General features: G+C 63.9%; 48 protein-coding genes, 1 tRNA gene and 1 pseudogene. 31 read left to right on the top strand and 19 right to left on the bottom strand.

Annotation, left to right across the window (positions count from 1 at the left end; translation table 11 throughout):
* Positions 1–224 precede the first annotated feature (224 nt).
* From dmeF to BRAS3843_RS15590, 3 genes are all read left to right on the top strand, one after another.
* Complete coding sequence (gene dmeF / locus BRAS3843_RS15600) at positions 225–1,229, top strand: CDF family Co(II)/Ni(II) efflux transporter DmeF (RefSeq protein WP_008969911.1); 1,005 nt, start codon at positions 225–227, stop codon at positions 1,227–1,229.
* Between the two features lie 17 nt (positions 1,230–1,246).
* Positions 1,247–2,521 carry an adenylate/guanylate cyclase domain-containing protein gene (locus BRAS3843_RS15595; protein ID WP_008969910.1) on the top strand — a complete coding sequence of 425 codons (1,275 nt, stop codon included), beginning with the start codon at positions 1,247–1,249 and terminating at the stop codon, positions 2,519–2,521.
* 72 nt (positions 2,522–2,593) lie between these two features.
* On the top strand, positions 2,594–3,028 hold the full coding sequence (locus tag BRAS3843_RS15590) for a universal stress protein (protein ID WP_008969909.1): 435 nt from the start codon (positions 2,594–2,596) through the stop codon (positions 3,026–3,028).
* 15 nt (positions 3,029–3,043) lie between these two features.
* Here BRAS3843_RS15590 and BRAS3843_RS15585 read toward each other — a convergent pair whose 3' ends face one another.
* Positions 3,044–4,276: an MFS transporter gene (locus tag BRAS3843_RS15585; RefSeq protein WP_008969908.1), complete on the bottom strand. Its 1,233-nt coding sequence runs from the start codon at positions 4,274–4,276 to the stop codon at positions 3,044–3,046.
* Between the two features lie 260 nt (positions 4,277–4,536).
* Between BRAS3843_RS15585 and BRAS3843_RS15580 the strand changes: the two genes are divergently transcribed.
* Positions 4,537–5,916, top strand: a complete 1,380-nt coding sequence (locus tag BRAS3843_RS15580) for an Nramp family divalent metal transporter (RefSeq protein ID WP_008969907.1) — start codon at positions 4,537–4,539, stop codon at positions 5,914–5,916.
* An 82-nt stretch (positions 5,917–5,998) separates the two neighbouring features.
* Here BRAS3843_RS15580 and BRAS3843_RS15575 read toward each other — a convergent pair whose 3' ends face one another.
* The 3 genes from BRAS3843_RS15575 to hemB form a co-directional block, all read right to left on the bottom strand.
* On the bottom strand, positions 5,999–6,775 hold the full coding sequence (locus BRAS3843_RS15575) for an arginyltransferase (RefSeq protein ID WP_008969906.1): 777 nt from the start codon (positions 6,773–6,775) through the stop codon (positions 5,999–6,001).
* Positions 6,776–6,850: 75 nt separating this feature from the next.
* Positions 6,851–7,396 (bottom strand): RDD family protein, encoded by a 546-nt coding sequence (locus BRAS3843_RS15570; protein ID WP_008969905.1) that lies wholly within the window; start codon positions 7,394–7,396, stop codon positions 6,851–6,853.
* A gap of 151 nt (positions 7,397–7,547) precedes the next feature.
* Entirely contained in the window at positions 7,548–8,612 is a 1,065-nt protein-coding gene (hemB, locus tag BRAS3843_RS15565) for a porphobilinogen synthase (protein ID WP_008969904.1), read from the bottom strand.
* A gap of 208 nt (positions 8,613–8,820) precedes the next feature.
* Between hemB and BRAS3843_RS15560 the strand changes: the two genes are divergently transcribed.
* From BRAS3843_RS15560 to BRAS3843_RS15500, 13 genes are all read left to right on the top strand, one after another.
* Complete coding sequence (locus BRAS3843_RS15560; RefSeq protein WP_008969903.1) at positions 8,821–9,294, top strand: DUF6163 family protein; 474 nt, start codon at positions 8,821–8,823, stop codon at positions 9,292–9,294.
* 400 nt (positions 9,295–9,694) lie between these two features.
* Entirely contained in the window at positions 9,695–10,207 is a 513-nt protein-coding gene (locus tag BRAS3843_RS15555; RefSeq protein ID WP_008969902.1) for a MarR family winged helix-turn-helix transcriptional regulator, read from the top strand.
* A gap of 188 nt (positions 10,208–10,395) precedes the next feature.
* Positions 10,396–10,623 carry a hypothetical protein gene (locus tag BRAS3843_RS15550; RefSeq protein WP_008969901.1) on the top strand — a complete coding sequence of 76 codons (228 nt, stop codon included), beginning with the start codon at positions 10,396–10,398 and terminating at the stop codon, positions 10,621–10,623.
* Between the two features lie 10 nt (positions 10,624–10,633).
* Complete coding sequence (locus tag BRAS3843_RS15545) at positions 10,634–10,855, top strand: hypothetical protein (protein ID WP_008969900.1); 222 nt, start codon at positions 10,634–10,636, stop codon at positions 10,853–10,855.
* An 87-nt stretch (positions 10,856–10,942) separates the two neighbouring features.
* Positions 10,943–11,401, top strand: coding sequence for a hypothetical protein (locus BRAS3843_RS15540; RefSeq protein WP_244425343.1), 459 nt, complete (start codon positions 10,943–10,945; stop codon positions 11,399–11,401).
* 201 nt (positions 11,402–11,602) lie between these two features.
* A complete protein-coding gene (glyA, locus tag BRAS3843_RS15535) occupies positions 11,603–12,907 on the top strand; it encodes a serine hydroxymethyltransferase (protein WP_008969898.1) in 1,305 nt (434 codons plus the stop codon).
* A 13-nt stretch (positions 12,908–12,920) separates the two neighbouring features.
* Positions 12,921–13,406, top strand: coding sequence for a transcriptional regulator NrdR (gene nrdR, locus BRAS3843_RS15530; RefSeq protein ID WP_008969897.1), 486 nt, complete (start codon positions 12,921–12,923; stop codon positions 13,404–13,406).
* Positions 13,403–14,551 (top strand): bifunctional diaminohydroxyphosphoribosylaminopyrimidine deaminase/5-amino-6-(5-phosphoribosylamino)uracil reductase RibD, encoded by a 1,149-nt coding sequence (gene ribD / locus BRAS3843_RS15525; protein ID WP_008969896.1) that lies wholly within the window; start codon positions 13,403–13,405, stop codon positions 14,549–14,551. The genes nrdR and ribD overlap by 4 nt, the downstream gene beginning before the upstream one ends.
* Positions 14,552–15,160, top strand: a complete 609-nt coding sequence (locus BRAS3843_RS15520) for a riboflavin synthase (protein WP_008969895.1) — start codon at positions 14,552–14,554, stop codon at positions 15,158–15,160.
* A 206-nt stretch (positions 15,161–15,366) separates the two neighbouring features.
* Positions 15,367–15,858, top strand: coding sequence for a 6,7-dimethyl-8-ribityllumazine synthase (gene ribH / locus BRAS3843_RS15515; RefSeq protein WP_008969894.1), 492 nt, complete (start codon positions 15,367–15,369; stop codon positions 15,856–15,858).
* Between the two features lie 3 nt (positions 15,859–15,861).
* The gene (nusB, locus tag BRAS3843_RS15510) at positions 15,862–16,356 is read left to right on the top strand and encodes a transcription antitermination factor NusB (RefSeq protein ID WP_008969893.1); all 495 of its coding nucleotides are present in this window, start codon (positions 15,862–15,864) and stop codon (positions 16,354–16,356) included.
* A gap of 195 nt (positions 16,357–16,551) precedes the next feature.
* Complete coding sequence (gene thiL, locus BRAS3843_RS15505) at positions 16,552–17,547, top strand: thiamine-phosphate kinase (RefSeq protein WP_008969892.1); 996 nt, start codon at positions 16,552–16,554, stop codon at positions 17,545–17,547.
* Between the two features lie 209 nt (positions 17,548–17,756).
* A complete protein-coding gene (locus BRAS3843_RS15500; protein WP_008969891.1) occupies positions 17,757–19,877 on the top strand; it encodes a sodium-translocating pyrophosphatase in 2,121 nt (706 codons plus the stop codon).
* Positions 19,878–20,025: 148 nt separating this feature from the next.
* On the opposite strand, the gene BRAS3843_RS15495 is transcribed toward BRAS3843_RS15500, so the two are convergent.
* Positions 20,026–20,487, bottom strand: coding sequence for an outer membrane protein assembly factor BamE (locus tag BRAS3843_RS15495; RefSeq protein WP_008969890.1), 462 nt, complete (start codon positions 20,485–20,487; stop codon positions 20,026–20,028).
* Between the two features lie 122 nt (positions 20,488–20,609).
* Here BRAS3843_RS15495 and BRAS3843_RS15490 point away from each other — a divergent pair, with 122 nt between their 5' ends.
* From BRAS3843_RS15490 to BRAS3843_RS15460, 7 genes are all read left to right on the top strand, one after another.
* Complete coding sequence (locus tag BRAS3843_RS15490; RefSeq protein WP_008969889.1) at positions 20,610–21,161, top strand: ubiquinol-cytochrome C chaperone family protein; 552 nt, start codon at positions 20,610–20,612, stop codon at positions 21,159–21,161.
* The gene (locus tag BRAS3843_RS15485) at positions 21,158–21,826 is read left to right on the top strand and encodes a DUF177 domain-containing protein (RefSeq protein ID WP_008969888.1); all 669 of its coding nucleotides are present in this window, start codon (positions 21,158–21,160) and stop codon (positions 21,824–21,826) included. Before BRAS3843_RS15490 ends, BRAS3843_RS15485 begins: the two co-directional genes overlap by 4 nt.
* A 280-nt stretch (positions 21,827–22,106) precedes the next feature.
* Entirely contained in the window at positions 22,107–23,168 is a 1,062-nt protein-coding gene (gene plsX, locus BRAS3843_RS15480; protein ID WP_008969887.1) for a phosphate acyltransferase PlsX, read from the top strand.
* Positions 23,165–24,139 (top strand): beta-ketoacyl-ACP synthase III, encoded by a 975-nt coding sequence (locus BRAS3843_RS15475; RefSeq protein WP_008969886.1) that lies wholly within the window; start codon positions 23,165–23,167, stop codon positions 24,137–24,139. The genes plsX and BRAS3843_RS15475 overlap by 4 nt, the downstream gene beginning before the upstream one ends.
* 130 nt (positions 24,140–24,269) lie before the next feature.
* Positions 24,270–24,626, top strand: coding sequence for an integration host factor subunit alpha (locus tag BRAS3843_RS15470; RefSeq protein WP_008969885.1), 357 nt, complete (start codon positions 24,270–24,272; stop codon positions 24,624–24,626).
* A gap of 170 nt (positions 24,627–24,796) precedes the next feature.
* Positions 24,797–25,369, top strand: coding sequence for a MerR family transcriptional regulator (locus tag BRAS3843_RS15465; protein ID WP_008969884.1), 573 nt, complete (start codon positions 24,797–24,799; stop codon positions 25,367–25,369).
* 205 nt (positions 25,370–25,574) lie between these two features.
* Positions 25,575–26,309, top strand: a complete 735-nt coding sequence (locus BRAS3843_RS15460; protein ID WP_008969883.1) for an outer membrane protein — start codon at positions 25,575–25,577, stop codon at positions 26,307–26,309.
* A 211-nt stretch (positions 26,310–26,520) separates the two neighbouring features.
* Here BRAS3843_RS15460 and BRAS3843_RS15455 read toward each other — a convergent pair.
* Positions 26,521–26,598: transfer RNA gene (locus BRAS3843_RS15455), tRNA-Pro, on the bottom strand.
* A gap of 456 nt (positions 26,599–27,054) precedes the next feature.
* Here BRAS3843_RS15455 and BRAS3843_RS42180 point away from each other — a divergent pair.
* Positions 27,055–27,654: a hypothetical protein gene (locus tag BRAS3843_RS42180; protein ID WP_008969881.1), complete on the top strand. Its 600-nt coding sequence runs from the start codon at positions 27,055–27,057 to the stop codon at positions 27,652–27,654.
* 159 nt (positions 27,655–27,813) lie between these two features.
* Here the strand turns inward: BRAS3843_RS42180 and BRAS3843_RS15445 are convergent, their stop codons facing one another.
* Complete coding sequence (locus BRAS3843_RS15445) at positions 27,814–28,485, bottom strand: hypothetical protein (RefSeq protein ID WP_008969880.1); 672 nt, start codon at positions 28,483–28,485, stop codon at positions 27,814–27,816.
* A 789-nt stretch (positions 28,486–29,274) separates the two neighbouring features.
* Between BRAS3843_RS15445 and BRAS3843_RS15440 the strand changes: the two genes are divergently transcribed.
* Positions 29,275–29,526 carry a hypothetical protein gene (locus BRAS3843_RS15440; RefSeq protein WP_008969879.1) on the top strand — a complete coding sequence of 84 codons (252 nt, stop codon included), beginning with the start codon at positions 29,275–29,277 and terminating at the stop codon, positions 29,524–29,526.
* 290 nt (positions 29,527–29,816) lie between these two features.
* Here BRAS3843_RS15440 and BRAS3843_RS15435 read toward each other — a convergent pair whose 3' ends face one another.
* Entirely contained in the window at positions 29,817–30,002 is a 186-nt protein-coding gene (locus BRAS3843_RS15435; protein WP_008969878.1) for a hypothetical protein, read from the bottom strand.
* 282 nt (positions 30,003–30,284) lie between these two features.
* Here BRAS3843_RS15435 and BRAS3843_RS15430 point away from each other — a divergent pair, with 282 nt between their 5' ends.
* Positions 30,285–30,491 carry a hypothetical protein gene (locus tag BRAS3843_RS15430; RefSeq protein WP_035981810.1) on the top strand — a complete coding sequence of 69 codons (207 nt, stop codon included), beginning with the start codon at positions 30,285–30,287 and terminating at the stop codon, positions 30,489–30,491.
* A 92-nt stretch (positions 30,492–30,583) separates the two neighbouring features.
* Positions 30,584–31,456, top strand: a complete 873-nt coding sequence (locus BRAS3843_RS15425) for a methyltransferase domain-containing protein (protein ID WP_008969877.1) — start codon at positions 30,584–30,586, stop codon at positions 31,454–31,456.
* 323 nt (positions 31,457–31,779) lie between these two features.
* Here the strand turns inward: BRAS3843_RS15425 and BRAS3843_RS15420 are convergent, their stop codons facing one another.
* From BRAS3843_RS15420 to BRAS3843_RS40740, 3 genes and pseudogenes are all read right to left on the bottom strand, one after another.
* Positions 31,780–32,034: a septal ring lytic transglycosylase RlpA family protein gene (locus BRAS3843_RS15420; protein WP_050886440.1), complete on the bottom strand. Its 255-nt coding sequence runs from the start codon at positions 32,032–32,034 to the stop codon at positions 31,780–31,782.
* A 164-nt stretch (positions 32,035–32,198) separates the two neighbouring features.
* The gene (locus tag BRAS3843_RS15415) at positions 32,199–33,758 is read right to left on the bottom strand and encodes an oleate hydratase (RefSeq protein ID WP_008969874.1); all 1,560 of its coding nucleotides are present in this window, start codon (positions 33,756–33,758) and stop codon (positions 32,199–32,201) included.
* A 119-nt stretch (positions 33,759–33,877) separates the two neighbouring features.
* Positions 33,878–34,048, bottom strand: a pseudogene (locus BRAS3843_RS40740) (ABC transporter ATP-binding protein); the annotation flags it as partial.
* Positions 34,049–34,230: 182 nt separating this feature from the next.
* Here BRAS3843_RS40740 and BRAS3843_RS15410 point away from each other — a divergent pair.
* Positions 34,231–35,049: a hypothetical protein gene (locus BRAS3843_RS15410; RefSeq protein WP_008969871.1), complete on the top strand. Its 819-nt coding sequence runs from the start codon at positions 34,231–34,233 to the stop codon at positions 35,047–35,049.
* Between the two features lie 59 nt (positions 35,050–35,108).
* Here BRAS3843_RS15410 and BRAS3843_RS15405 read toward each other — a convergent pair whose 3' ends face one another.
* The 5 genes from BRAS3843_RS15405 to BRAS3843_RS15385 are packed head-to-tail and all read right to left on the bottom strand — an operon-like array spanning position 35,109 to position 40,464.
* The gene (locus BRAS3843_RS15405; RefSeq protein ID WP_050886441.1) at positions 35,109–36,584 is read right to left on the bottom strand and encodes an ABC transporter ATP-binding protein; all 1,476 of its coding nucleotides are present in this window, start codon (positions 36,582–36,584) and stop codon (positions 35,109–35,111) included.
* Positions 36,585–36,619: 35 nt separating this feature from the next.
* Positions 36,620–37,303 carry an isochorismatase family cysteine hydrolase gene (locus BRAS3843_RS15400; protein WP_008969869.1) on the bottom strand — a complete coding sequence of 228 codons (684 nt, stop codon included), beginning with the start codon at positions 37,301–37,303 and terminating at the stop codon, positions 36,620–36,622.
* Between the two features lie 19 nt (positions 37,304–37,322).
* A complete protein-coding gene (locus tag BRAS3843_RS15395) occupies positions 37,323–38,249 on the bottom strand; it encodes an ABC transporter permease (protein ID WP_008969868.1) in 927 nt (308 codons plus the stop codon).
* On the bottom strand, positions 38,249–39,358 hold the full coding sequence (locus BRAS3843_RS15390) for an ABC transporter permease (RefSeq protein WP_008969867.1): 1,110 nt from the start codon (positions 39,356–39,358) through the stop codon (positions 38,249–38,251). The genes BRAS3843_RS15395 and BRAS3843_RS15390 overlap by 1 nt, the downstream gene beginning before the upstream one ends.
* Positions 39,355–40,464: a BMP family ABC transporter substrate-binding protein gene (locus tag BRAS3843_RS15385; protein WP_008969866.1), complete on the bottom strand. Its 1,110-nt coding sequence runs from the start codon at positions 40,462–40,464 to the stop codon at positions 39,355–39,357. Before BRAS3843_RS15385 ends, BRAS3843_RS15390 begins: the two co-directional genes overlap by 4 nt.
* 384 nt (positions 40,465–40,848) lie before the next feature.
* Between BRAS3843_RS15385 and BRAS3843_RS38890 the strand changes: the two genes are divergently transcribed.
* The gene (locus BRAS3843_RS38890; RefSeq protein WP_008969864.1) at positions 40,849–41,178 is read left to right on the top strand and encodes a hypothetical protein; all 330 of its coding nucleotides are present in this window, start codon (positions 40,849–40,851) and stop codon (positions 41,176–41,178) included.
* Between the two features lie 76 nt (positions 41,179–41,254).
* On the opposite strand, the gene BRAS3843_RS41530 is transcribed toward BRAS3843_RS38890, so the two are convergent.
* A complete protein-coding gene (locus tag BRAS3843_RS41530; RefSeq protein WP_008969863.1) occupies positions 41,255–41,401 on the bottom strand; it encodes a hypothetical protein in 147 nt (48 codons plus the stop codon).
* Positions 41,402–41,570: 169 nt separating this feature from the next.
* On the opposite strand from BRAS3843_RS41530, the gene BRAS3843_RS15370 reads away from it, so the two are divergent.
* Positions 41,571–42,539, top strand: coding sequence for an SDR family NAD(P)-dependent oxidoreductase (locus tag BRAS3843_RS15370; RefSeq protein ID WP_035981808.1), 969 nt, complete (start codon positions 41,571–41,573; stop codon positions 42,537–42,539).
* Between the two features lie 299 nt (positions 42,540–42,838).
* On the opposite strand, the gene BRAS3843_RS15365 is transcribed toward BRAS3843_RS15370, so the two are convergent.
* Together BRAS3843_RS15365 and BRAS3843_RS15360 are read right to left on the bottom strand one after the other, a co-directional pair.
* Positions 42,839–43,324 carry a GcrA family cell cycle regulator gene (locus BRAS3843_RS15365; RefSeq protein WP_008969861.1) on the bottom strand — a complete coding sequence of 162 codons (486 nt, stop codon included), beginning with the start codon at positions 43,322–43,324 and terminating at the stop codon, positions 42,839–42,841.
* A gap of 83 nt (positions 43,325–43,407) precedes the next feature.
* Positions 43,408–43,605, bottom strand: a complete 198-nt coding sequence (locus BRAS3843_RS15360; protein WP_006614936.1) for a hypothetical protein — start codon at positions 43,603–43,605, stop codon at positions 43,408–43,410.
* Positions 43,606–43,715: the final 110 nt, after the last annotated feature.

The raw sequence follows: 43,715 nt of genomic DNA, 5'->3' as shown, positions 1-43,715 counted from the left end.
CCGGCGCACGTGGTGTGAGCGATGGCTCGGGTCGCAAGCTGGGGCAGACTGGTTATGCGATCGGGGCAGTCGCCGCGATCGGCATCGGCAGGTCCGAGCGCCGGCCGGCGCGGCATCGAATTCCCGGTCGCGTCGTGATAATGTCAAGGGTCGTGTCTGTAGTCGTTGCCGGATGCTGCCGCCGGGAGCAGGGCGCACGCAGACATCGGCTTTAGGAGAGCGGAATGCCATCACGTGCGGATCAATGGGCGCATGATCACGTGTTTCTCGGGGCCCAGCACGAGCGCAATGAGCGCCGCACCTGGTTCGTGGTCGCAATCACGCTTGTGATGATGATCGGCGAGATCGTCGCCGGCTCCCTGTTCGGTTCGATGGCGCTGCTCGCCGACGGCTGGCACATGGGGACCCACGCGGCGGCGCTCGGAATCGCGGGGCTCGCCTACCTCTTCGCGCGTCGCTATGCGCGCAATCCCTCCTTCACCTTCGGGACCGGCAAGTTCGGCGAGCTTGCCGCCTTTTCCAGCGCCATCATCCTGCTGTTGATCGCTATCCAGGTGGCCTACGAAAGCGCGCTGCGCCTGATCAACCCGGTTCCGATCGCCTATGGCGAAGCGGTGGCAGTGGCGGCGCTGGGGTTGATCGTCAACCTCGCCAGCGCCTGGCTGCTCGGTGACTCCCACGACCATCACCATCATGGCCACAGCCACGATCGTGACCATGACCATGACCATGATGAGGATCATGACGATCATGATGATCACGATCACGGTCATGATCATCATCACCACCATCATGCTCACCACCACGACAACAACCTGCGCGCGGCGTATGTCCATGTGCTGGCGGACGCGGCAACTTCGGTGCTCGCGATCGCAGCACTCCTGGTCGGCATGTATTCGGGCTGGGCCTGGGCGGATGCCGCCGTCGGCCTGATCGGCAGCTTCGTGATTGCGAGCTGGGCCTATGGGCTGATCCGCGATGCCGGCTCCGTGCTGCTCGACGTCAATGCCGACCGGCGGCTCGAAGCCACCATCCGGGCGCGGCTCGAGGCCGGTGGCGACCGCGTCACGGATCTGCATCTGTGGCAGGTCGGTCCGGGACATCGGGCGGTCGTCGTCTCGCTCGTGTCGGGCAACCCGCTGGCGCCCGCGACCTACAAGCAGCGCCTCAGGGATCTGGCGACGCTGAGCCATGTCACGGTGGAAGTCGAGCACGGGCGGTCGTCCTAAAAACCGAAAGAGAGATGATGGACAGCTCCGACCGTCTCGCGCTGATCAATTGGATCATTGGCCAGAGCCTCACCGGCATGGCCGAGAACGACCTGTTGCGCGGCTTTTGCGAGCGCTGCTGCGAGGCGGGCATCGAGCTGTCGCGTGCCATGACCTTCATCGATACCCTGCACCCGATTTTCGAAGGCCGAGGCTTCCGCTGGAACGACGCGCCGACCAACGAACGTGACAGTTTCGAATACGGCTCGAGCAATGAGGGCGAGGCGGCGCAGAACTGGCGGCGATCGACCTTTCACTACATGCTCGAGAAGGGGCACGACGAGTTCAGCATCGACCTGACCAATTGCGCCCATCTCGACTTCGGCATGATCCATGACCTTGCGCAAAAAGGTCATCAGCACTTCCTGGCCTTCGTGCATCGGTTCGGCGAGGCCGGCACGCTAGGCCAGATGGACTGCTTCTACTCTTATTGGCTGACCCGCCGCGATGGCGGCTTCACCGAGATGCAGATCGCGGCGCTGCGTGATCTGGTGCCGCTCTTGGCTCTCGCGATCAAGTCGGCCCAGCAAGTCGATATCGTCAGAACATTGGGGCGCGTCTATTTGGGACGCGATGCCTCGGAGCAGGTGCTGCGCGGCCGGATCTCGCGCGGTGTCACCGAACGCATCAATGCGGTGCTCTGGTTCTCCGATCTGCGCGGCTCGACCGCGATCTCGGAAAGCATCTCGCCGGACGAGATCATCCCGCTGCTCAACGACTATGCGGAAGCCTCGATCACGGCGATCCACGACGCCGGTGGCGATGTGCTGAAGCTGATCGGCGATGGCGTGCTGGCGATCTTTACCGGGAGCGATATCGCCGAAGCGCGCCGCGCCGCACTTCGCGCCGAGCACAGGTTTCGCCTCAATATCAGTGCGCTCAACGCGCGCCGGGCCCAGGAGGGGCGGCCGGTGACGTCGGCCTATGTCGGGCTGCATGTCGGAGAGGTGTTTTACGGCAATATCGGCAGCGAGGACCGGCTCGACTTCACCGTGGTAGGGCCGGCCGTGAACGAGGTGAGCCGCATCGCTTCGATGTGCCGGTCGATCGATCGCGAACTCCTGGCCTCGGCGGAATTCTGCGACGGTCTCGATGAGGAAGGTCGACCCTATCTGGTCTCGACCGGGCGCTATGCGCTGCGGGGCATCGGACGCGCCCAGGACCTCTATACGCTCGATCCGGAGATCGCTGCGAGCGAGGCGGTAGCCCGCCGCTACGAAGCCTATCTCGAGGCTGACGCGGCTTTTGCTTGAGCCATAGCTTGAGCCATATCAATGCCGGCCATCGCCGACTCTGCCCAGCATCATCTGCTGGGAGATGATACCATGTACAAGCATATTCTATTGCCGACCGATGGTTCCGACTTGTCCAAGGCAGCGATGAAGCACGGCATCGCGCTCGCCAAGGCGACGGGCGCAAAGATCACGGCGCTCGTGGTCTCGACGCCGCTGCAGTCGCTGGTCGTGGACCCCTCCGCCGCAACCAAGGCGCTGGCGCAGTACAAGGCTTTGGTCGCCGAGCAGACGGCGAAATACCTGGACCATGTCAAGGAGGACGCCGAGCGCATGGGCGTCGCCTGCACCACGCTCAGCGTCGAGCACGACAAGCCGTACGAAGCGATCGTGGATACCGCGCGCGACCACGGCTGCGATCTGGTGGTGATGGCCTCGCATGGTCTGCGCGGCGTCTCGGCGATCCTGGGCAGCGAGACGCTCAAGGTGCTGACGCATTCGACCGTTCCGATCCTGGTCTATCGTTAGGATACCACCGCGCCGCTAAGCCGGCTGCATCTCCGGCTGGCGCGCGAGCGTCACGGCGGGCGAGGTCAAGATCACCAGGGCCTGCAAGCCAAAAATGAGTGCGACGAGATAGAGGCAGACCTCCGCCCCATAGGCACCGCCGATCACGGCGCCGAGCAGCGATCCGAGCGGGCGCGCGCCATAGCTCAAGATGTTGATGGCGGAGACGCGTCCGAGCAGGTTCGCCGGCGTCACCGACTGGCGCAGCGTCGTAGTCGAGATCACCCACAGGATGGGGCCGGCGCCGAGCAGGAAGAAACTCACGCCGGCCAGCCACGGCGAGGGGATCACAGTGGTGAGCGCCATGATCAGCGCGGCGACAAAGCCGGCCACCGGACCCAGCCCGATCACGGTGCCGAACGGCAGCCGTCGCATGATCCGGGTGGCGAAGAGGGCGCCCACGACCATGCCGGCTCCGAACATCGAGAGCACGGTGCCGACGCCGATTGCCGCCAGCCCCAGTCGATGCACCGCGTAGGGCACGAACACGGCCAGGAGCAGGAAGTGCGCGGTGTTGAAGATGAACTGGGTGACGAACACCGGGCGCAACAGCGGATGGCGCAGAACGAAGGCGGCGCCTTCCTCGATGTCCTGTCGCGGGTGCCGCTGTGGCACCGGCGCGCGGGCCGGCTCGTCGATGCCGGCGAGGCAGCCAACGGCGGCGACGGACAGCACCGCGGCGCAGGCGAAGGCGGGTGCGGCTCCGATCCAGCCCACCAGCATGCCGCCAAGCGCAGGCCCCGAGGCAAAGGCGATCGTCCGGGCTAGCTCGATGCGCGCATTGGCTGCGGGCAACAGCGCCGGTGTCACCAGCGAGGGGACCAGCGCCGGCGCCGCGACGCTGAAGACCACCGTGCCGCAGACGGCCGTGAAGCCGAGTCCTGCGAGCAGAGGCAGCGTGATGCCGCCGAGCCAGATCGCGAGGACGATGGTGAGCAGGGCAAGCGCGCGCAACGCCTCGGCCGAGGCCATGAGGACGCGCCGCGAGCAGCGGTCCGCCAGCAGCCCGGCGGGAATCGCGAATAGAATAAACGGGGCGGTGAGGGCGGTCTGCAACAGGCCGGACTGACCCTCGCCGATGCCGAGCAGGAGCACGGCCACGATGGGGGCGGCAGCCAACGCAATCTGTTCAGCCGATTGGGCCGCGAGATTGGACCAGGCCAGGCGGTTGAACGTCGCAGGCAGTGAAGGCGCGTCGGAACGGGACATGGCGGAATCCGGAGGTGAACCTACCCCGGTATTGTCGCGATCCCGGCCGGTCGCGCCCACCCGCTTTCCGACTTGCTGCTTTGACTTGCCGTGTTCCGATTGCCGGTTCCAACCTGGCCCTCAGAGACCGCCCGGTCGCCGCACCAGGTCTCACGACAGACATCCGGCCAGCGGACCGTTGGCAGCTGCTCGGAACGGATGCTTTCAGATGCAGTTGCAAATCAGTTGCATTAAAAGCAATTCTGGTTCAAGATAACATCATGGACGCACGCTCGTCAGATTTTTCGCAAGCGCATCGGGTCGCGGGATCCGATGGCGGGCCGCTGGCGCATGGATGGCGGGGCGACCGCGGAGCTCCGTCTTTGGGGGAGCTGTTCGGGTCGGTGCGGACAGTTGCCAAGGGATCGCTGTGGCGCAAGCTGCTGGCGTTTCTCGGTCCCGGCTACCTGGTCGCCGTCGGCTATATGGATCCGGGGAACTGGGCGACCTCGCTCGCCGGCGGCTCCAAGTTCGGTTACGCGCTGTTGTCGGTGGCGCTGCTGTCGAATCTGATGGCGATCGTGTTGCAGTCGCTCTGCAGCCGCCTTGGGGTGGCGACCGGCCGCGATCTTGCGCAGGCCTGCCGCGACTCGACCCCGCGTTGGGTCTCGATTCCGCTGTGGCTGTCAGCGGAGATCGCGATCACCGCGACCGATCTTGCCGAGGTGATCGGTACCGCGATTGGTCTTGGCCTGTTGTTCGGCATTCCGCTTGGCGTTGGGGTCTGCATCACGGCGCTGGACGTTTTCCTGATCCTCGCCTTGCAGGCGTTCGGCTTCCGCTGGATCGAGGCCTTTGTCGTCGCGCTGTTAGGGATCATCGCCGCTTGTTTCGCGGTCCAGATCGCCATGGCCGATCCGGATTGGGGCGCCGTGCTGAAAGGTTTCGTGCCGACCCGGCAACTCCTGGCCAATTCCGAGATGCTCTATCTTGCGCTGGGCATTCTCGGCGCCACCGTGATGCCGCACAATCTCTACCTGCATTCGGGTCTGGTGCAGACCCGCGGCTACGGCGACAGTGCAGAGGAGAAGCGCGAAGCGATCACGCTGTCGACGATCGATTCCTCGATCGCGCTCTGCCTTGCGCTCACCATCAACGCCTCGATCCTGATCCTGGCCGCCGCCACCTTCCATAAGAGCGGACAGCTTGAGGTTGCCGAACTGGACCAGGCACATTCGTTCCTGGCGCCGCTGCTCGGTTCGACCCTGGCGCCGAGCCTGTTTGCCATTGCGCTGCTCTGCTGCGGCCTGAACTCGACGATCACCGCGACCTTGTCCGGCCAGATCGTGATGGAAGGCTTTCTCAACTGGCGGATCGCGCCATGGCTGCGGCGCCTGATCACGCGGATGATCGCGATCGTGCCGGCTGTCGTGGTCACGATCTGGGCCGGCGAGAGGGCGACCGGTCACCTGCTGATCCTGAGCCAGGTCGTGCTCAGCCTGCAGCTGCCATTCGCGATCGTGCCGCTGGTCCTGATCACGGCGAGCCGCACCAAGATGGGCGCTTTCGTCGCGCCGCGCTGGTTGACTGCGATCGCGACCGTGATCGCGGTCGCGATCATCGCGCTGAATGCGAAGCTGGTGTGGGACTATGTGAGCTGAAGAGGCGAAATGGCGCGTAGGGAATAACGAGTAGGGGAAGATCGCTTTTCTATTCGCTACTCGCTACTCGCTTCTCGCTCCGTCAGTCCTGCGGCTCCGGTGCCGTGCGGCCTTCGGCATCGATGCGCAGCCAGCCGGCCGCTGCCAGCCGCTGCTGCGGCAGATAGCGGCTCTTGTAGTCCATCTTCTTGGAGCCCTCGATCCAGTAGCCCAGATAGACATAGGGCAGGCCCTGCCGTCGCGCGCGGGCAATGTGATCGAGGATCATGAAGGTGCCGAGCGAACGGGTTGTCTCCGACGGATCGAAGAACGAATAGACCATGGACAGCCCGTCACTGAGCACGTCCGTGAGCGCCGCCGCGACGAGCTCGCCGCCGCGCCCGTTGGGGCCGTTGCTCAGGTTGCGGCGTCGATACTCGATGATGCGGGTCTCAACATGGCTGTCTTCGACCATCATGGCGTAGTCGAGCACCGTCATGTCGGCCATGCCACCATGCCGGTGCCGCTGGTCGAGATAGCCGCGGAAGATCGAATATTGTTCTGAAGTCGGCACCGCGCTGCGCTGCTCGCCGATCAGGTCGGCATTGCGGGCCATGATCTTGCGGAAGTTGCGCGACGGCCGGAACTCGTTGGCGATCACCCGCACCGAGACGCAGGCCCGGCACTGGTCGCAGGCCGGGCGGTAGGCGATCGACTGGCTGCGCCGAAAGCCGCCATGCGTGAGCAGGTCGTTGAGATCGGTGGCCTTGTCGCCGACCAGATGCGTGAAAACCTTGCGCTCCTGCCGCCCTGGGAGATACGGGCAGGGCGAGGGCGCGGTCAGGTAGAATTGCGGGGTATCACGCGAGTGCTGGGTCAAGGATGCTCATCAGCCTCCGAAGCGATGATGCACAGAATTGCGCTCCGGACGCTGCCGGTCAATCGGTTTGATCATTCAATAGGTGCGGGCAGGCTCAACGAGTTGCGAACGGACCGAGGTGTTGACCACCACGGTTCCCAATACGAAGTCGTGCAGCAGCCGGCGGCGGCTGTTGAAGACACCGATCAGAAGCACAAAGGGCGATAGCACCGAGATCGAGATCCAGAAGCACACCGCGTGCACGGCACCGAGCACAAAGTAGCCCGGTGCGCCGTACCAGGTGCGCAGCTCGAGGTCCATCAGCCGCATGCCGATCGTGGCCGAATGCGGTCCGCCGATGGTGCTGCCGTAATAGACCAGCGCCCAGATCACCGACGCCGGTGACACCAGCCAGAACAGCACCCAGCCAAGGCCGAGCGTGATCAGACCGAAGACTGCAATGAAGATCACGGCCAGGATCACGGGAATTGCGAGGACGACCAGATCGATGAGGAACGCGACCATGCGCCGCAGCGCCACTCCACGAAACAGCTCCGGCTGTCGATAGGGATCGTAGGCGTGCGGTCGCACACCCGGTCCGCCGCTGCTCCAGCCACTATTGTCCGAGCCCATATAGGCCATGGATGCCTCCTCCCGATTGGCAAGCAGGACATGGGAACCGCCGCCGTTCTTGCAAGGGGCGGCGCGGCAACCGGTGATGGCAATATTCCGGCGATTCCACGGCCGCGCCAGGATGAACCCAGCGGCAGCTGCCTGTCGCTTCGGTCGTGAACTACGAATTCTGCTGGCGCAGCTTCTCCGCTGCCTGCGGGGCGAAATAGGTCAGCACGCCATCGGCGCCGGCCCGCTTGAATGCCACCAGGCTTTCCATCATCGCGCGCTCGCCGTCGATCCAGCCGTTGTTCGCGGCGGCCGCGATCATCGCGTATTCGCCGGAGACCTGGTAGGCGAAGGTCGGCATCCCGAACGTGTCCTTCACCCGCCGGATGACATCCAGATAGGGCAGACCCGGCTTCACCATCACCATGTCGGCGCCTTCGGCGATGTCGAGCTCGACCTCGCGCAAGGCTTCGTCGGAATTGGCGCTGTCCATCTGGTAGGTGCGCTTGTCGCCGCTCAAGGTCTTGGCCGAGCCGATCGCGTCGCGGAACGGACCATAGAACGCGGAGGCATATTTCGCCGCATACGCCATGATCTGCACGTCCTGGAAGCCGGCCTGATCGAGCGCCTGCCGGATCGCGCCGACGCGCCCGTCCATCATGTCCGACGGCGCGATGATGTCGCAGCCGGCCTCGGCCTGCACCAGCGCCTGCCGGACCAGAACGGCCACGGTCTCGTCGTTGAGGATGCGGCCATCCTTGATCAGCCCGTCATGGCCATGGCTGGTGAACGGGTCGAGCGCGACGTCGCAGAGCACGCCGATCTCCGGGAACTCCGCCTTGATGGCACGCACCGCCTGGCAAACCAGATTGTCGGGGTTGCAGGACTCGGAGCCATGTTCGTCGCGCAGGGACGGATCGGTGTAGGGGAACAGCGCGAGGCAGGGGATGTTCAGCCTGACCGCGCGCTCGGCGTCGCGAACGATCTCGTCGACGCTCAGCCGGTCGACGCCCGGCATCGAGGTGACCGTGGTCCGCGTCTTCTCGCCCTCGACCACGAATAGCGGCCAGATCAGATCGTCCGTCGTCAGCACGTTCTCGCGCACCAGCCGACGCACCCACTCGGCCTTGCGGTTGCGACGCGGGCGGATCGTCAGATCGAGAGCAGGGGCCGCCGTGGTCGCGACACCGCGCGCAACGTCGCGCATTTCGATCGGACGCCCGAATTTGATCGCCATGGGGGTTTGGCTCCTTGAGGAGGCCGCTGGGCCGGCTGATTTGACTTGTTGTAATTCCAATATTCTGTAGCACTTCGCTCCTGCGCCGTCACTTGAGCTGGCGCAAGCCGCCCATTTGATTTTGGCGCAGCAGCTCACCAAAAATTGCCGTCCTGGCAGTCGATCAAGGTGCCATACGAGGATCATTGCGCGATGATGCGGGGTCTTGATGCCTGAAATACCTACGGCGCGCGATCTGCCGCGCGACGGCGCCATGGGCGCCATGTCGGTTGCGGCGCTGTCGTCGGAACGCATGGAAAGTGACGAGAACGTCTGGACGCGGCGGCTCGTGCTGTTCCTGCGGCTGATGGCGATGCTGTCGATCGCCAAGGGTCTTTATCACTGGGCGCAGGTCACAGGCTTCATCGGCGGCGAGGATGAAGCCTTCGAGAACCAGCCGATGGCCTGGCAGGCGGCCACGGTCTACTTTGCCGTGATCGAGCTGGTCGCGGCGGTCGGGCTCTGGCTCGCAACGCCATGGGGGGCGGTGGTCTGGCTGACCACCGTGGTGTCGATGGCGGTGATCGAGTTGATGTTCCCCGGGATCTATGGCGGCAGCCTGGTCGTGGTCGGGGTCGAGGCCGTGATGCTGGCGGCCTATCTCGTCCTGGCCTGGATGGCGGCGCGGGAGCGTCCGCCATAGCTGCGTTTCCGACATGGCCGCGTTAAGGGCGTCGGCATCGTGAGGTTGCGCGCAAGCAATTTTGCCCCCCGATCTTTTCTATACGTTGCGGGTAACGTTTCGAACACCTTAAAGCCGTTTGCCACAGCTGTTACGCGCTCCTTAGCGCGGCGCGAGGCACCTGTTTTGGAATGTGACAGGGGGTGAGACAAAGCGCGAACATCGCGCAGTCACCGTCAACGGGATGTTGCAAAAAGCCCTTGAATCGCAGGCTTAAAGGAGGATTCACTCTCTTAAATTCATTCCGTATTTATGCTCTTGTTTAAGCCGATCTTCAAATCGGCCCCCTTAAGCTCGTTTTATCAGGCGGGACAAAAGTTTCGTCGAATAAGTCGACAAAAACGACTACAGGGGAAGTGTCATGATGAAAGCCGTCGCAACGGCTGTGGAGACTGAGCGCGCGCCCGGCCAGGGCACCGTGCAGTCGCTTTATCTGGAAGCCTTGACCTTGGTGGAGCGGCTGCATCGCCGCCTGCTCGACGTCATCAAGGATGAGTTCGATCGCCGCGGCCGTTCAGACATCAACTCGGTTCAGGCGCTCCTGCTCTACAACATCGGCGACAAGGAGTTGACCGCCGGTGAGCTGCGTACCCGGGGCTATTATCTCGGGTCCAACGTTTCCTACAATTTGAAGAAGCTGGTCGAGCTGGGCTTCCTCGATCATCAGCGCTCGCGCGTTGATCGTCGCTCGGTCCGCATCCGGCTGACGCCGCAGGGCCAGGAGATCCGCAAGATCGTCGAGGCGCTGTATCAGAAGCATGTGAAGACGGTCGAGCAGGTGGGCGGCATCTCCAACGAGGAGTTCGCAACGCTCAACAAATCGCTGCACCGGCTCGAGCGCTTCTGGACCGACCAGATCCTGTATCGTCTCTGATCGCAGCTCCATCGATAAGGCTGAACCGGCGTAAAGAACCGGAAGGCTGAGGTTCGCACCTGACATATCCCGACGCGCCGGCCCGTCTCGCGAGCCGGCGCTTTTGTTTTCGCGCCCGCAAAAACACCCGTTCCTCATTGGAACCACATCGCCTGATCCGGCTTATCATTCGTGCCGGAGGATAGGTGATGCTGGTCGAACGTGGCAGTCAGGTGATGAGCGTGGAGGTGGTGAGCGATGCCTATGCGATCGCTGCGAACTACCTGCGTCGCTCGGGCGCCATGCCTGACACGTTTCAGCCGAACGACCGCCTGGTTGATATCATCGTCCACCTGTTTCAACGCGGCGAGTTCAACAAGCTCAGGCTCGCCAATAAGGCGATCGCAACGTTCGAGGCTGCGACGCCGCGTGAGTGAAGGGGACATCATGGAAGCTGCCATCGATCGGATCATGCACACCTATGACCTGCTGGCGAATCGTTCCGCCGCAGCGAGCGAAGAGGCGCGGCGCAAGGTGGCGGATTACGTGAAGACGCTGTTCGAGGCCGGCGAGCGCGATCCGCACCGGCTGACCGTGTGCGGCCTGACCTATCTGCGACAGCTCGAGGGCCGGGTCGATCCGGTGAAGGCGGGTTATACCGGGCTTTAACCTGAGCCATCGCGTAAAGCGGTTGCGTTGCCACCGAGACAACCTGTATGAAGCGACCGCTTCATACAGGTTCTTGTTTTGGGGAGCATGATGCTGGGGCTGTCGCGCGTGTTCTACATCCCGCTGTTGCTCATCGCGACCTGCTCTCAGAATGAATCGCCGCCTGCCGATGCGGTTGCTGCCGCCGCCCCGCAGGCGCCGGTGCTGGTGGAAAATCCCACCAAGGTCGGCGAATGCGCGGAGCGAACGATCGCTGAGATCGCGGACTTCTCCGGTGGGAAGCTTTCGCGGAAGCCGATCAAGAAGGGCGTGATCGACCCTGGCAGCTACGTTCGTTACACCAATAAGGATACTCAGGTGTCGTACGAATGGGACGCGGCGCTCGCCCATTCGAAGGTGGGCGACAAGGTTCGGTTCTGCCTCGTGTCGATCCCGAAGGATTGTCCGCCCGGCGACAACCGCGGTCGCGTCTACGAAACCACGAATCTGAGAACCAACGGGGTCTGGAAGATGCAGGACGACCCGCATATGTGCGGTGGGGCCTGAGACGACGGGCCGGATCGGCCCTCGCCCTGGAGGGGCTTTCAGCCTGCCGCCGTCCACCATATCTGGCATAAATCGGCGGTCTGACCGCAAGTGCTTGGCCTGGCACCCGCGCTGTGGTAATGGCCAGGGGTTCTTTCCGACCGCGTCCAAGAAACCGACCGCAATCCGCTAAAGGCTTGCGGCCGTGGAGATATTTCGCCGATGACAGCCTCCAGCGCCAAGCCCTCATCCGCCCTCGATTCCTTTTTCACCGCCACGCTCGCCGAGGCCGATCCCGAGATCGCCGCTGCCATCAAGGGTGAACTCGGCCGCCAGCGCCATGAGATCGAGCTGATCGCGTCCGAGAACATCGTCAGCCGGGCGGTGCTGGAAGCGCAGGGCTCGGTCATGACCAACAAATATGCCGAGGGGTATCCGGGCGCGCGCTATTACGGCGGCTGCGAATGGGTCGATGTCGCCGAGAACCTCGCGATCGACCGCGCCAAGAAGCTGTTCGGCGCCAACTTCGCCAATGTGCAGCCGAACTCCGGCAGCCAGATGAACCAGGCGGTGTTCCTGGCGCTGCTGCAGCCCGGCGACACCTTCATGGGCCTCGACCTCGCGGCCGGCGGTCATCTGACCCATGGCTCGCCGGTCAACATGTCCGGCAAATGGTTCAAGGCCTCGCACTATACGGTGCGGCGCGAGGACCAGATGATCGACATGGATGCGGTCGCCAAGCAGGCGGAAGAGGTGAAGCCGAAGCTGATTATCGCCGGCGGCAGCGCCTACTCACGTCCCTGGGACTTCAAGCGCTTCCGCGAGATCGCAGACAGCGTCGGCGCCTATTTCCTGGTCGACATGGCGCATTTCGCCGGTCTCGTGGCCGGCGGCGCCCATGCCTCGCCGGTGCCCTATGCGCATGTCACCACCACCACGACGCACAAGTCGCTGCGCGGGCCGCGCGGCGGCCTGATCCTGTGGAATGACGAGCAGCTGACCAAGAAGCTGAATTCCGCGATCTTCCCGGGCCTGCAAGGTGGTCCCCTGATGCATGTGATTGCGGCCAAGGCGGTGGCCTTCGCGGAAGCGCTGCGGCCGGAATTCAAGATCTATGCCCGAAACATCGTTGAGAATGCCAAGGCGCTGGCCGAAGCCCTGCGTGGCCACGGGTTCGACATCGTGTCCGGCGGCACTGACAATCACCTGATGCTGGTCGATCTCAGGCCGAAGGGGCTGAAGGGTAACATCTCGGAGAAGGCGCTGGTTCGCGCCGGCATCACCTGCAACAAGAACGGAATTCCGTTCGATCCGGAAAAGCCGTTCGTCACCTCCGGGCTGCGTCTGGGCACGCCGGCCACCACGACCCGTGGCTTCGGCGTCGCCGAGTTCAAGCAGGTCGCCGGCATGATCGCCGAGGTGCTCAATGCGCTCGCGCAGGCTCCGGACGGCAGTGCGCCGCTGGTCGAAGCCGCCGTGAAGGAGAAGGTGAAGGCGCTGACCGATCGTTTCCCGATCTATCAGTAAGGCAAAAACCTAAATGCGCTGCCCGAGCTGCAACAGTCTCGATACGCAGGTGAAGGATTCCCGTCCCACCGAGGATTCCGCCGTGATCCGGCGGCGACGGGTCTGCGTCTCCTGCAATTTCCGCTTCACCACCTTCGAGCGGGTGCAGCTGCGTGAACTCACCGTGATCAAGCGCAACGGTCGCCGTGTGCCGTTCGATCGCGACAAGCTGATGCGCTCGGTGCAGATCTCCCTGCGCAAGCGTCCGGTCGACCCGGAGCGGGTGGAGAAGACGGTCTCGGCGATCGTGCGCGAGCTCGAGAGCGGTGGCGAGTCCGAAGTGTCGTCGGAGGCGATCGGCGAGATCGTGATGGAGCATCTGCGCCAGCTCGACGACGTCGCCTATGTCCGCTTCGCCTCGGTCTATCGCAACTTTCGCGAAGCCAAGGATTTCGAGGCCGTGCTCGGCGAGCTCTCCTCGGAGGAGGACGCGCCGCGGCTTGCGCCGGTCCGCAAATGATCTTCCGCGTGCTGGTCGATCAGGTCGGCGAGAAGCTCCGCGCGCAGAAGGAAGCCGATCGCCGTTTCATGCAGCTGGCGCTGTCGCTCGGCCGTCGCGGGCTGGGGCGGACCTGGCCGAATCCGGCTGTCGGCGCCGTCGTGGTCAAGGATGGCGTCATCGTCGGCCGCGGCTGGACCCAGCCGGGCGGGCGTCCGCATGCCGAGCCCGAGGCGCTCAGGCGCGCGGGCGAAGCCACGAAGGGCGCGACACTCTATGTGACGCTCGAGCCATGCTCGCATCACGGCAAGTCGCCGCCCTGTGTGGATGCGGTGATGGCGTCCGGCATCGCGCGCGTGGTGTCCGCGATCGAGGATCCCAATCCGCAAGTCGCAGGGCAGGGGCACGCCAAGCTGCGGGCCGCGGGTATCCAGGTCGAGGTTGGGCTGTGTTCGGCTGATGCCGCACGTGACCACGCCGGCCATTTCCGCCGCGTCCGGGACGGTCGCCCGCATATCATCCTCAAGCTTGCGGTGTCTGCCGACGACAAGATCGGCGCGGCCGGCCACAAGCCGGTTGCGATCACTGGTGAGTCGGCGAGAACACGCGTCCATTTGTTGCGCGCGCAATGCGATGCGATCCTGGTCGGCATCGGCACCGTGCTGGCGGATGATCCGCTGCTGACCTGCCGGCTGCCGGGGATGGCAAGCCGCTCCCCGGTGCGGGTGGTGCTGGATACGGCGCTGCGCATTCCGGGAGACAGTCGGCTGGTGCAATCGGCGCGAGCGACCCAGCTCTGGCTGGTCTGCGCCGAAACGGCCGAAGCCGCGGCGGTAACCCGGCTCGGCGCGGCCGGCGCACAGGTGACCCGGATGCCGCCATGTCCATCACCGGGACTGGATCTGCCGGCCGTGCTGCAAGCATTGAGCGCGCGCGGCATCACCCGACTGATGGTCGAGGGCGGCAGCCGCATCGCGTCGCATTTCGTTGCCAGCGGGCTCGTCGACGAAATCTGGCTTTTCCGCGGACCCGATGTGATTGGCGAAGGCGGCATCGCTGCGCTGGACGCATTGCCGCTGGCCGCAATCACGCAGTCGTCGGCCTATCGCGTTCGTGCTAGCGACACGCTCGACACCGACACCCTCACGATCTACGAGCGCGCGTAAATGTTTACCGGCATTGTCACCGATATCGGCGAGATCGAAAGTCTGACGCCGACGGCGCAAGGGCAGCTGCATCGCTTGCGCATCGCCTGCCACTATGATCGCGCCACCATTGCAGATGGCGCATCGATCGCCAATAACGGTGTCTGCCTCACCGTTGTGCAGTCGGGCATGGCCGACGGCAAGACCTGGTTCGAGGTCGACGCCGCTGCGGAGACGCTGGCGCTGACCACGGCCAAGGGATGGAAAGCCGGCACCCGGCTGAACCTGGAGCGCGCGCTGAAGATCGGCGACGAGCTCGGCGGCCACATCGTCGCCGGCCATGTCGATGGCATCGCAACCATTGTCAGCCGTGAGGACCTGCCGGACATGGCGCGCTTCACGCTGAAGACCACGCGCGAGCTGGCGCGTTTCATCGCGCCGAAAGGCTCGGTGACGCTCGACGGCGTCTCGCTGACGATCAACACGGTGGAGGATGTGACCTTCTCGGTGTTGATCATCCCGCATACGCTCGAGGTGACGACCTTGTCGTCCTGGCAGGCGGGGACCGAGGTCAATATCGAGGTCGACCTGATGGCGCGCTACGCGGCGCGCCTGACGGACATGAAATAGGTCAGCCGTCATGCCCGACCTGGTGCCGGGCATCCACGACCTGCTTTTCGCAGCACGAACTTTGTGGCTGGGCCCGTCCCGGCCATCACGGTGCAGCGCTGGTTTCGGGACTTGGCGAGCGAAGCCGCGACGACTACAAACGCCACCCACATTCGTTGACGATCAACAGTGATGTTGTGCGTCGACGTCAAGAACGGATTGAACCGATGGCAGACGCGCGGCGCGCCCCATTGAAGGACCAGACCGACATTTCCGGCGCTCGTGCGCTGATCGTCGAGGCGCGATTCTATGACGACATTCAGGATGCGTTGCTCGAAGGCGCGCTCGCCGAGCTGAAGGCGGCCGGAGTGACGCATGACGTGATCACGGTTCCCGGCGCGCTGGAGATCCCGGCGGCGATCGCGATTGCGCTGGATGCAGCCGAGAGCCACGGCAAGCCCTATGATGCGGCGATTGCGCTCGGCTGCGTGATCCGCGGCGATACCATCCATTTCGAGATCGTCTCCAACGAATCCTCGCGTGCGCTGATGGATCTCGCCGTCGACAGGCGGCTGCCGCTCGGCAACGGCATCCTCACCGTCAACACCGAGGCCCAGGCGTGGGCCCGGGCGCGCGCCTCCGAGCTCAACAAGGGCGGCGACGCCGCGCGCGCGGCGCTCGCGATGCTGCGCATCAAGCGCCGTCTTGCGAAGGGTTGATCGATGGCCGAGATCAGGAACAGGTCCAAGGCGCCCGACCGCAAGGCCAATCGCCGCGGCGCAGCCCGGCTTGCCGCGGTGCAGGCGCTCTACCAGATGGACATCGCCGGCGCCGGGCTCAACGACATTTTCGCGGAATATGAGAGCCACTGGATCGGCAGCGAGGTCGAGGGCGAGCAATATCTGCCGGCGGAAGCCGCCTTCTTCCGCGACATCGTCTCCGGCGTGGTGCGCGATCAAAAGAAGATCGATCCGGTGCTCGACGAAGCGCTCTCGCGCGGCTGGCCGCTGAAGCGGATCGAGGCGATCCTGCGGGCGGTGCTGCGCGCCGGCGCCTATGAGCTCGAACATCGCAAGGACATTCCGGCCCGTGTCGTGGTCTCGGAATATGTCGACGTCGCCCACGCTTTCGTCGAGCGCGACGAGACCGGCATGGTCAATGCCGTGCTAGATCAGCTCGCGCGACAATATCGCAGCGACGAGTTGGATCAGAAGTAGTTCGATGTGTGCGGGCCGATCACAACAAACTCGGATTGGCTCCGGACCACAGCTCGGTCGGCACTACCGGTGTCATCACCCGCGAAGGCGGGTGATCCAGTATTCCAGAGGCGTTCGAGGGACACGGAGAGGCTGCGGCGTACTGGATCGCCCGGTCAAGCCGGGCGATGACAGCGTGGTGTCGGGACCAAGCCGATGACCAATGACACTCCCTCCGGCGAAGACTCCCTCATCGCGCGCTTTTTCAAGCCGCTGGCGACCGATCCCGGCGCGTTCGGCCTCGTCGACGACGCTGCGATCATCAAGGCCGAGGGCTGTGACATCGTGGTCAAGACTGACGCCATCGTCGAAGGCGTCCACTATCTGCCCGATGATCCGCCTGAGGGAATCGCCAAGAAGGCGCTGCGGGTCAACCTCTCCGACCTTGCCGCGAAGGGCGCCACTCCGGCCGGCTTTGTGCTGACGCTGGCGCTGCGCCAGGCCGACGAGTCCTGGCTCACCGCCTTTGCGCGCGGGCTCGGCGAGGATGCGGCGAGCTTCGGCTGCCCGCTGCTGGGCGGTGACACCGTGTCGACGCCCGGTCCGGTGATGATTTCGATTGCCGCCTGGGGGCGGGTGCCCGTGGGACGCATGGTGCATCGCTTCGGCGCAAGCCCCGGCGACAGCATCATGGTCACCGGCACGATCGGCGATGCCGTGCTCGGGCTCGATGTGCTCAAGGGCGGCCCAGCCGCCACAGCCCTGGCGGGCGATCCCGCTGCGCGCGAGCTGCTCATCAGCCGATATCGTGTGCCGCAGCCACGCAATGCCTTGGCGACTTGCATCCGGGATTTCGCGACCGCGTCCATGGACGTGTCCGACGGCCTCGCCGGGGATCTCGCCAAGCTGTGTGCCGCCTCCAAGGTCAGCGCCGAGGTTGACGTGTCACGTATCCCGACATCGCCGGTCGCCGCGATGCTGCTGTCCCGCGACGCCGCCGACATCGCGGCCATGATTTCCGGCGGCGACGACTATGAAATCCTGTGCACAATTCCTCCCGCGAAGCGCGAGGCTTTCCTGGCCGAGGCCGGGCGCGTCGGGGTTGCGGTCGCGGAGATTGGAACCGTCGCTGCGGGCGCTGGCCGTCCTCGGTTTCTGGACGGGCAGGGCGCCGAGATCAGTCTGACGCGCCTGTCCTTCAGCCACTTCTGAGACCCATTCGCGCCTGCACATCCCGACGAAAGGTTGACCGATTTTATAGCGGTTCAGCTTTCGCGGCGTTGCGCCATGATGGCGATTTTGGCAAGGTCGGGGCCGTTTGAGGAACCTCCCCGCAAGTGGGAGGCCTATATGGGGCGCGTGCGTCGCACAATAGTGACGTGCGTGGGTATGAGCTGAAAGCAGAAAGCCGAGGAAACTACATGTCAGCATTATGGGTGATCGTGCTCTGCGGAGCGCTCGCGATCGTCTACGCGATCTGGGCCACATCGTCGGTCCTGAAGGCGGACGCGGGGAATGCGCGAATGCAGGAAATTGCGGCCGCGGTGCGCGAGGGCGCACAGGCCTATCTGCGCCGCCAGTACACGACGATTGCGTTCGTCGGCGTCGTGATCTTTCTGCTTCTGGCCTACTTGCTCGGCCCCCTGGTCGCGGTCGGCTTTGCGATCGGCGCGGTGCTCTCGGGCGTCGCCGGCTTCATCGGCATGAACGTCTCGGTTCGCGCCAATGTCCGCACCGCGCAGGCGGCCACGACCTCGCTCGCCGGCGGGCTTGAGCTTGCGTTCAAGTCCGGCGCCATCACCGGGCTCCTGGTCGCCGGCCTCGCGCTGCTCGGCGTGACCCTCTATTTCCTGGTCCTGACCCAGTTCATGAATCTCGCGCCCGACAGCCGCACGGTGGTCGATGCGCTGGTCGCGCTCGGCTTCGGCGCGTCGCTGATCTCGATCTTCGCCCGTCTCGGCGGCGGCATCTTCACCAAGGGCGCTGACGTCGGCGGCGATCTGGTCGGCAAGGTCGAGGCCGGCATCCCCGAGGACGATCCGCGCAATCCCGCCACCATCGCGGACAATGTCGGCGACAATGTCGGCGACTGCGCCGGCATGGCGGCCGACCTGTTCGAGACCTACGCGGTGACTGCGGTCGCCACCATGGTGCTGGCCGCGATCTTCTTCGCCAAGACGCCGCACCTCGCCAACATGATGACGCTGCCGCTGGCGATCGGCGGCATCTGCATCATCACCTCGATCATCGGGACCTTCTTCGTCAAGCTCGGCCCGAGCCAGTCGATCATGGGCGCGCTGTACAAGGGCCTGATCGCGACCGGCGTGCTGTCGCTGGTCGGCGTGGCGCTTGTGATCTCCTGGCTGGTCGGTTTCGGCAAGATCGAGGGCGCCGAGTACACCGGCATGTCGCTGTTCGCCTGCGGCGTCGTCGGCCTCGTGGTCACCGGCCTGATCATCTGGATCACCGAATACTACACCGGCACCGACTTCCGCCCGGTGAAGTCGATCGCAGCGGCGTCCGTGACCGGTCACGGCACCAACGTGATCCAGGGCCTTGCGATCTCGATGGAGGCCACCGCGCTGCCCGCGATCGTGATCATTGCCGGCATCCTGGTCACCTATAGCCTCGCCGGCCTGTTCGGCATCGCGATCGCCACGGCGACGATGCTGTCGCTCGCCGGCATGATCGTGGCGCTCGACGCCTTCGGCCCGGTGACTGACAATGCCGGCGGCATTGCCGAGATGGCGGGATTGCCGAAGGATGTCCGCAAATCCACTGACGCGCTGGACGCGGTCGGCAACACCACCAAGGCGGTCACCAAGGGTTACGCGATCGGCTCGGCCGGTCTCGGCGCGCTGGTGCTGTTTGCAGCCTACAATCAGGACCTCCAGTTCTTCATCTCGGACTCCGCGCATCATCCCTATTTCGCAGGGATCAAGCCGGACTTCTCGCTGAACAACCCTTACGTGGTGGTGGGTCTGCTGTTCGGCGGCCTCCTGCCTTACCTGTTTGGCGCGATGGGCATGACGGCCGTGGGCCGTGCGGCGGGCGCGATCGTGGAAGAGGTGCGCCGGCAATTCCGCGAAAAGCCCGGCATCATGCAGGGCACCGACAAGCCGGATTACGGCAAGGCCGTGGACCTTCTGACCAGGGCCGCGATCAAGGAAATGATCATCCCCTCGCTGCTTCCGGTGCTGTCACCGATCGTGGTCTATTTCCTGATCTATGCGATCGCGGGTGGCGGTCCGGCCGGCAAGTCGGCGGCGTTCTCGGCCGTCGGCGCCATGCTGCTCGGCGTCATCGTGACTGGCCTGTTCGTGGCGATCTCGATGACCTCCGGCGGTGGCGCCTGGGACAACGCCAAGAAGTACATCGAGGATGGCCATTTCGGCGGTAAGGGGTCTGACGCCCACAAGTCCGCGGTCACCGGCGACACCGTCGGCGATCCCTACAAGGACACGGCCGGTCCTGCGGTGAACCCGATGATCAAGATCACCAATATCGTCGCGCTGCTGCTGCTCGCGATCCTGGCGCATTGAGCGGCAGTTCTGTCGAATGCGAAAACCCCGCGGCGCGAGCCGCGGGGTTTTTGTTTCGGGACGCAGTCAGCAGGACCGAACTCGAAATCTCGAGATCCCGGATTCGAGCCCTTCAGCCTCGCTCCGGGATGACGGCGCTTACGCGCCGTCAGTTGAAGCTGAGAAGCTTGAACAGCGGCGTCAGGTAGCTCAACTCTTGGCCCGAAGTCGGCGTGGTGCGGCTGATGAAGTCGAAGATCTTGCCGTCCTTCAGCCCGTAATTGGCAAGCCGGCGGACCTGGCGATTCTTGTCGAAATAGACCGCGATCACCCGCTGGTCGACCACCTTCTGGTTCATGAAGGCAACGGGGCGCTCGGCCCGTTGGGAGATGTAATAGAACACCTCGCCGTCCAGCGTTGCCACCGTCGAGGGCGTGCCCATCACGATCAGCACCTGGTCCTGGCTCGCGCCGATTGGGATCTGCTCCAGCGCTCCCGGCGGCAGGATATACCCCTTCTGGAACTGCTCGCCGGTGCAGGCGCCGAGCGCGAGGCAGGTCAGCGCAATGGCGCCGGCCGTGCGCAGACGGGTGCTCAGGCCGCGGGAGAGCGTGCGGGCAGTCATTCGCATTGTCTGGGTCATCTTGTTCAAGAACGGATCCCGTCCCCTTGCGTCGGGACCGGCGTTGACGTACCGGGCGAGCCGGTGGATTGCAACAGATCTGCGCAACCGGGCGAGACACGGAACCGTCGATGCTTTGGCCGTTCAACCATGTCAGGAAACCCCGGCTGTCCCCGCGGGCGACCATTGAGCCGATCTATGGCATGATCGTGGCACAGACCCGAGACCCCTTGTTTTATAGACACTTGGATGTGCCGGATACGGTCGACGGGCGGTTTGATCTGCTGATTCTGCACCTCTGGCTGGTGCTGCGGCGGCTGCGCACCGCAGCAGATGGAACGGCGCTGTCGCAGGCCCTTTTCGACCATTTCTGCGACGATATGGACGCCAATCTGCGCGAAATGGGCGTCGGCGACCTCGCCGTGCCCCGCCGCATGCGGGCCTTCGGCGAGGCGTTTTACGGCCGGACCGCGGCCTACGATCTGGCCTGGCAGGATGGCGAGGCGCAGCTGGCGGACGCCCTGCAGAAGAATATCTTGAACGGGAAGCAACCCGACAGCGCACTCCGCCTTGCGTCCTATGCGGGCAGGGCGGCGGCAAGCCTGGCAGCGGTTGACGATACGACGCTGTTGCGGGCCGCCTGGGCCTTTCCCGCACCGCTTGAGCAGGATCCAATGACATGAGCCGGAGAGACAAAGAGGCGTCCCGTGACCCGATTCGCGATCCCGTTGCCAATCCATGGCGCGCGCCGCCGGTGATCGTGGCGCAGATTCCGGAAGCCGGGCTGCATCGGGAGATCGAGGCCGACCAGGCGACGCGCGAGGGTATCGCCGGGATCGCCGATCTGCCCGAGGTGATCTCGGCGCATGCCTCCTTCGATGTCACGCTCAAGCGCGACGGCAAGGTCCATGTCGAAGGCCGGGTCCGGGCGCGACTCGGCCAGATCTGCGTGGTTACGCTCGATCCGATCGAGAGCGAGATCGACGAACCGATCGACCAGTTGTTCGCGCCGCCGGAGCAGATCCCCGAGCTGTCGGAAATGGCCGAGGATGATGGCGAGGCTGACGCTGACGTGCCCGATCCGCCGGAGCCGATCGTGAACGGCCAGATCGACCTCGCGCGTCTCGCGACCGATGCCCTGTTTCTCGGCATCGACCCCTATCCGCGTAAGCCGGGCGCCGTGTTCGAGCAGGCCGTTGTTGCTGATGATCCGCAGGATCATCCGTTCGCGGCGCTGAAGTCGCTCAAACCGGGCAACGGGCAGGGCGGGACCAGTCCCCAAGAATCCGAAGGGCGATCCGAGGCGCGGTCCGAAGGGACGTCGAAGGGGAAATTGGAGAGCGATTGACATCGTTTTGCGCACAAGGTGTTTGTGCGGATGCTTTGCCAAGGAATCTCGTGAAGCAGTCATAACGTGTTGAACGCACTTGCGGAATCCCCATGGCTGCCGGCCGCCGACCGCGTGAGGGCGGAAAATCGTCTGCGGTCAAGAGGTTGTTTCGGCATCGGGAGACGCTATTGTCCGCGCGGGCCGGGTGACAATCTTCTGCCCGGATGGGTGCGGGCCTCTCCACTGCCGCGGCGTTCATTCACGAGGCTCGTTTAAGAGATCAGGTTTCCGGGACGTCATGCCGCAAAAGGTTCGAATCGCGCTGGACGCCATGGGCGGGGACGTCGGCGCGGCCGTCGTGATTCCCGGTGCAGCGGCTTCGCTGGCCCGTCATCCCGACAGCCAGTTCCTGCTGTTCGGCGACAGCGCAAAAATCGCCGCTGAACTCGACCGCCAGCCGGCGCTGAAGGCCGCCTCGCGCGTCATCCACACCGACGTCTCTGTCAGCAATGATGCCAAGCCGAGCCAGGCGCTGCGGCGCGGCCGCAAGACCTCCTCGATGTGGCTGGCGATCGAGGCCGTGAAGAAGGGCGAGGCCGATGTTGCGGTCTCCGCCGGCAACACCGGCGCGCTGGTCGCGATGGCGCGGTTCTGCCTGCGCACGCTGGCCGGCATCGACCGGCCGGCGCTGGCAGCGATCTGGCCGACCATGCGCGGGGAATCCGTGGTGCTCGATCTCGGCGCCACCATCGGTGGCGACGTGCACCACTTGGTGGCGCTTGCGGTGATGGGCGCTGCGATGGCGAGCGTGCTGTTCAACAAGCCGCGCCCGAGCGTGGGGCTCCTCAACATCGGCGTCGAGGAGATGAAGGGGCACGAGGAGATTCGCGAGGCGGCGGAAATGCTGCGCGCGATGAACCTGTCGCAGCTCGATTATATCGGCTTTGTCGAGGGCGACGGCATCGGCAAGGGCGCGGCAGACGTGGTCGTCACCGAAGGCTTCAGCGGCAACATCGCGCTGAAGGCCGCGGAGGGAACCGCGCGCCAGATCACGCAATATCTGCGCACTGAGATCGCGCGCACCTGGCGCGCGCAAATCGGTTATTTGCTCGCGCGCAACGCGTTCCGCGCGCTGCGCGATCGGCTGGATCCGAGCAGGTCCAACGGCAGCGTGCTGCTCGGGCTGAACGGCATCGTGGTCAAGAGCCATGGCGGAACCGATGCCGAGGGCTTTGCCTCAGCAGTCAATGTTGGCTATGAGATGGCCCGCTACGATCTCCTGACCAAGATCAATCAAACACTCAATCGCGACGGCGGTGCGTTGGCCTCCGTACCGACCGACCAGGAGCCTGTCTCGTGATCAAACGTTCGGTGGTGCTCGGCTGTGGTTCTTACCTGCCGCAGCGGCTGGTGACCAATGCCGAACTGGCAAACCGCATCGACACCTCGGACGAGTGGATTGTTCAGCGTACCGGAATTCGCCAGCGCCATATCGCCGCCGATGGCGAGTTCACCTCGCATCTGGCGATTAATGCTGCGCGCGCCGCGCTCCGCTCAGCCGACATCGATCCGCAGTCGATCGAGTTGATCGTGCTGGCGACATCGACGCCTGACAACACCTTTCCGGCCACTGCGGTTGCGGTTCAGAACGGGCTCGGCATCACCCATGGCGCGGCGTTCGATCTGCAGGCTGTCTGTTCCGGCTTCGTCTTCGCGCTCGCCACCGCCGACAATTTCCTGCGCACCGGCGCCTATAAGCGGGCGCTGGTGATCGGCGCCGAGACCTTCTCGCGCATTCTCGATTGGAACGACCGCGGCACCTGCGTGCTGTTCGGCGACGGCGCCGGTGCGCTGGTGTTGGAAGCGCAGGATCTGCCGGGAACGTCGGCCGACCGCGGCGTGCTGACCACGCACCTGCGCTCCGACGGCCGCCACAAGTCGAAGCTCTATGTCGATGGCGGCCCGTCCTCGACGCAGACCGTTGGACATCTGCGCATGGAAGGGCGGGAGGTATTCAAGCATGCGGTCGGCATGATCACCGATGTGATCGTCGATGCGTTCAATGCCACCAGCCTCACCGCCGAGGACATCAACTGGTTCGTGCCGCATCAGGCCAACAAGCGAATCATCGATGCTTCCGCGCACAAGCTGCACATCGCGCCCGAGAAGGTGGTGCTGACCGTCGACCGGCACGGCAATACCTCGGCGGCCTCGATTCCGCTCGCGCTCGACGTTGCGGTGAAGGACGGCCGCATCAAGAAAGGCGACCTGGTGTTGCTGGAAGCGATGGGCGGCGGCTTCACCTGGGGCTCGGCGCTGGTGCGCTGGTAGCCGGATTGGCCCGCTAAACCCGTCGAATGTACCGCTTTTTAGCTGCGGCGAGCTTTACGCCGCTGTTGACCATTGCCCCTTAACCTCTTAATTTCGTGGCAAAATTATTCGCCGAGACTTGGGGCGGGCGATGTCGGGCACCGGAAAAACAGTTACACGCGTTGATCTCTGCGAGGCCGTCTACCAGAAGGTGGGCCTATCGCGCACGGAATCGTCGGCCTTCGTCGAGTTGGTACTGAAGGAGATCACTGATTGCCTGGAGCGGGGCGAGACAGTGAAACTGTCCTCGTTCGGCTCCTTCATGGTGCGCAAGAAGGGGCAGCGCATCGGACGCAATCCGAAGACCGGAACCGAGGTTCCGATCTCGCCGCGCCGGGTTATGGTGTTCAAGCCGTCAGCGATCCTCAAGCAGCGCATCAACGGCCATGCCGGCGGCAAGATGAACGGCGAGCTTCAGCCGGAGCAGGTCAGCGCCGAGCCCGAATAGCGCCGCATGCGGGTTGTACCGCATGACATGGGTTCATCACTTGGGCTCATCACATGAGTTCGTCACTTGGGTTCATCACTTGGGCTGAACGCCGCGTCCGAATCGCCCGAATCTGAGTCATAGTCGAGTAAGCATATCTCTTGTCAGCACGGTCGAAGGGGAACGGGCATTTGGACAAGGCGCCGGATGCTTTTCGAACGATCAGCGAGGTCGCGCAGGAGCTCGACATCCCGCAGCACGTGCTGCGGTTTTGGGAGACCCGGTTCGCCCAGATCAAGCCGATGAAGCGGAGCGGGGGCCGGCGCTATTACCGGCCCGACGATGTCGACCTGCTCAAGGGCATCCGCCGGTTGCTCTACGGCGAGGGCTATACCATCCGCGGCGTGCAGCGGATCCTCAAGGAGCACGGCATCAAATCGGTCCAGGGGCTCGCCGATGCCTCCGCTGCGGTCTCGTTCGGCGCGATCGAGGAGACCCTCGGCCAGGCGCTGATGGAGACCGACCATCCCGAGGAGGAGCCGGAGGACGAAACCGCCGAGGATGAGGACCAGGAAGCCTCCGAGGACGAGGGCATCGACTTCCGCTTCGTCGAGGCTGACGATGATATTCTCGACACCTTCCGGATCGGCGCACCCCCGGCCCGGGCCGGCATGAAGGCGGAGGACCGCGAGCGGCTCGAAGGCGTGCTCAAGGAATTGCTCGACTGCCGCCAGCTGCTCGAACGCGCGCTGAAGGACGGCTAGCCCGAGCTCGGGCCAGCCATCCCCGACTGCGCCCCGATCAAGGCGCTACCGCCACATCGATGAGGCGACGGGCCACCTTTCCGCCCCCAAGCCGCTACGCCGCGAACAACAACCTCAACGCGCATGTTGCGGGCCCGATACAGAAATTGCGGCGACCGAATGCTACTTGTTTTGCACAGTGTTTCTGTGTGGGATGAATTTAGTTATGCGTCGCTTCCTCTCTGCCGCCATGCTGGCGGCACTCTCCACAACCTCGTCCGCCTTCGCCGCCGACCTTGCAGTGAAGGCGCCACGGATGGCCCCGCCGGTCGAGACCTTCTCCTGGACCGGTTGTTATGTCGGCGGTCATATCGGCGCCGCGATCAGCCAGGACCGCACCACCAACGTCTTCGGGCAGGTCAACAATTTCAGCTCGACCGGCTTCGTGGGTGGCGGCCAGGTCGGCTGCGACTATCAATTCGCGCCCAACTGGGTCATTGGCGCCGAGGGTCGCGCCGCCTGGTCGAGCCTCAAGAGCACGCACGCCTCTTCGGTGACGAATCTGGGGACCGGCCTGATGGTGCCGGCGCAGTTCAGCCTCGGCAACGACTTCCTGGCGTCGGCCACGGCGCGGCTCGGCTACAGCGTTGCGCCGGCCTGGCTGATCTACGGACGGGGTGGTGCGGCCTGGACCCGCGAAAAGGTCACCGACGCGTTCACGATCCCCGGCGGCCCCGCGGTCGCGCCGACGGCGAGCAGCACGCGCACCGGTTGGACCGTCGGCGGCGGCGCCGAGTGGATGTTCGCGCCGCATTGGTCGACGAACCTGGAATACAACTATTACGATTTCGGCAGTCACACGACGACCCTGGTCGACGCCGCCAGAAACGTGACCGTCTCCGGCATGAATCTGCGGGACCAGATCCACACCGTCACGGTCGGGGTGAACTATCGCTTCTGACACTCAAGCGGGCGGCGTGTCGGTCACCGTTGGTAACGGTGGCCTGGCAGAGCGAGACTGTGCAGCGGGCTTCGGCTCGCTGCTCCCCCAGGAGGTCTGATCTGGGCCATCGGTGAGCGATACGTCCAGAGCAGAGCTTTGGACAAAGCTCGTCCAAGGCCGGCCGCCGCTACGGCGAACCCTGTCCTAGGCATTGATTTTATTAAGAAAATGGTCGGAGCGGCGGGATTCGAACCCACGACCCCTAGTCCCCCAGACTAGTGCGCTAACCGGGCTGCGCCACGCTCCGATGCCGTTCCTCTAACCCTGATCCGGGCGCGGCGCAAGACGCGGCACAAGGCGCGACACAAGACATGGGCTTGCGCGTTCCACGGGGCAGCAAGCAAAGCCCGCTGCGGACAGGCTCCCGGCTGACCTTCGTCCAAGCTGGCCCGCCTGGCAACTTTCCCCGGGACCGGCTGGTCGGCAAAGCAATCGTGGTCGGCTCGTTCTTAGGTCCGTCTCCCGAATCCAATGACCCGGCCGTCATGCTTGCCTGCTGCGGACTCGCGTAAGCCGGTTTTTCCGAAGCGGCGACATGTCCCGCGGTACATCGGACCAAAGGGCAATTGAGCCCGGCAAGCCTTGCTATTGAATGCGGAGTGGCGGCCGGAGCGATAGCTGCGCCGACCGTGCGGGAGAATGATCGCGCCGGCCCGGCTTCGATCTGAACGTCGTTGCTGGCGAAAACGACGGAGGAAATCCCATGAAACAGATCAGTCTGGGAAGAGCGACCGTTGCAACGTCTGCTTTCGCAGCCGCAATGCTGTTGTCATTCAACTGGTCCGAACCGGGTGGCGTCTCGCTGTCGGTCGATCACGCGCAGGCGCGCATCGGTCGACCGTTGACGCCGCTGAGCGGTGCCGGCGTGGCACGGCGCAACTATCGGCGTTCCGTCTACGGCACCGGCGTCGTCGGCGCAGGGCTCGGCGCCGCGGCGATCGGTACCGCTGCCGCGGTTGGCGCCGCGACGTCGCCCTATTGGGGCGGGGACCCGTACTACAGAGGCCAAGGCTATTACGCGGGTGGTCCTTACGACCGGCAGACGGCATGGGATGGCACTTATTATCATGAGGAGCCCGGGGGCGAGCCGTACCACCATGACAACGTGTGGGGCGCGCGGGCTGCCTATGTCGCTCCGGTGGCCGCAACCGCGACAAATTGGGCGCTGATGCCGGCGTATCACGCTCATGGCCCCTGGTACGGGTATGGCGGATGGGACGCTTACAAGGCGCGCAACGGGATTGTCTGTGATCCCGGTACGACGGTCAAAGCCGCCGATGGCCTGACGTATCTCTGTCAGTAGATGTAGAGCAGGCGAAAGAGGTGATCAGCCGGTCACCTCTTTCCGGCCTCTCCGCCTGGGAGGAATTTTGCCAGCGCGCTCGTCATCGGCCGTCACAGACTCGACATGTGACTGGTAGCACGACCTCTTGTTCGCGGCTTCAGCCCCTTCGCGGATCGTTCACGACGGAGGCGAAGTGGCTTCCTTTTCCTGTTCCCGCAAGATCGATATGCTCACCAGAAATACCCACAGCGGGAACACCAGCAGGCTCCAGTCGAAATAATAGCTTCCGACGATGAGCACGAACGCGATGATGTATCCGCCGATCGCCAGCCAGCGCGGCGTCAAATGGGTATAGAGCGCAATCGTCGATGTCGTGATCATGAACACCGAGGCCGTCTTCACCAGATAGATATTGATCATCGCATAGGCTAGCCCGCGTCCGAGATGAAAGGCGGCAGAGCGTTCCAGGGCTTCGGGCGCCGCGCGAAATGCAGTGATGATTGCCCCGAACACCGCGGCAGCGGCAAACAGCATGGCCAGCAGCAGAAAAGCACTTCCCAGGAAGACTGTCGCAAAGAACCGGTCCTCGCGCGATCCAAGGCGGTCGCGAAGCACGCCCACAAACCAGAGGAAGGCGATCCCGGCGAACGGCACGAGGTTCATGGCGGGCGTCACATATGTCAATCCGCCTTGAAGCCAGGCTCCCGGCTCGAAGGGGTCACCGGGTATCGAGAGCCGCAGCAGCCCAAATACCAGGAATAACAACACCGAAAACAGGATGCCGGCGACGGCCGCAGCGCGCGGCGTTCGCAAATGGGCGTGGGTGAGGCCGACCTTGTTGTCATCCATTGCCTGTCTCCGGACCCATCTGACCGCTGCTGGGAGCGCAACGGGAGTGCACGTGCCGGCAAATCGCAGGGCTTTGATCTATGTCAACGGGATTGCAGACGCGCGCGAGCACATGGCTTCTCCCGATTGTTCGCATGCCGGTGAGCGCGCGGAGTTGCGCATCGAGCACTTTATCGGATGCGGCGATCCGCCGAACTCATTTCAATCTGGACAGGCTTACTGGCCGCGATGCGCAATGGTCCGCACTCGTTTTTCGTAGTTGTTGTGGTCTGTTCGTCTCCATTTTGGATCATATTGACGGTGGAATTTCTCGTAGCTGAGAAGAGCGCTGCGCGAGGTGTGTCATCAAGGTGAACCAGAGAACTAATGAGTTATGTTTAGATGCAATATCGATTCTTCTGCGAAGGTTGCAGTAATTTATTGTTGCTCGTTACGATATTAATTCGGCGCTCGGGAGTTCCGTGCCGCGCGTTAACCTATGCATGACGGCTGCCATATTTTCGCCATCTCAAATTTCTTAAAGCCCGAATAGCGGATTTATTCCGCGGGCTAAGCCGCAGACGTCTGATCGTCTTTTTCGAACGGCTCCATTTCTGATCGCGTGTCGCGATAGTTTCCCTCAACAGCACGAAGGATATTCGTATGCGTAAGCTCGTAGCTGCCACGGCAATGCTTTGCGTATTTGCATCAGGCGCTGAAGCGAGAACTCATCATCGGCATTCTCATCATAGGCACTATGCGTCTGGACATGGTTACTCGGGCCGCCCTGCTGCGTGGTGCGGCTGGTACATGCGTAGTCAAGTTGGCAGCGATCCGGGGCCGCAGTACAACCTCGCCATTTCCTGGGCGCGCTATGGCGTCAATGCAGGCGGCCCCTCGGTCGGAGCGATCGTGGTGTGGCGCCACCACGTCGGACAGATTGTCGGTCACGAGAACGGGCAATGGATCGTGCGCAGCGGAAATGACGGCCATGCCGTCCGCACCCGTGCCCGATCGCTCGCCGGTGCCGTCGCTTTCCGGCGCGCCTACGCGATGATGTAGTGCGGGGTTCTGCAAGGGCATTTGGGCTCTGAGCTGAACTGGGCTCGGCGTGCCGGCATCGACAGGACGGCCGTGACAGGTGCCCCCTTGCCGCAACACTGCTGCACGACGAACAACAATGAGCTCGTGTTCCTTCGATGCCAACATTCGCTGAGATGAATCCCACAGGGGCGAATGTCGGCGCTGGAACACGAGCGTCGAGCGGGAGATGATGATCCGCCGCGAGAGTGTGGCGGTCATCTCTCGGAAAACTGGTTGATAGTTCGATTGTGTCTGGTGCGAGGAACGGCTCAGTCGCGTTTGCTCGAACGGCGCTGATGACCTTCCAGCCGCAGCCTTTGCGCTCTCAAGCGCTTCGTCTCTTCATCGAGCGCGGCGATCTCGTCGTCGATCCGGTCAGCCTTGTCCTTCCGCGCGTCCGATTCACGGATCTTGTTCAGCGCCTTCTCGACGGACAGTTTGGTTGTCTCAGCCATGTCGACCCTCCCGCTAGTCACGGCCACGATCGATTGTCCGGCGCATTTGCGTCGTCGTCCGCGGCCTTGGCTTGATCCAGATCAAGGCAAGTTGAACGCTTGACGAGACAGCCGGCAAGGCAATTGATCGCGATCAAGACAAACAACGAAGACGCCGAAGCGGTTACCGCGCGTCCGCGCGCGCCGATTTGCCCCCGAGGACGATGGCGCGAAGTTCCAAAATTGAGGATGGTTTCCGTCTGGGGATGCGGGCCTAACGACGGGACTCCAGTGCGAGGGGGTATGACGAAATTGGAGGACATCATCGACCAGCTGAGCACGCGCGCGGATGATTGCGACCTCCTGGCGCTGCTCGCAGCGACCGACCACGCGCGACGGTATAACGCCGAGCTGGCGCGCGAACTGCGTGACGTGGTCTTGGCGCTCAGGCGTGAACTGGGTCAGCGTCAGACCCCGATTCTCCGGCCGGAATTTCAGGTCGGGTCGTAAGCCCAACGCTCGCTCCCCATCTTTTCAAACCCGCTTCCGCCTGATACGGCGACTATCGTACTTTTCTGCACGTTTCAGCACCGATGGCAGCCATGGATAGTGCCCCCGACACCTCGTTCGGCCATTTCGAGAATGCAGATCAGATCGCGTTCTGGAATGGCGCGGGCGGGCAGCGCTGGGTCGAGCGGCAGGCGGAGCTGGACCACATGCTGGCGCCGGTCCAGGAGATGCTGATCGCGCGTGCTGAGATCCAGCCAGGCGAGCGCGTGCTCGACATTGGCTGCGGCTGCGGCGCGACCATGATCGCGGCGGCCGAAAAGGGCGGCGGAGGCGGGCAGGTTGTCGGGGTCGACGTATCGGCGCCGATGCTGGTGCGGGCCAATGATGTCGCGCCCGCCGAGGCACCCGTCACCTTCGTGCAGGGCGACGCGATGGTGCATCACTTCAACGCGGCCAGCGCCGACCTGGTGACGTCACGTCTCGGTGTGATGTATTTCGCCGATCCCGTGCGCAGCTTTCTCAACATTCGCACCGCGCTGCGCTCCGAAGGCCGGATCGCCTTCGCCTGCTGGGGTGAACTGCGCGACAATCCGTGGGCGCTGGAGCCGCTGCAGGCGGCTTACGAGCATGTGCCGAAGCTGCCGGGTTTGCGGCCACATGCGCCTGACGATTTCGCCTTTGCCGAGCGCGATTGGGTCGAACATGTGCTGACCGAAGCGGGCCTGCGCCGTGTCAGGTTCGAGCGCTGCGATCTCTCGCTCGACATCAGTGGGGACGGCGGGCTCGACGGGGCTGCGGCCACGGCGCTTGCGATCGGCCCGGCAAGCCGCGCCGTCGCCGGCCAGGCGGCGGATGCGGTCGCGGCGGTAACGGGGGCGGTCCGATCGGCGCTGGCGCGCTACGCCAAGGGCGGGGCGGTGACGGTGCCGGCCGCTTTCTGGGTTGTGACCGCGGTCGATCCGTAAAAGTCGCCGACCAGCCGGAACCAGCAGGCCTCCGACGCTGTTGGCGTGGGGCGCATGGGAATGTGGGCTCGCTGTACGGGGGCCGTTGAACCTTTTCGCTTTCCGCGCGCACCAACTGGGAGTTCGGTTCTTATTGAGCCGGTTTCCCAGGAAATTTCAGGTCGGCATCGGGGTTGAACCCGATGCCGGGGCTATTGTCAGGAGGCGCGTTATGGTCCTCAAAGCTTTGAAGATTTCGCTATCCGTCGTGGCCGCGGCAACCTCGGTGATCTCGCTGTTCGCCGTGAGCTGGGTCGGCTTGGCGTTGCTGGGCTACTGAGCCTTCATTGGAGCGAGACCCGCACAACGCCGGCATTCATCATACCAAGCGCGCGTGCAGCGCTGATCGAGAGATCAATCACCCGCCCGCGCACGAACGGTCCGCGGTCATTGACGCGGCACTGGATCGAGCGACCATTATGCGACACTGTGATCACGCTGCCCATCGGGCGTGTCCGATGGGCGCAGGTCATCTCGCCGTGATGACCGCGACCGCCATAGTATGATGCAAGGCCTGACTCGGCTTGCGCAGAACCCATTGCGCCGAGCAGGCCGGCCGCAACCAGAGTGACTCTCCTCAAGGAAACCTCCAGAGTTGCTGCCCCGCGCTAGAGGTCACAGCAACTCTGGCGTCATCTTGACTGTTCCAAGTCCTAAATGTGGTCGGATCACGGCGCAATCGCGGCCACGGAAATTATCCAAATTACGCGAAGGCTTTCTCCACGGTGTCGAGCAGCACGCGGAAGGATTTGTCGTGACGCGTGATCGGCGGAATCGTGCGCTTGATATCGAGCAACTGATAGACCGCCATCTGCGCCGCGCGCACTGAATATTCCACCGTGAATACGACGTCGTCGGGGATCTCGACGAACTGGCTGACGAAGGCGAGGTTTTTCGAATTCGCCGGCACCGGCAAGGGGCGATCGCTTTTCTCGCGCGGCATGAACATGCTGGTGATGTAGGGCAGGCGGCAGGGCACGCAGGTGGCGTTCTCGAACACCGACATGTCGAAGTTCAAATGCCCGCACAGTTCTTTCAGGATGTCGGCGCCGCCGCAATCGGCCATCGCTTTGGGGACGAAATTGCCGATGCGATCGGGATGCAGCGCATAGCCCCAGAACACCTGGACATCCCCAGGCTGATCCAGGAAGTGCGGCTGGTGATAGAGCACGATCGACATCAGCCAGTTGGACTCGGTGAAGGTGATGAGCCCGCCGGTGCCAGCCTCGTTGCCGCTGAAGGCCTGCATGGCATCGAAGAAGCGGGGATTCCGGCAGGTAACGGTGAAAGATTCCCAGCAGGATTCCGGGATCGATGCGTTGAACGAAGCAGGATTGCCGAACTCCGGCCGGCCGGCTGCGATCGTTTCCCACAGTGTCCAGCCCTGGCTGTCCTGCTTGGTCAGCCGCGATGGCGGAGCATCATGGGTGCCGAGGCTCGTCGCATCCGTCATCGAGCCGTTCTGGAAGAATACGAGGTCGCGATCGCCAAGGTCGACCGTGCTGATCTTGTCGGCCTCCTTGAGCGTCAGCTGTTTCACGCAGTGCTTGCCGGCATCGGTGACGATCGCGATGTCGGTCACGTCGACGCCGCCGACCAGCTTGACGCCATGGTCCTCCAGCCATGTCGTCAACGGCTTCACGATCGCGTCGTATTGATTGAACACGGTGCGCTTGACGCCGGCCAAGGTCTCGATGCGCGGAAACTCGTTCATGAAGCGGTGCAGATAGCGCTTGAACTCGACCGCGCTGTGCCAGGGCTGGAAGGCGAAGGTCGTCTGCCACATGTACCAGAAATTCGTGGTGAAGAACGGCGGCGACAGCCAGTCGGTGATGCGGGACTTGCCGAGCTTGTCCTCCGAAGCCTCGGTGAGCCGTACGAGCTCGAGCCGGTCCTGCATGGTAAAGCCCATGGTGGAGACGTCGACCTTGTGGCGGTTCTTGTCGACCAGGCGCGCTTGCGAATGCGCGACATGGACTTTGTTGAACGCGATCGTCTCGTCGCGGATCGTCTTGGTCGGATCGCTGGCGCCGGGAATGGTCGAGAGCAGATCCCAGGTGCATTCGTAATGGTCCGTGGTCAGCATGCGGCCGCCGCGCAGCGAGTAGGAGCCGTCAGGAAGCGCGGCACCGTCGAGGCTGCCGCCGAACGGCAGATGCTTCTCGAAGATCGTGATGTCGCGCCCGTCGATGCCGCCGTCGCGGATCAGGAATGCCGCGCCAGCGAGTGCGCCGATGCCGCTGCCGATGAAATAGGCCTTCATATCGTTCACCCGGTCTTATCTAGCTGGCACCGGGGTAACAGCGGACGGGACAGCGACAACTGATCCAGGTCAATCGCGCCCGCGTCACACGCGCGCGTGATGCGCGCCGAGCCGTCCGCTCAATGTCCCGCCATGTGGCGGCCGATCTCGGTCAGATCGGCATCGCTGGCGCGGGTCTCATAGACCAGCCGGCCGTGAAACATCACGACGAGGCGGTCGGACAGTTCGAGCAGTTCGTCGAGGTCCTCGCTGACGAGCAGCACCGCCGCGCCGCGGTTGCGCGCGGCCATGGAATTCCCTGGCGTCGAATTGGGCCGTGGGCATAGCTCGCGGTACACGCGATCTCGCGCGCGAGGTTCATCTCGTCGAAAAAGTTGATCCGCATGGGCAACGCGCTCTTCGCGTTGTACCCACTATATCGTAAAGAATAGAACGTGAGGCCCATCATTTGTTTGCGCTACCGGACTGAAACATGAATTTCGCAATGCTGAATCGGAGCTACGGTGACTGGTCGCTTGCCGTGAGAGTTCTGGGCTTGGTTGCGGTCACAGTCTTGTTGGCGGCCGGTCCGGGCTCCGCCGAGACCCAGAACAAACTCTTCCGGCATGCGTACTCTTGCCCGGAGCGGGGGAAGTCGTCGGTTTGCCTATTCGGCACGCTTCCGAAAGCGACGCAGGTCACGGTACTGGCCAAGAATTGGAAGAGCTCGGGAATGCCGAAGGAGGCCTTCAAAAATACCGAATCTGACAATGGTTACGAGACAATCACGCGCATCCAGCTCGCCCAGGAGCCACCCAAGGACGCCTTCCTGATCGTCGTCCTGGTTGCTCCGGGGACCGTCAGCGGAATTCCTCTTCGGGAAGTGGAGGATGAAGCGCTTGTCGGACGCATCGGCGCATACGTCAAAACCGCAAAGCATCTGAACCTCGATCCGGATATTCAGATTCTCAAGACACGCCTGTTCAGAATATCTCCGACCATTCTGCTGTCCGAGACGTTTGCCGCTGCGCCTAATGATGCGGCCGCTTTGAAAGGTGAGTTACCGACCGGCTGTCGGGATTGCGATAGCGTTCCGCTGCTGGTCGGTGACACCCTAATCGATTTATTTGCGGCGGTGCGTTCCCACGAGATCAATGCCCTCGAGAGCATCTGTGGGGGCATCAGATTCGCGTTCGCGTTATCGGGGCGACCTCATCTCGTTAGCTACGCATCGAGTTGCGGGGGCGACTCGCTCTCGGCAACTCTGGTTCATGATCTCTCGGGAAAGAGACCGAAGCTTGTTTTTCAATAGCTGCATCGGTCAGTACCCACCGAGGTCATCGTTTGAGCGGATGCTTACTGCGGCAGCGCTCAATGTCCCGCCATGTGGCGGCCGATCTCGGTCAGATCGGCATCGCTGGCGCGGGTCTCGTAGACGAGCCGGCCGTGGAACATCACGACGAGGCGGTCGGACAGTTCGAGCAGCTCGTCGAGATCCTCGCTGACGAGCAGGACAGCGGCGCCGCGGTTGCGCGCGGCCATGATCTCGGCGTGGATCTGCGCGACCGCCGCGAAGTCGAGGCCGAAGCAGGGATTGGCGGCAACCAGCACCTCGACGTCATGGCCGAGCTCGCGCGCGAGCACGGCGCGCTGCACATTGCCGCCCGACAACGCCGCGATCGGCGTCTCCGGCGTTCGGGTCTTGATCTTGTAGCGCGCAATCTTCTGCTTTGCATTGTCGCGAAATGCCGTGCGGCTGAGCCACCAGCTGCTGCGCGCAAACGGTGCGCGATCGAACTCGCGGAGCGCAATGTTGTCCGCCACGCTCATGCCGCCGACACAGGCATTCTTCAGCGGCTCTTCCGGCAACAGCGACATCTTGTGCCGGCGCATCTCCTCGCGCTCCGCGTGATAGGCCTCGCCGGAGACGCGGATCGCGCCGCTGTCGGCCTCGCGCTGGCCGGCCAACACCTCGACCAGCTGGCGCTGGCCGTTGCCGGAAACGCCGGCGATGCCGACGATCTCGCCGGCGCGCACCGCAAGCGACAGGTCGCTGACGGCGATCTCGCCGGCATCGTCGCGCGCGCAGATGCTGTCGAGCTCGAGCCTGATGGTGCCGGCCTCGCCGGTGCGCGCCGGCTGGACGGTGAGCTGCTCGGCGCCGATCATCATCCGCGCCATATCGTCGGGCGTGAGTTCAGTGACGGGCCCGCGGCCGGCCAGCTTTCCGCGGCGGAGGATCGTGACCTCGTCGGCAAACGCCATCACCTCGCGGAATTTGTGGGTGATCATCAGGATGGTGAGATCGCCGGCCTGAACCATGGCCTTGAGCATGCCAAGCACCTCGTCGGCTTCACCGGGGGTGAGCACCGAGGTCGGCTCGTCCAGGATCAGGAAGCGACGCTTGAGATAGAGCTGCTTGAGGATCTCGCATTTCTGCCGCTCGCCGGCGGAGATGTCGGCGACCTTGGCGTTCAACGGTACCTGGAATGGCATCCTCGATAGGAAAAAGGCGAGCTCATCGCGCTCCTTGGTCCAGTCGACCACCGCGGGCACGTGATCCCGCGCCAGCACCAGGTTCTCGGCGACGGTCATCGCGGGCACCAGGGTGAAGTGCTGATAGACCATGCCGAGCCCGAGCGCATGGGCGTCCTTCGGGTTGTGAACCGCGCGTTCGCGGCCGCCGATCAGGATGGCGCCTTCGGTCGGGTGGTAGTAGCCCATGATGCATTTGACGAGCGTCGACTTGCCGGCGCCGTTCTCGCCGAGCAAAGCGTGGAACGAGCCGGGCCTCACCTTCAGTTCGACATTGTCGAGCGCGGTGAAATCGCCGAAGCGCATCGTCATCGCGATCGCTTCGACTCCGATCGGCGGATCCGCTCTCACGACAGCGCCTCGATCAGCGCCGCTGAGGTCGCGACCGCGCCGAACACGCCGCCCTGCATCTTGATCATCTTCAGCGCGTGATCATGGTTGCTCTTGTCGGTGGCGCCGCAACAATCGGACAGCAGCACGCATTCGAAGCCGCGGTCGTTGGCCTCGCGCATGGTGGTGTGGACGCAGACATCGGTGGTGATGCCGGTCAGGACGATGTTGTCGATGCCGCGCAGGCGCAGGATCAGCTCGAGATCGGTGGCGCAGAACGAGCCCTTGCCTGGCTTGTCGATGATCACCTCGCCGGGCAGCGGCGCGAGTTCCGGGATGATCTCCCAACCCGGCTCGCCGCGCACCAGGATGCGGCCGCACGGGCCGGGATCGCCGATGCCGGCACCGATCTGCTGCGAGCGCCAGCGCTTGTTGGCCGGGAGATCGGAGAGATCAGGGCGATGGCCTTCGCGGGTATGGATGATGTGAAAGCCCTGTGCGCGCATCACGGTGAGCAGCGTCTTGATCGGCTCGATCGGTGCGCGCGTCAGCGACAGGTCATAGCCCATCTTGTCGACATAGCCGCCAACGCCGCAGAAGTCGGTCTGCATGTCGATCACGATCAGTGCGGTGTTATCCGGGCGCAGCTCGCCATTATAGGGCCAGGCATAGGGCTCGGAGCGGATGGTGCGCGTGGCCATGGGCGTCCTCTTAAGGTCGTCAGCGGGTGATCGACAGCTCGGCCGGTGCGCCGCTCAAGGTGCGTTTCGGCGAGCAGGTGATGATCATGATCAGCAGCGTCAGGATGTAAGGCGCGGCGTTGAACAGATGATAACCGGAGGTGACGCCGACCGATTGCAGCGCGGGCCCGAGTGCCGCGGCGCCGCCGAAGGCCAGCGACGCCCACAGGCACAGCATCGGGTCCCAGCGCGCGAAGATGACCAGCGCCACGGCGGTGATGCCTTGGCCGCTCGATAGGCCTTCGTTCCAGCTGCCCGGATAGAACAGCGACAGGAACGAGCCGCCGATGCCGGCGAGGAAGCCGCCGGCCATGGTGGCGCGCAGGCGGATCAAGAGCACCGAATGGCCCATCGCGCGCGCGGCATCCGCGCTCTCGCCGGCGGTGCGGATCAGGAGGCCCCAGCGGGTGGTGCGGAAGGCCCAGAACAGCAGCGGCGCCAGCGCGACGCCGATCAGGAACAGCACGTTGATGCGCAGTGCCGCGCGCAGCTGCGGGATGTCGCTCCACCAGCCGAAATCGATCGCGGGCAGCCGTGCCGCCGTGGGCTCGATCAGCGGCTTGCCGAGATAGAAGGCCAGCCCGGTGCCGAACAGCATCAGCGCGATGCCGACCGCGATGTCGTTGACGCGCGGCAGCGAGCAGATCCCGGCGTGCAGCGCGCCGAACAGCGCGCCGGTGAGGCCGGCGGCGAGCACGCCGAGCCATGGCGAGCCCGAGAGATAGGAGATGCCGTAGGCGCTCATCGCGCCCATCACCAGCGTGCCTTCGAGGCCGAGATTGATGCGGCCCGAGCGCTCGGTGATGCATTCGCCCAGGCTGACAAACAGAAAAGGCGTGGAGACGCGGATGGCGCCGCCGAGCACCGCGAGCGGAACGGTCCAGAGGCCGATCGAACCGTCTGCCATCAGGATTTTCCTTTCAGAAAGCCAATGCGGCCGTAGAGCGCGTCGCTCGCCAGCACGAACACGAAGATGATGCCCTGCAGCACTAGCACCGAGGCGTCGGGCAGGCCGAGGCGGCGCTGCAGCAGGCCGCCGGAGGCACCGATGCCACCGAGTAGGATCGCCACCGGAATGATCGCGAGCGGATTCTGCCGGGCCAGGAAGGCAACCAGGATGCCGGTGAAGCCATAGCCGACCGCGAGGTTGGCATTGGTGCGGCCCTGCACGGCTGCGACCTCGACCATGCCGGCGAGGCCTGCACAGCTGCCGGCGAGAAAGCAGATCGTCAGGATCAGTTGGCCCACGGAGAGGCCGACGATCTTGGCGGCGCGGATGTTGCCGCCGGCGACGCGCGCGGCGAAGCCGAAGGTGGTGTGATAGATCAGCACATAAGCGGCGAGGGCAGCGACCAGGCCGAACACGAGGCCCCAATGCACGTCGGTGCCGGGAATGGAGCCGATCATGTTGGCGGCGCCGATCTCGCGCGTCGAAGGCTTGTTCAGACTGGCGGGATCGCGCATTGCGCCTTCGACGAGGTGGTTGAGGATGGCAAGCGCGATGTACACCAGCAGCAGGCTGGAGATGGTTTCATTGACCCCGCGATAATGGCGCAAGCCACCGGCCAGCATGATCGAGAGACCGCCGCCGGCCATGCCGGCGACGACCATCGCGAGCTGCACGACCAGCGGCGGCATGCTCTGCAGCGCCAGCGCCGCCGAGGTCGCGGCGAGCGCACCGATCAGAAGCGCACCTTCGCCGCCGATGATCACCATGCCGAGCTGCGCCGGCAGCGCGGTGCACAGCGCGGTAAGGATGAGAGGGGCGGCGCGTGTCAGCGTGTTCTGCCAGGAGAACCAGGTGCCGAACGCGCCGTAATACATGTACCAATAGAGATCGAGCGGGCTCTTGCCGAATAGCGCGACGAAGCCGCCGAAGGTGATGAGCGCGGCAGCCAGCGCCGCGCCCGGGATCAGGATATATTCGATCGAAGCGCCGTAGCGCTGCAGAAAGCCGGGATCAGCGGCCGGCGCGATGACGGCCGTGTCCAACGGATCGGCCGTCTCCGAGGTCATGAGGTGGCTCCGAGCACGCCCTCGACCAGATAGTCCATCTTCTCGAGCTCGGGATCCTTCTGGCCGCGATCGGTGCCGGCAGCGATCACGGTATTGCCCTTGTTGTCCTTGATCGGGCCTTTGAAGATCGTGTAGCCGTCGGCCATGAACTTGGCCTTGATCTCGTCGGCGTGCTTCTTCGCCTCGTCCGAGACCGCCTCGCCGTAAGGCGAGACCTTGACGATCTCTTCCTTCAGCCCGCCGCGATAGAAGTTCGGGATGCTCTCGCCGGCCGCCAGCATCTTGACGAATTTCGGATAGAGCGCCTCCCAATTCCATTCGGCGCCGGTGAGATAGGCCTTGGGCGCCAAGGGCGACTGGTTGACGTGATAGCCGCAGACGAAGGCGCCGCGGCGCGCCGCGTTCTCGACCATCGTCTTGGGGCCGTCGACATGGCAGGTCAGAACGTCGACGCCCTGGTCGATCAGGCTGTTGGTGGCCTCGGCCTCCTTGACCGGCATCGACCAGTCGCCGGTGAAGATCACCTGGGTGGTGGCCTTCGGATTGGCGAGGCGCGCGCCGAGCGTGAAGGCGTTGATGTTGCGCAAGACCTGCGGGATCGGCTTGGCCGCGACGAAGCCGAGCTTGCCGCTCTTGGTGGTGTAGCCCGCGACGATGCCGGAGATATATTGCGCCTCGTCGATATAGCCGAAATAGGAGCCGGCGTTTTTCGGGTCCTTGTCGGTCCAGAGGCCGCCGCAGTGCTCGAAGTGCAGCTTCGGGTACTTGTTGGCCATCTTGATCATGTGCGGATTGTAGTAGCCGAACGAGGTCGGGAAGAGCAGGGTGGCGCCGTCGAGATTGATCATGGACTCGATCGTCTTCTCCACCGCGTCCGTCTCCGGCACCTTCTCTTCCTCGATCACCTTCAGTCCGGGCAGCTTCTTCAGCGCCGCCGCGCCTTGCGCATGCGCCTGGTTGTAGCCGTAGTCGTCGCGCGAGCCGACATAGATGAAGCCGATGGTCGTCTCCGCCGCGAAGGCCGGCTTTAAGCCTGCGGCTGCGCTCAACCCGAGCGCCGCGCCACCCTGCAACAGATGCCGCCGTGAAATCCCGCCAAAGTCCATGGTGTGCTCCCCTCGCGGACCGCGCGTCCGCTGCTGTCTCGGCTTCACCGCGTCAAGCGGAGCCTCGTGAAGAGCTTTCGCAAGCTTCGTGCCAGCGCCGCTTTGCTGAGCATAAATTTGCAAGCCATTGAAAAGATGGCGTTGTTCAAGTGGGTGAAGTCAGTGCTCTTCTCGAACGGCAAATCGAAAGACTAAAAAATAGCCAATGAATGATCGTTGTATGCAAGCTGGTGCGGAGGCGAGCGGCTGTTGCGCTCACCAGTCAGGCCTGCGTGATGAGCCCTGCGAAACCACCCGGGCGGCGTGCAGCGGGGGCAGGGCAGTCTTGGGAACGCCAGGCAATTCAACGATTTGTTCGGGGGTCACCCACGAAGGAAAGCAACCATGAGACTGACCACGATAGGACTCACAGCGGCCCTGATGGTCGCGAGCGGTGCGGCAATGGCACAGAGCACCGGAGCGGCCGGCACCGGTTCCACAGCCGGCGGCTCGGCGGGCGTCGGAACAGGGTCTGTCACCGGCGGCGCGACCACGCCGACAACGCCGGGCACGACCACGGGCCTGGGCGCCGGCAACCCCAACTACAATGCTGGCGGCGCCGCGGCCGCCGCCAACAGCACGCTCAATCCGTCCGGTAACAGTTTGATCAATCCATCCCCGAGCGGGTCGACGCTGACCCCGAATGGGCCCGCCGGCGGCACCACCGGCCGCTGAGAAAATCCGTAACAGTCACGCCCAGCCGGCCCTGGTGCAGTCAGCACCGGGGCCGTTTCATTTTCCGGGACGGCGTTCAGATGCCGAGCAGCCAGACCGCCACGATGGTGCCGAGCACCGCGATGCCGCTGATGGTCCAGCCGGTGATGTAGGCCCCGTCATCCGCGGCGGCCCCGTCGTCCGGGGCCGGGCGGTCCACCATCTGATCCTGCCAATGCGCCATGCGAGCCTCCTGCGCGCCTGTTTTTGGCTGTTGAGTGAGTCGCGTGTCCCGGCAAATAGGTTCAATGGCCGCGCGAGCAGGTGAGCGGGCGTCATCTTTGGCGATGCTGGCAAAAGGACTTAAGTCTGGGGTATCGCAGTAACGAGACGACAGAGAAGGACGTGCGCTCATGAAGGATTTTGCAGGTAAGACCGCCGTCGTCACCGGCGGCGGCGCGGGCATGGGTCGCGAGCTCGCGCGCCAGCTCGTGGCCGAAGGCTGCAATGTCGCGATCTGCGACGTCTCGGCGGAGTCGATGGTCGAGAGCAAGCGTCTGTGCGAGGCGGAGATGCTGCCGCAGGGTCTGCGCGTGACCACGCATATCGTCGATGTCGCCGTCGAGGATCAGCTCAAGCGCTTTCGCGACGAGGTCGCCGCGCAGCACGCAACCGACAAGATCCATCTCTTGTTCAACAACGCCGGCATCGGCGGCGGCGGCAGCCTGTTCACCAACAGCCGCGAGCAGTGGGAACGCACCTTCAACATCTCCTGGGGCGGGGTGTATTTCGGCGTGCGCACCTTCCTGCCGATGCTGATGCGGGCGGAGGAGGCGCACATCATCAACACCTCCAGCGTCAACGGCTTCTGGGCCTCGGTCGGCACCGGGGTGGCGCACACCGCCTATAGTGCGGCGAAATTCGCCGTCAAAGGCTTCACCGAGGCGCTGATCAACGATCTCCGCCTCAACGCGCCGCATATCAAATGTTCGGTGGTGATGCCCGGGCACATCGGCACCGCGATCGTGTCGAACTCGCGCAAGGTCCAGAGCGGAACGGATTCGGACCGCCTGAGCGAGACGGAACTCCTGCAGGCGCGGCAGCGCATGAAGGGGATCGGCATCGATGTCGATACGATGTCCGATGAGGATGTGCAGGCAGCGGCCGCCGAGCGCGCGCGCAGATTCATGGAGGATGCGCCGACGACTGCCGCCCAGGCAGCCAGGATCATCCTGGACGGCGTCAAGACCGAGCAGTGGCGGATCCTGGTTGGTGAGGACGCAAAGCTCTTGGATTTGCGGGTCCGGCAGTCGCCGGAAGAAGCCTACGAGCCCGAATTCTTCCAGCGCTTCGTCCAGGAGGTCGGCTGGCGCTTGGGGTAGGGGCGCGGGCAAGACACTGCAATGTGGAAGATAGTTACAGCATTACTGAACGGCGCTGGTGACTGTGCCCTCTCCCCTTGCGGGGGGCTACACTGACATCAGCGTCATATTCACATAGGTGAGGGGTTTGTCTCCACAGCAGGACCGCCGATGCGGAAACAGACCCCTCGCCCGGCAGCCTTCGGCTGCCACCCTCGCCCACTGGCGACGACGGCTCCGCCGTCGCGCTGAGGGGAGAGGGTGCACCGTCTCCTTTGCGCGAGTTTTGATTCGTAACTAATTAGTCCGCAAACTCGCTCTTACCGCGACGACGCCACGCGATAGGCCATGCGGGTATGGCCGGCGCAATAGGGCAGGCCTTCCACCGGCGTCGAGCCGCAGAAGCAGAAATCGTCCGCCCCTGGTGTCGAGATCGGCCAGCGGCAGCGCTCCTTGGACAATTCGAACAGCGAGCAGCCCTTCTCGACCGGGACGACAATCTCCTCCAGAGCGGTCACCTGCATCGGCTCGGACTGCACCGCCTTCAGGATCCGCCGGCGCAGCTTGGGCACCGGGCGCGGGCGGGCGCCGTCCTTGGCCGCTTCGCCACGCACCATGCGGCGCGTGTCGCCACCGTTGTCGCGCACCAGCGCCAGCCGCGAGATCTTGCCGATCACCGCGTTGCGGCTGACGCCAATCTCGGCGGCGATTTCGCGGCAGGTCAACCCGGCCTCGAAATGCTGTTTCAGGAGCTGGATTCGTTCCTCGGTCCAGGTGGAAGGTGCAGTGGGTCGGTCGGCGGGCATATTCTATGGTTCCAAGTTGGATCCGTGCTGGATCGTCTGAGCCGTCGCGTGCCGCCGAAACTTCTCGCTTGAAACGCCTCCGTTTACGCCCTGCCGTTGTCGCGGATCGACAAGAGCCCGTCCTTGATGGCGAGCCTGATGCCTTCTTCGATCAACGTTCTGCAGACACCTGGAACGCTGGTGCCGTGGGTGCCCTGCTTCACGAGCTTCTCGAGGTAGCCAATGGTCGCCAGGGCCAGGGTTACGGGAATACGGTCAGTCTCGGCTTTTTCCGTGGCCATGCCTAAAAGCTAGTCCGTATCCGGTGTACAGAAAAGTAACTTTTTAGACTCTATTAGGATTCCGATAAGTTGTACAGCCACTTGCGTGAAAAGTGGTTAAGCTATTGAAA

Origin of the sequence: Bradyrhizobium sp. STM 3843, from assembly GCF_000239815.1 — a bacterium.
Taxonomy (GTDB): Bacteria; Pseudomonadota; Alphaproteobacteria; order Rhizobiales; family Xanthobacteraceae; genus Bradyrhizobium.
This window is presented reverse-complemented; position numbering and strand designations above follow the sequence as displayed.

Excerpts from the sequence above, each read along its gene's own strand:
- BRAS3843_RS15400 (WP_008969869.1), bottom strand. The coding sequence starts at position 37,303 with ATGGCCACGCGCACCATCCGCTCCGAGCCCTATGCCTGGCCCTATAAT.
- BRAS3843_RS15440 (WP_008969879.1), top strand. The coding sequence starts at position 29,275 with ATGCGTAGTCAAGTTGGCAGCGATCCGGGGCCGCAGTACAACCTCGCC.
- BRAS3843_RS15425 (WP_008969877.1), top strand. The coding sequence starts at position 30,584 with ATGGATAGTGCCCCCGACACCTCGTTCGGCCATTTCGAGAATGCAGAT.
- BRAS3843_RS15595 (WP_008969910.1), top strand. The coding sequence starts at position 1,247 with ATGGACAGCTCCGACCGTCTCGCGCTGATCAATTGGATCATTGGCCAG.
- BRAS3843_RS15415 (WP_008969874.1), bottom strand. The coding sequence starts at position 33,758 with ATGAAGGCCTATTTCATCGGCAGCGGCATCGGCGCACTCGCTGGCGCG.
- BRAS3843_RS15500 (WP_008969891.1), top strand. The coding sequence starts at position 17,757 with ATGTCAGCATTATGGGTGATCGTGCTCTGCGGAGCGCTCGCGATCGTC.
- BRAS3843_RS15365 (WP_008969861.1), bottom strand. The coding sequence starts at position 43,324 with ATGCCCGCCGACCGACCCACTGCACCTTCCACCTGGACCGAGGAACGA.
- BRAS3843_RS15485 (WP_008969888.1), top strand. The coding sequence starts at position 21,158 with ATGAGCCGGAGAGACAAAGAGGCGTCCCGTGACCCGATTCGCGATCCC.
- BRAS3843_RS15445 (WP_008969880.1), bottom strand. The coding sequence starts at position 28,485 with ATGGATGACAACAAGGTCGGCCTCACCCACGCCCATTTGCGAACGCCG.
- BRAS3843_RS15540 (WP_244425343.1), top strand. The coding sequence starts at position 10,943 with ATGATGCTGGGGCTGTCGCGCGTGTTCTACATCCCGCTGTTGCTCATC.
- BRAS3843_RS15580 (WP_008969907.1), top strand. The coding sequence starts at position 4,537 with ATGGACGCACGCTCGTCAGATTTTTCGCAAGCGCATCGGGTCGCGGGA.
- BRAS3843_RS42180 (WP_008969881.1), top strand. The coding sequence starts at position 27,055 with ATGAAACAGATCAGTCTGGGAAGAGCGACCGTTGCAACGTCTGCTTTC.
- nrdR (WP_008969897.1), top strand. The coding sequence starts at position 12,921 with ATGCGCTGCCCGAGCTGCAACAGTCTCGATACGCAGGTGAAGGATTCC.
- BRAS3843_RS15435 (WP_008969878.1), bottom strand. The coding sequence starts at position 30,002 with ATGGCTGAGACAACCAAACTGTCCGTCGAGAAGGCGCTGAACAAGATC.
- hemB (WP_008969904.1), bottom strand. The coding sequence starts at position 8,612 with ATGGCGATCAAATTCGGGCGTCCGATCGAAATGCGCGACGTTGCGCGC.
- BRAS3843_RS15410 (WP_008969871.1), top strand. The coding sequence starts at position 34,231 with ATGAATTTCGCAATGCTGAATCGGAGCTACGGTGACTGGTCGCTTGCC.
- BRAS3843_RS15405 (WP_050886441.1), bottom strand. The coding sequence starts at position 36,584 with ATGACGATGCGCTTCGGCGATTTCACCGCGCTCGACAATGTCGAACTG.
- BRAS3843_RS15550 (WP_008969901.1), top strand. The coding sequence starts at position 10,396 with ATGCTGGTCGAACGTGGCAGTCAGGTGATGAGCGTGGAGGTGGTGAGC.
- BRAS3843_RS15460 (WP_008969883.1), top strand. The coding sequence starts at position 25,575 with ATGCGTCGCTTCCTCTCTGCCGCCATGCTGGCGGCACTCTCCACAACC.
- BRAS3843_RS15590 (WP_008969909.1), top strand. The coding sequence starts at position 2,594 with ATGTACAAGCATATTCTATTGCCGACCGATGGTTCCGACTTGTCCAAG.
- thiL (WP_008969892.1), top strand. The coding sequence starts at position 16,552 with ATGACCAATGACACTCCCTCCGGCGAAGACTCCCTCATCGCGCGCTTT.
- BRAS3843_RS15395 (WP_008969868.1), bottom strand. The coding sequence starts at position 38,249 with ATGGCAGACGGTTCGATCGGCCTCTGGACCGTTCCGCTCGCGGTGCTC.
- plsX (WP_008969887.1), top strand. The coding sequence starts at position 22,107 with ATGCCGCAAAAGGTTCGAATCGCGCTGGACGCCATGGGCGGGGACGTC.
- BRAS3843_RS15560 (WP_008969903.1), top strand. The coding sequence starts at position 8,821 with ATGCCTGAAATACCTACGGCGCGCGATCTGCCGCGCGACGGCGCCATG.
- BRAS3843_RS15555 (WP_008969902.1), top strand. The coding sequence starts at position 9,695 with ATGATGAAAGCCGTCGCAACGGCTGTGGAGACTGAGCGCGCGCCCGGC.
- BRAS3843_RS15430 (WP_035981810.1), top strand. The coding sequence starts at position 30,285 with ATGACGAAATTGGAGGACATCATCGACCAGCTGAGCACGCGCGCGGAT.
- nusB (WP_008969893.1), top strand. The coding sequence starts at position 15,862 with ATGGCCGAGATCAGGAACAGGTCCAAGGCGCCCGACCGCAAGGCCAAT.
- BRAS3843_RS15520 (WP_008969895.1), top strand. The coding sequence starts at position 14,552 with ATGTTTACCGGCATTGTCACCGATATCGGCGAGATCGAAAGTCTGACG.
- BRAS3843_RS15585 (WP_008969908.1), bottom strand. The coding sequence starts at position 4,276 with ATGTCCCGTTCCGACGCGCCTTCACTGCCTGCGACGTTCAACCGCCTG.
- BRAS3843_RS15470 (WP_008969885.1), top strand. The coding sequence starts at position 24,270 with ATGTCGGGCACCGGAAAAACAGTTACACGCGTTGATCTCTGCGAGGCC.
- BRAS3843_RS15390 (WP_008969867.1), bottom strand. The coding sequence starts at position 39,358 with ATGACCTCGGAGACGGCCGATCCGTTGGACACGGCCGTCATCGCGCCG.
- BRAS3843_RS15370 (WP_035981808.1), top strand. The coding sequence starts at position 41,571 with ATGAAGGATTTTGCAGGTAAGACCGCCGTCGTCACCGGCGGCGGCGCG.
- BRAS3843_RS15495 (WP_008969890.1), bottom strand. The coding sequence starts at position 20,487 with ATGCGAATGACTGCCCGCACGCTCTCCCGCGGCCTGAGCACCCGTCTG.
- BRAS3843_RS15490 (WP_008969889.1), top strand. The coding sequence starts at position 20,610 with ATGCTTTGGCCGTTCAACCATGTCAGGAAACCCCGGCTGTCCCCGCGG.
- BRAS3843_RS41530 (WP_008969863.1), bottom strand. The coding sequence starts at position 41,401 with ATGGCGCATTGGCAGGATCAGATGGTGGACCGCCCGGCCCCGGACGAC.
- ribD (WP_008969896.1), top strand. The coding sequence starts at position 13,403 with ATGATCTTCCGCGTGCTGGTCGATCAGGTCGGCGAGAAGCTCCGCGCG.
- ribH (WP_008969894.1), top strand. The coding sequence starts at position 15,367 with ATGGCAGACGCGCGGCGCGCCCCATTGAAGGACCAGACCGACATTTCC.
- BRAS3843_RS15545 (WP_008969900.1), top strand. The coding sequence starts at position 10,634 with ATGGAAGCTGCCATCGATCGGATCATGCACACCTATGACCTGCTGGCG.
- BRAS3843_RS38890 (WP_008969864.1), top strand. The coding sequence starts at position 40,849 with ATGAGACTGACCACGATAGGACTCACAGCGGCCCTGATGGTCGCGAGC.
- BRAS3843_RS15420 (WP_050886440.1), bottom strand. The coding sequence starts at position 32,034 with ATGGGTTCTGCGCAAGCCGAGTCAGGCCTTGCATCATACTATGGCGGT.
- BRAS3843_RS15570 (WP_008969905.1), bottom strand. The coding sequence starts at position 7,396 with ATGGCCTATATGGGCTCGGACAATAGTGGCTGGAGCAGCGGCGGACCG.
- BRAS3843_RS15360 (WP_006614936.1), bottom strand. The coding sequence starts at position 43,605 with ATGGCCACGGAAAAAGCCGAGACTGACCGTATTCCCGTAACCCTGGCC.
- glyA (WP_008969898.1), top strand. The coding sequence starts at position 11,603 with ATGACAGCCTCCAGCGCCAAGCCCTCATCCGCCCTCGATTCCTTTTTC.
- dmeF (WP_008969911.1), top strand. The coding sequence starts at position 225 with ATGCCATCACGTGCGGATCAATGGGCGCATGATCACGTGTTTCTCGGG.
- BRAS3843_RS15385 (WP_008969866.1), bottom strand. The coding sequence starts at position 40,464 with ATGGACTTTGGCGGGATTTCACGGCGGCATCTGTTGCAGGGTGGCGCG.